Genomic DNA, 57671 nt, shown 5'->3' with positions numbered 1-57671 from the left:
TGGAGTCGATCAGTGCCTGAGATATTTTGGTTTCTTCGGTTAGTTGTTTTACTTCTGTATTGCGAATGCTTCTTACAGACTGTCCTCCGATGCCCACGTATACTTTTTTGATGGATGCATGTAGCATCTCTTCCAGTTGACTGATGACTGAGGTAAGGCATTGAGTTGTTTTATCCAGGTTGTAGATTGTTCCCTTTTTGATACAATCGGAAGATCGTTCGCTGGCGTAGGCGAGAACTTGAATACTTCCGTCTGCATTCTTCTTTCCCGCAATGCCTGTTATTTTAGCCGATCCCAGTTCTATTGCTGCTATAAAGTCTGTTGCTGCCATATCTTACTTCTCCTTTTTGGTACAAATAATCTGATTGTTAAATTCTATGCTGATCCGTTCGTACTTGTTCCATCCTACCCGGTTCAGCGCGCTTTTGTAGAATGTTTGCAATTTACTGAATTTTTCTTTATAATTGCCTGGTTTTCCTAAAAAGAGTATATGATCGCCTACTCGAGGAACCAATTCCAGCTCTTGTTTGGGGGTTACGTCTATTTGTTCTATTTGCGATTCCCAAAACTTATCTCCCTGCAAGAACTTTCCCAGTGGATATAATTCGTTCTGGGCGAACTTGCGATCGATGAATCCAGTTGCTACGACTACATGTACTGATTTTCCGGGAGCATTCATTATTTTCCCGGCATTGTCCAGATAGTAATCGTCACCGTTGCTGCTCATCACTCGCATGACAGGAACTCGTTGGTATATGTTAATCGCTACTTTCCCGCCGGAAGTAAGATAACATTCTGCATTTTCAATGAAGGGGTGATTCGAAAGGGCCTTTTCTAATTGGCGGACATTAATGCTTGCCAGTTCTTTGCCCTCAGGATATATCTTTTTCCTTTTCAGAATGTTTTTTACTTCTTTCTGCGTGACAAAACCGTAATCGACACTATCTTTGACAGTCAATTCCATACCCTTGCAAACCCGGTTGCCAGGCTTGCTGTTGAATGTGGTAACAGCCAGGATAAGATAGGCTGCTGCCAATATTAAAGCACAGAGTATGAAAATTCGTTTTATCATTTGTCTTTCAGTAATTCGTATATTTGTGGAACATAGTTTTCTATATCGCCGGCTCCCAGTGTAATGAGAACTTCTATCTTTTTATGTTTCAGAACTTCCAGCAATTCTCCTTTGGAGCACATGCATTTTTCGATACCCGGACGTAAATTGTCATAAATGAGTTTACTGGTTACACCTTCTATCGGCAATTCACGAGCTGGATAAATGTCGAGCAGAATAACCTCATCGAGCAGTGACAAGCTGTTTGCAAAGTCTTTGTAGAAGTCGCGAGTGCGTGTATACAGATGGGGTTGGAAAATTGCCGTTATTTTTTTATCCGGATACAGCATACGGATAGAAGAAATACTTTGCTTGATTTCGGCAGGATGATGTGCATAGTCGCTCATAAATGCGATATGATCATTCTTTAGCTTGAAGTCGAAGCGGCGGTCTACACCTTTAAACCCAGGCATAGCTTGTTTGATTTCTTCAGAAGTTGCTCCACCTATTTGTGCCAGAGCCATTGCTGCTATTCCATTTTCAATGTTGACGTAGACAGGCACTCCTAATTGGATATCTTTTATATTTCCTAAAGGAGAAATGAAATCAAAGAAAATCTCTCCGTTACCTATTCGTATGTTTTCAGCATGAAAATCTCCTTCTTTTGTGGAGTAAGTATATACTGTTACTCCCGACTGTACATCCGGTACCAGATCTATACCTTTCTTTACAATAAGAAAACCTCCCGGTTGTATTAGCGATGTATATTTTCGGAAACTTTCCACATAGGCTTCATGAGTACCGTAAATATCCAAATGATCAGAGTCGGTCGCAGTGATAACAGATGCATACGGTGTCAGCCAGTGGAACGAACGGTCAAACTCGTCAGCCTCGATAACTACATATTCACTTTTATCGGACAATAATAAGTTCGTATTATAGTTTTTGGAAATACCTCCTAAAAAAGCATTACACTCTACATGAGAATGATCCAGTAGGTAGGCTGTCATTGTAGAGGTCGTAGTCTTTCCGTGGGTACCTGCGACACAGAGTCCTTTTTCAGTGCGCGTAAGCATACCTAATACTTGAGCACGTTTTTGAATTTCAAATTCGTGTTCACGGAAATAAACCAGTTCTTTATGTTCGGCCGGAATAGCTGGTGTATAAACTATCAGCGTTGTTTCTGGATCGAGAAAGTCACTTGGAATGAGTGAAACGTTTTCTTCGTAATGAATAGCTGCTCCTTCTGCAATCAGTTTTTCTGTCAGTTCACTCGGAGTGCGGTCGTAGCCGCCAACTTTTTTCCCTTTCGACAAAAAGTAACGGACCAGTGCGCTCATTCCGATGCCTCCTGCTCCGATAAAATAAACAGCTTTCAGTGTATTAACGTTCATGTTCTTTCTTATAATTGATAGCCAGCTTATAGACCTCGTTTGCTATGACGTTTGCCGAGTCTTTAAAAGCCAGCTTAGCTATGTTTTTACTTAATTTAGTTAATGTATCAGCTTGTCCTACAGTTGCGATGGCAAGATCGAGCAATTTTTGGGTAGCTTCTGAGTCTTTAACATATAAAGCTGCATCCTTGTTGACTAAAGCTAATGCATTTTTTGTCTGATGATCTTCTGCTACATTAGGAGAAGGTACCAGTATGACTGGCTTTTGCAACAGGCAGAACTCAGAAATAGATCCTGCTCCTGCACGGCTAATGACCAGATCGGCAGCACTATATGCAGCGGCCATGTCGGAAATGAAATCGGTTGTGTGCAGCATGGGCAGCTCTCCGGCTTGTGCTACACAAGCTTTGGCTTCATTAATATAGAATTTTCCGGTCTGCCAGATAAACTGTACACCTGAATTCTTTATCTTTTCCAATCCCTGCATGACACAATTGTTTATAGTACGAGCTCCCAAGCTTCCTCCGATAATCAATATGGTTTTCTTTTGCGGGTCAAGTCCGAATGACCGGATTGCCTCTTCACGACTGATAGTGTGATTCAACAGACCTTGACGGACCGGATTACCTGTGAGAATAATTTTTTCTTTATCGAAGAAACGTTCCATACCTTCGTAAGCAACGCATATCTTACAAGCTTTCTTTGCTAATAGTTTGTTGGTTACTCCTGCATATGAATTCTGCTCTTGTATCAGGGTAGGAATTCCCATCATTCCAGCCATTTTTAAGGTTGGGCCGCTGGCATATCCGCCAACTCCCACCGCTGCGTGTGGCTTAAAGTCTTTGATAATTTGACGAGCCTTTAGCTGGCTGCGCAGTAACTTTACAAGTACACTAATGTTTTTCAGCAAATGCTTCCTGTCGAATCCGGCAACAGGCAGGCCTATTATTTTATATCCAGCGGCTGGTACGCGCTGCATTTCCATACGTCCTTCAGCACCGACAAACAATATTTCGGTATCAGGATGCTGCTCCTTGATTGCATTAGCAATGGAAACCGCTGGGAAGATATGACCTCCTGTTCCTCCTCCGCTGATTATAATCCTCAAATTATCCTTCATAATTTTATATTTTCCTGCAAAGTTAGGAATAAACTTGTAAAAATAATTATTCTGATTCTATTTTATTTAGCTGCAAAAGAGCTGGAATATAAAGCCAATCTTATTCGTGTATTGATGCTTTTTTATTGGCTTCAGATTCATCGGCTGACTGCTCTTTGGCAATGGCTGCTGCATTTTGTAGCAATGTAACTGCTGCGTCTTGTATTTGCTGCTGTTTTTCGGCTTCTTCCTGTTCCTGTTGTTTCTTCAGTTCATTTACATGACGGCTGATACTTAGTATGATTCCAATGTATGCACAGTTGACAAGAGTAGAAGTTCCTCCTTTACTTATGAGCGGAAGTGGCTGTCCGGTTACCGGCATAATACCAACAGCTACCAACATGTTGAACATGGCTTGTGTAACCAACAGCATACCTATGCCCATAACCAGAAATGAATAATACGATTTATCGCAGTTACGGGCTATCTTGCCGATTCTCATCAAAAGCCAGATGTATAGAAAGGCTACGATACCGCCTCCTATCAATCCTAATTCTTCGATGATAATGGCATAGATGAAATCGGAAAAAGCCTGTGAAAGGAAGTCGCGTTGTACACTATTTCCCGGACCTTTACCCAATACGTTGCTTGTTGCTATTGCGATATTGGCATGAGCAATCTGACCGTCTGCGTCAATATCGAATTTTTCTGGTGGTACAGTAGACGTATCGAAGTGATTATCCAGACGACTTTGCCAGGTAACCATACGATGCAAGCCTACCTTGTCCCAGGTTTCAGACGGTACATATTTGATTGTTGCAACAGCAAAAATCAAAAGGCCAATACAAATTCCCAAAAGTGCACCTAATTGTTTAAACGGTACTCTGCCGACATACATCATAAGGAAGACACTTCCTGCTAACAGTACTGCTGTGGAAAGATTTTCCGTAACGATAAGGATGCAGGTTATCCCCGTAACCCATAGAATATATTTGAAAGCTTTCGGGTTAGCCTGCTTTTCCTCTTGCATTTTCGACAAGATAAATGCTACGGTTATGATGGTTGCCATTTTGGCTACTTCAGAAGGCTGAAACTGGATAAATCCTAAATCTATCCAACGTTTGGCTCCATTGGTCAATGCACCTACCACAAAAACAAAAATCAGCATAACCCACGATATTGGTAGTAACACGACGAACGTTTTGAACCATCGGCAGGGAATATTATGTATAATAAGTATGACGATAACTCCCACTGCCATCAATATCATATGCATGGTGATAGGCCTCCAGTGATCACCGCTTTTATATGTCAGCGTACTGGAAGCACTGAATACTTCAATGATAGAAACGAGGCAAAGTAACAAAAAGATTATCCAGATTACTTTGTCGCCTTTGAATAAGTTTTTTAGCAAATCCATCTTTTCAGGATAATTTTATTATAAGTTTCTTACACACTCTTTAAATTGGTCACCACGATCTTCGTAACTCTTGAACAGGTCGAAGCTGGCGCAACATGGGCTGAGAAGTACCGTCTCACCTTTTTTTGCCATATGGTAAGCAGCATCCACAGCATCTTTCATGCTCTGTACATCGGCGATAGGTAAGCCGAATCCGTCGAAGAAAGCATGAAGCTTTTCGTTGTGCAGACCCAGAAATATCAGGCCGGAACATTTTTCCTTTACCAGTCCGGCTATTTCATTGTAGTCGTTTCCTTTATCCTTTCCACCCAAAATAAGTATCGTTTTTGTTTTCATGCTGCTCAATGCATACCAACATGAGTTTACATTGGTCGCTTTTGAGTCGTTGATATAGTCTACGCCACGTACTCGAGTGACTTTTTCCAAGCGATGTTCTACTCCCTTGAAATCACTTAATGCCTCACGGATACATTCTTTCCGGATACCTGCGATGTTAGCAGAAATACCAGCTGCCATAGAATTGAACAGGTTATGAGTACCTGTCAATGCAAGCTCTTCCTGTTCCATGTTAAATTCAATGGGCTTTGTAAAATAAACCTTGTTCTGTTCTACAAAGGCTGCCAGTCCTTCCTCTCTCTTTTCGGCAAAAGGATAGTAGCGTCCGTGTATTCCATATTTATGCAATTCCTTTTGGATAACAGGATCATCGTTCCAGAAAATGAAAGCATCGTTATCCGTCTGGTTTTGTATGATGCGGAATTTTGCATCTACATAATTCTGCATTTTATAATCGTAACGGTCCAGGTGGTCGGGCGTGATGTTCATCAAGACAGCAATGTTGGCATGGAACTTATACATATTATCCAACTGGAAGCTACTTAGCTCGATAACATAATAATCGTAGTTGCATTCTGCCACCTGATATGCCAGGCTCTGTCCGATATTTCCCGCCAGTCCTACGTTTAATCCTGCTTTCTTAAAGATATGATAAATAAGAGAAGTAGTAGTAGTCTTTCCGTTACTTCCGGTGATACAAATCATCTTGGCGTTGGTATATCGTCCTGCAAATTCAATTTCAGAAATGATTGGAGTTCCTTTATCCTTCAATTTCAGAATTAATGGGGCATCGTTGGGGATACCCGGGCTTTTGATAACCTCGTCAGCATTAAGAATCAGCTCTTCAGTATGGTGTCCTTCTTCCCACTGAATGCCTCTTTCGTTCAACATGTTCTTGTATTTGTCTTTTATCAAAGACATATCAGAAACAAAGGTATCGAAACCTTTTTTCTGTGCCAGCACGGCTGCTCCCGCACCGCTTTCGCCGGCTCCTAAAATGACAATTCTTTTTGCCATGATACGTTTATCTTATCTTTAAAGTTATAATTGTTATTGCTGCTAATACGATAGTGACAATCCAGAATCGGACGGTTATCTTCGATTCATGGAATACACTGCTTGGAGAAGTAATCAGGTACGTACAACTTGGATCAAGCTGTGATAAAGTTGTACGGAAGTGATCGTGTATCGGTGTGCGCTTGAAGATACGACGCTTGAGTCCTTTCTTCTTGCCGCTTCTGAAATATCTTACCTGAAGGATGACTGACAGGTTTTCTACGAGGAATATTCCGCATAGTATAGGAATCAGCAACTCTTTATGTATGATGATTGCAAATACGGCAATGATACCTCCAATAGTCAAACTTCCTGTGTCGCCCATAAATACTTGTGCCGGGAAAGCATTGTACCAAAGGAAGCCGATTAAGGCTCCAATAAAGGCACAGATAAATATTACCAGCTCTTCACTTCCTGGAATATACATGATATTCAAATAGCTGGCATATTCTATGTGGCTGGATACATAAGCCAATATTCCTAAGGTCACTCCGATAATGGCAGAGTTTCCTGCTGCCATACCATCCATACCGTCATTCAGATTGGCTCCATTCGATACCGCAGTTACGACAAAGATAGTGACCAATACGAAAACAATCCAGCCGGCTATCTGTGCATGTTCTCCCATGAATCCTACAAAATCGGCATAGTCTAAGTTATTGTTCTTGAAAAAGGGGATAGTCGTTTTTGTAGATTTTTCGTCGTGGCTTTTGTGTATTACATCTACCACATGTCCATCTTTCTGAATCTCTACGTTCTCACGGATAACCACATTCGGGCTCAGGTAAAGAGTTAGCCCAACGATTAGTCCCAATCCCACCTGACCGATAATCTTGAATTTACCATGAAGCCCTTCCTTGTCTTTACGGAATACCTTGATATAGTCATCGGCAAAGCCTAAGCTTCCCAGCCAGACAGTCGTAATCAGCATCAGTATCATATAGATATTGTGCAGCTTTCCCAGTAGAAGGCAGGGAATAAGTATTGCAACAATAATGATGATTCCTCCCATCGTGGGGACTCCTACTTTATTTACATTAAACGGGTCTATTGAAGCATCACGCTGTGTCTCCGTAATTTGTTTTTTCTTGAGCAGCTTGATGAAATATTCTCCGAAAATGGCAGATATAAGTAGTGACAAAATGATAGCCATGAGTGCCCGGAACGATACGTAACCAAACATACGCGCCCCCGGAAAATCAAGCTGTTCTAAATAGTTGAATAAATAATATAACATGTTGTATTTGTATTATTCGTTATCAAAAATCTCTGTTAATACCTCCTTGTCATCAAAATGATGTTTTACACCTTTTATATCCTGATAATTTTCATGTCCTTTTCCTGCTACAAGGATTACGTCGCCCGCTTGTGCCAGCATACAAGCTGTACGGATAGCTTCCTTACGGTCAGCGATGGAGAGAACCTTTGTCATATCTTCTTTAGTCAAGCCAGCCAGCATATCGTTGATGATATCCTGAGGCTCTTCAAAACGAGGATTGTCGGATGTGATGATTACACGGTCACTTTGTTTGACCGATTCCTGTGCCATCAGAGGGCGTTTGCCTTTATCTCGGTTGCCGCCGGCTCCAACTACAGTGATAACTCGTCCTCTTCCTTTCAATACTTCGTGGATAGCATTTAAAACATTGACCAATGCATCTGGAGTATGAGCATAATCTACTATTGCTGTATAACCTTTTTTGGAGCGCAATGCGTCAAAGCGTCCGGCCACCGGACGAAGTGTGCTTAATATAAGCAATACATCTTCAGGCTGTTTACCCAACAAGCATGCTGCGCCATATACGGCCAGTAGATTGGAAGCATTGAAGCGTCCGATGAATTGTACATTGACTTCCCGGTTGTTTATATCCATCAGCATGCCTTCGAATCCATCTTCCAATACCTTTCCCTTGAAATCGCAGAGTGTACGCAGTGAATAAGTCGCAACTTTAGCTTTGGTATTTTGTACCATGACGCTGCCATTTTTGTCATCCAGATTAGTCAGGGCAAAAGCTGTTTTGGGAAGTCCATCGAAAAATGCCTTTTTTGCCTTCAGGTAATTTTCGAAAGTTTTGTGATAATCCAGATGGTCGCGAGTGATATTGGTAAAGATACCCCCTACGAATCTCAAACCTCCGATACGCTTTTGTGCGATGGAATGAGAACTGACTTCCATAAATGCATATTTACAGCCTTCGTCTGCCATACGTCCCAGCAGGCGGTTTAGTGTAATAGGATCGGGAGTTGTATGATCTGTTGGTATAGCTTCTCCGTCGATATAGTTGCAGACAGTGGACAGCAGCCCCACCTTATATCCGAATTTGCGGAACATATTATATAATAAGGTGGCGATAGTCGTTTTTCCGTTTGTTCCAGTAACTCCTACCAGATCAAGTTTCGATGTAGGATCCCCATAAAAAGTTGTTGCCAATTTACCTACTGCATCTTCCGTATCCGCTACTATTACATAAGTAACATTCTCATTCAGCTCTTCAGGCAATGTTTCACAAACGATGGCGGTTGCTCCTTTTTCAATAGCTTTTGCGATATAAGCATGTCCGTCGGTCTGAGTTCCCTTTACGGCAACAAACAAATGTCCGGCTTCTACCAGACGAGAGTCCATCTGAATACCCTTAATTTCTTTGTCCACATTACCTCTTGTTTCGCAGACATTGACGGATTTGATAATATTTTCCAGTTTCATGTTTTTATGTTATTTCTAATGCTTTAATGTTAATGTAATAGTCTGTCCTTTATGAATCGGAGAGCCGGCCGGAATGCTTTGGGCTTTTACTTCACCCACTCCTACAAGTCGTACTCTCAGACCATAGTCTTCCAGTAAGTATACCGCATCCTTTGCCCCCATGTTTAATACATTTGGAACCTGATGCTTGCTCAGTTTCGTCATTTTCAGATCGGCATAGGTGTGTGTGCATTGGGCTTTTCCCCATAAAGGCTGGGTAGAGTAGGGAACAGTTTTGCTGTTTCCCGGAATGTTCAGTGCACGAAGTACATATGACGATTCTTCGATATCTCCATTCTTCACCTCCGGTATCAGTACAGCCGTCGAGTCTTTTGCATGAGCAAGGTCACGATACAGATGTTTGGCATAGATGCGCTCGGCTATACGACTGAATACACTTCCTGCCTGTAAGCCTCCGGATGCAGGTCCGTGAGGTATCTGTATGGAAACGATGCAACTGTATTTGGGTGCTTCTGAAGGAAAATATCCGCAGAAACTAACCAGATAACTTACTCCTCCGGATTTATATCCAGCCTTACCCTGAGAAATCTGCGCTGTACCAGTTTTACCTGATACGCTGAACTGCTTGCTTCCTGCCGGTTTGGCAAGTCCTTCCGATACCACTTTGCGCAAAATGGTACGGATCATGGTCAATGTCGTATCCGAACAAATTTTGGGGTTGACAACTTCTGTTGGGATTTCCTCCAATATTTCACCGTCTTTCGAAATGGCCTTTACAAATTTAGGCTTTATCATCACCCCATCGTTGGCAATGGCATTGTAGAAATTCAGGATGTAAATAGGGGGAATCATGGTTTCGTAACCAATACTCATCCACGGCAAGGTTGTTTTTGCGAAATAACGTTCCTTCGGACCGAGAATACGCGGACTGGCTTCTCCCACAAATCCCAGATGAAGCGGAGTGTCAATGCTCATACGTTTCAGACCGTCGACGAATTTTTGAGGATTATTCTTGTAGAACTTATCGATGATAGTCGATACTCCCACGCTCGATGATACCTCCAAGATTTTGGTTACATCTATTTTCCCATATCCGCCTTTGTACCAGTTCCAGTCTTTCATCCAGCTACCGTACATGTTGACCATTCCGTTGCCGGTATCTACTTCATAGTCGGGAGTGATGTATTTATCCTCCATGGCAACCATGATAGATGCTGTTTTGAAAGTAGAACCCGGTTCCATCAGGTTGCTTACGGCTGCATTTCGCATTTCATAATAATTGCCGTCGCTGGCACGTGTCATATTGACATTGGCTTTCACCTCGCCGGTTTTTACTTCCATTACAACTGCTACTCCCGAAATCGCCTCCAGTGTTTTCAGTTGGTCTACCAGTGCTTTCTCGGCAATATCCTGCATATCGACATCGATTGTCGTGATGATATCACAACCGTCTACTGCCGGCTTGTCGATAATGTTCAGGTATTTGTTCATAACCTTTTGACGATGAGTAATACCATTCTGCCCCCGTAAGATAGAATCGTAGGTCAACTCCAGACCGTTCTTCGCTCCCTGCGTCATATCGGGATACATATCTCCCAGTGTTCGCATAGCCAGTGAACCGAACGGTTTCTTGCGCTGGTTGAATGTTTCCACATGCAAGCCACCTCTGTTGGGACTCAGTTCGAATACGGGCAGGCGTTTGACTTCCTTGTATTCGATATACGAAATACGCTGAGGGTAAATCAGAAAATGACGGCTTTTAGAACGGCGTCCTTTCAGCAAGTGCTTACGGAATTCTTGCGCACTTTTATCCGGGAATATTTCGTGAAGTCCCTGACTGATTTCTGCCAGATGGTTCATCAGCATGGTATCTTTCTCCGTTCCTCCGGCACGGAAATCCATGTAGATACGATATTCGGGCAGGCTGCTTGCCATCAGTTTCCCGTCGGAAGAAATGATGTTTCCTCGTGTGGGGAGCACGATTACGTTTTCTTTTACGAAACGGTCGGCTACATCTTTCCAGTATTGTCGTTCGGCAAACATGATGAATCCTGCCTTGACTATAATCAGTACAGCCAGCACAAACATGATTACCACGATAAACGTGTAGCGCAACATTATATTTTTAAGTCCGGGTATCATTTCTTTTCGTCTTCTTTTTTAATCAGATAAGGAGGAGTTGCCGCTGTTTGCAGCGGAGTACCTTCGGTTGCTATATATTCTTCGATACGCGACTGGCGGCTTCGTTCCGTCAGTTCGGAAGAAATGGTCAGCGCATCGTATTTGATGTCTGTCAGTTCCTTTTTCAGCCGGTCTATTTCAATCAGTTCCTGCTGGCTGGAATAGCGGTTGTCTATGTACAAGATAGTAAGAATGACAATCAGGATAAGCAGGTTTGCTTGTCTTTTCAGGAAGCTGTGTGCCAGAATATCTCCTCCCAAAATACTCTTCAGTGTAATATGTGAAGAGCCTTGTTGTTGTGATGTTGTATCTTGCTGTTCCATGAGTTTAACTATTTCTTTTCTGCTATACGTAATTTTGCGCTTCGTGACCGTGGGTTTCGGGCTATTTCTTCGTCCGAAGGAACGATTACCTTGTTGTTTACCGCACGGAAAGGACTCTGCACGTTGCCGTAGAAGTCTTGTTCTACCTTACCTTCCACGTTGCCTGTCTTGATAAGATTCTTTACGATGCGGTCTTCCAGCGAATGATAAGTAATGATTACCAGCCGTCCTCCGGGCTTTAGCGCTTCGGTTGCCGCATACAGCATCTCCTTCAGTGCTTCCATTTCTTGGTTGACCTCGATGCGCAGTGCCTGAAAGACCTTGGCGAGTTCTTTTTTCTCACGCTCTCTTCCAAACAAAGGCTTTACCACTTCCAAGAAGTCGCCGATAGTAACGAATTGTTTCTGTGTGCGAGCTTTAACCAGAACCGAAGCCAGCTTGCGGCTGTTTTTTAACTCTCCGTACAGATAAAAGACATTAGCCAGTCGTTCTTCTTCGTAAGTGTTTACAATGTCGGCAGCCGTCAATCCGGCACGTTTGTTCATGCGCATATCCAGATTGCCGTCGAAGCGGAATGAAAAGCCACGTTCCGAGTCGTCGAAATGATGCGATGAAACTCCCAGATCGGCAAGTATAGCATCTACTTCTTCCACACCGTAATAGCGGAGAAAGTTATGAAGGTAGCGGAAATTGCTTCGGACGAAAGTGAAGCGCGGGTCATCGACGATGTTCTTTTCGGCGTCTTCATCCTGGTCGAAGCTGTATAGGTGACTGTCTGCATCTATGCGGCGCAGAATCTCCTTTGAGTGTCCTCCGCCTCCGAATGTCATGTCGGCATAGATGCCTGCAGGGTGAAGATTCATGCCTTCGATGCTTTCGTTCAGCAATACTGGTATGTGATATATCTGTTCTGTTTCGTTCATTATTATGCTGTTACTTTAATAGGTTTACACCTTATATATATTGAGCTGGTAAAATTACATATTTCCCGACAATTAAAGGGTATAGTTTTATGAAAATATTTGAGGAAGTTATCAACAGGTAAAGGCATTATTGTGAAATACCGCCGCGGTGTGAAAAAACGTCGGGAAGTTTTCTGAAAAACCTCTTGACGTTTTTTGAAAATTTGTACAAAAAAATAAGAATTTGTACAAATTTTAGGTGAAACTCTAAGTCGTTGGTTTTGTGGTAAGTGCTTCTTTTTTATAAATCCGCTGGGGAATAAAGGAAAATTTGCACATTTAATTGCCTTATTGTGCAATTCTGTTACATTTTAATTCATTGTGTCCTTTTTTTCTGGCTTTGATGTTACATTTTTTCGATATAAGTGAGCAACATTACGAAAGATAGATTACATTTGCAAAGAAATGTGTGAATGAAATAATGGCTAGCGATTCGATTTTTTTAATAGACATTGATAAAATCTTGAAGGAGAAGGCTGGAAAAAAAGCCAAGCGAATTCCTCGCTTTTTTGTTTCTTATCTGAAGCATATCGTGCATCAGGAGGAGATTAATGCTTTCCTGAAAAGCGTAAAAGATAAAAGCGGGGTTGATTTTCTGGCTGCATGTATGGGCTTTTTGGATGCAAAGTTGGATGTACATGGGCTGGAGAATTTGCCAGAAGACGGACTGTGCACGTTTGTGTCGAACCATCCGTTGGGCGGTCAGGACGGCGTTGCACTGGGGTATTTGCTGGGAACGCACTACAACGGACGCATCAAGTATCTGGTCAACGATTTGCTGATGAACCTGCATGGATTGGCTCCACTCTGCATTCCTATCAACAAGACCGGATCGCAGTCGCGCGATTTTCCCAGAATGGTAGAAGAGGGATTCCGCTCCGACAGCCACATCATAATGTTTCCTGCCGGCATATGTTCCCGCCGTCAGCATGGTGTTATCAAAGATTTAGCGTGGAAGAAAACATTTATTACCAAGAGTATTGAAACCCAGCGCTATGTAGTGCCTATACATTTTGAAGGGCGGAACTCCAATTTTTTCTATAATCTTGCCAACGCTTGTAAGTTCTTTGGAATAAAATTTAATATAGCCATGTTGTATCTGGCAGACGAAATGTTCAAGAACCGTCATAAAACGTTTCGGGTAACCATCGGGAAGCCTATACCCTGGCATGCATTCGATAAATCCAAATCTCCGGCCGAGTGGGCAGAATATGTCAGAGATTTGGTCTATAAACTGTAATTTAGGAAGATTTTAATTACATATATGGAAGATATTATTGCACCTATTGACAGAGAGTTACTTAAGTCGGAACTGACCGCTGAAAGGCGTTTGAGGTCGACTAATAAAAGCCATAACGAAATCTATATCGTAAACTGGAAGAATGCTCCTAATGTGCTGAAGGAGATTGGCCGTTTGCGTGAGATAGCTTTCCGTGCTGCCGGAGGTGGAACCGGGAAAGCATTAGACCTGGATGAATATGACTTAATGGAAAATCCTTACCAGCAACTGGTGGTCTGGAATCCGGATGCGGAAGAAATTCTTGGAGGTTATCGTTATATATTGGGAGATGAGGTAGAGTTCGACAAGCAGGGAAAACCTGTGCTGGCTACTGCTCATATGTTCAATTTTTCAGAAAAATTCCTGAAAGAATATCTTCCTACGACTATTGAATTGGGACGTTCGTTTGTTACACTGGAATATCAGTCAACCCGTGCGGGTTCGAAGGGACTGTTTGCGCTCGATAATCTGTGGGATGGTCTGGGTGCCTTGACGGTGGTTAAGTCGAATGTTAAATATTTTTTTGGCAAGATGACGATGTATCCCAGTTACAATCGTTTTGGACGTGATATGATTCTCTTTTTCCTGAAGAAGCATTTCTCCGACAAGGACGGTTTGATTACTCCGATGGTTCCGCTGGAAATAGAAACAGACCCGGCTGTCTTGGAAAAATTATTCTGTTACGATACGTTCAAGGATGATTATAAGGTGTTGAATTCGGAAGTGCGTAAACTGGGTTATAATTTACCTCCTTTGGTAAATGCTTACATGAGTTTGTCGCCTACCATGCGTATGTTTGGTACAGCTATCAACGACGGCTTTGGTGATGTGGAGGAAACCGGTATCCTGATTGCCGTGGATGAGATTCTGGAAGAGAAACGTATTCGTCACATCGAATCGTATATCAAGGAACATCCGGAGGCGCTTCAAATCACTTCTGGTGCTAATCCGGTGGTTTCAAAAAGTTCAATCTGATTTTGATCAAATAAATTAAGAGCCGGTTCCATATATGACGTTCCATTTGGAACAGATATATGGAATCGGCTTTATTTTTGTTTTAAACGGCAGGCAGGCTGTTCCCGTTTATCTTGCGGTATAAATCGAGTGCATATACGTCGGTCATGCCTGAAATGTAATCGAGTACGGCTTGTATTTTCCCGTATAAGGTAGGTGCCTGTACTTCGTATTGTTTCGATACGCGGTTGATGAGTAACTTGGAATAAGCCTTGTCGGGGTATCTGACTGCTTCTATCATCAGGTCGATTAAGGTTGTAATGACTTGATAACCGGCAAGCTCGATGTCAAGAACGTCTTTTGAACAATAAATTTTTGCGAAGGCTGTCTTTGAGCAATTTGCATATGCTTTTCGTATCGGTTCATCCATGTGTTTGATAAGAGGCCCCTCGAAAGTGCCGGAAAGAATCTGTTCTTCGTTTTCGACAAAGACTTGTGTGCATGCTTGTATCAGTACGCCTATGGCAGATGTGCGCAGATAGGCTATCTGTTCGTTGGTGTCTGTAACCAACTGACAGATTTCATTGATACGTTTTTTTCGGGCTTCCGTAAAAAACTGTGAATATAGTTCTTTTGTTTCTTGAGTCGTCAGAATCTTCAGTTTGTGAGCATCTTCTATGTCCATCATCTGATAGCAGATGTCGTCGGCTGCTTCTACCAGATATACCAGCGGATGGCGTGCATAGCGTACCGGTTCGCCGTCTTTACTCAGCTTGATAATGCCGAGCTCGTCTGCGATTCGCTTGTAGTCTGTTTCTTCGCTCAGAAAGAAACCGAATTTCTGCTTTTTCCCTGCCAGTCGTGATGAATACGGGTATTTGACAATAGAGGCAAGAGTAGAATACGTCATGACAAATCCTCCCGGCCGTCTTCCTTGAAATTGATGCGTCAGCAGACGGAAGGCATTTGCGTTTCCTTCGAAGTGAGTCAAGTCCTCCCATTCAGCTTCCGATAAAAAAGGTTTCAGTGCGAGTCCTTTCCCTTCGGAGAAATAGGTGCCAATGGCTTTCTCTCCCGAATGCCCGAAAGGAGGGTTGCCAAGGTCGTGTGCCAGGCAGGCGGCGGAAACAATGGCGCCGATTTCCGACAAGTGTGAATCTGATAATTCCGGATGTTTTTGTAAGAGGCGCATGGCAACATCGTTTCCCAGTGAACGTCCTACACAGGAAACTTCCAGACTATGAGTCAGACGGTTGTGGACGAAAATACTTCCGGGCAACGGAAATACCTGAGTTTTGTTCTGCAGACGGCGGAAAGGGGCAGAGAAAATCAACCGGTCGTAATCACGTTGAAATTCAGTTCTGTCTTCCTTTCTGGTTTCATGCAAAGCTTCCAGTCCGAAACGCTTGTTCGATATGAGTTGGTTCCAGTTCATGGTTGGTTACAGTTTTTTGCAAACTTAGGTAAAATCGCTGGAAAAACGGATAGCCGGGTGAGAAAAAGGGACGATTTTGTCTGATAAAAGATTTGTTTTTATAAAAAATGGTAAACATAAATAGTAAGTCCCCCGAAATGTTTAACTTCGCACAATTAAAATGACCGTAAAATGAAAGTACAGATTATCAATAAGTCGAAACATGCATTACCCCAGTATGCTACAAGTAGCTCGGCAGGGATGGATTTGCGCGCGAACCTGAATGAGCCTATAGTATTGAAACCTTTGCAGCGTTGTCTTGTGCCTACTGGATTATATATAGCTTTGCCCGAAGGATTTGAAGCGCAGATACGTCCCCGAAGCGGACTGGCTCTGAAAAAAGGAATTACGCTTTTGAATACACCGGGTACGATTGATGCTGATTATCGTGGTGAAATTGGTGTTATTGTAGTTAACCTTTCTACTGAGGATTTTGTGATAGAAGATGGTGAACGCATTGCACAAATGGTAATTGCTCGTTATGAACAGGCCGAATGGCAGGAGGTGGAAGTGTTGGAAGATACTGAGCGTGGAGCTGGTGGCTTCGGACATACAGGAGTAAAATAACGAAGCGTGTCCGTATTCCTTTATCTAAAATTTTCATCGGTATGCGAAAATTAATTTATATCATATCGGCTTGCATGATGGTGATTGTGGCTGCTTGCGGAACTTCTGGCAAGCAGATGAAACAAAAGCAGCAGCAGGCTGTCGTACAAAAGGATCCGCTTACTCCTGAACAGCGGCGGAAGTACGACTATTATTTTCTTGAAGCTGTTCGTATGAAACAGAAAGGTGATTTCGATGCTGCGTACGAGTTGTATCAACATTGTCTGGATATTTATCCGGCTTCGGGAGCTGCTCTATACGAGCTTTCGCAGTTTTACATGTATCTGGGGCAGGAAACCAAAGGAGAACAGGCTTTGAAACAGGCTGTTTCTTCTGATGAATCTAATTTCTGGTATAAGCAGACACTGGCTTCTTATTACGAACGGAAACGGGATATTCCGAAGGCTATTGCGGTTTATGAAAACATGGCCGACCAGTTTCCGTCGCGTCTGGAGCCGCTGATGTCGTTGATTGATTTATATAATCAGGCCAAAAGCTATCAGCAGGTTATTAATACGTTGAATCGCTTGGAAGAACTGGATGGAAAGTCGGAACAGATTAGTATGGAAAAATTCCGTATGTTTTTATTACTGGGTGATCAGGAGAAGGCTTTTACAGAAATAGAAAGCTTGTCGAAAGAATATCCTTACGACATGCGTTACCAGACAATCTTGGGAGATGTCTATCTGAATAACGACAAGCCTCAGGAAGCGCTTGGCGTTTATCAGCGTATCTTGAAAGAAGAGCCCGGATATGCTCCGGCGTTGATCTCGATGGCTTCTTATTATCAGAAAACGGGGCAGGATAGTTTATATCAGGCACAACTTGATACGATTTTGCTGAATGATGATGTGCAGTCGGATACCAAGATGGAAATTATGCGTCAGCTTATCCTTCAGTCGGAACAAGGCTCCAAGGATAGCACGCAGATTGTTTCTTTGTTTCAGAATATCTTGAAGCGTCCGCAGCAGAATGCTGACCTGGCGATGCTGTGTGCACAGTATCTGCTGACGAAAAAAATGGAAAAAGAAGCTGTGCCTGTATTGCATCAGATATTGGCACTTGATCCGGAAAACAAGCCGGCACGTCTTCAACTGCTGAGTTATGCCATACGTGACAATGATTTGGATGATGTAATTCAAATAGCCAAACCTGCACTGGAATATAATCCGGAGTCGCTTGAGTTCTATTATTATTTGGGAATTGCCTATCATCAGAAAGGAGAAACCGATGAGGCTTTGGATGTATTCACTAAAGGTGTAAAGCAGATAAATGAAAAGAGTGATAAAAATATTGTTTCTGACTTTTATGCTATACTGGGTGATTTATATCATTCAAAGGAAATGCATGCTGAGGCATATGCTGCTTATGATTCTTCGTTAGTATACAATCCGGATAATATCGGTACGTTGAACAATTATGCTTATTTCCTTTCCGTTGAGCGGAAGGATTTGGATAAGGCCGAAGAAATGAGTTATCGTACCGTGAAGGCTGAGCCGGATAATGAAACTTATCTTGATACCTATGCATGGATTTTGTTCGAAAAAGGAAGATATACCGAGGCACGTATCTATATTGAACAGGCTTTGCGTAATAAAGGAGATGAAAGTCGTACGATTGTGGAGCATGCAGGCGATATCTATTATATGTTGGGTGAGAAGGATAAGGCTTTGGAATACTGGAAGAAAGCTGATGCGATGAATGAAACTCCCGAAGATGGCTCTACTCCGCCTACAGAAAAAGAAAAGAAACGTTTAAAACAAAAGATTGCTCAAAAGAAATATATAGCCGAATGATAAGATTGTTAATACGATATCTGTATGTGCTGATAGCTCTTGTTTTGGTGGCTTCGTGTTCGTCTACCCGGAAGATTGAAAAGGCTCCTATGGTTGGAGGACTGACAGGGGAGGCATATATGGAGAAAGTTATAGAACTCTCGCCTTCATGGAAGGCTGTGAGCGGAAAAGTTGCACTGAATCTGAACATGGAAGGACAGAAGGATGCAAAAATAAGTGCTACACTTCGTTTGAAAAGAGGTGAGTCTATACAGTTGTATGTGGCCCCGTTGCTGGGAATTGAAGTGGCTCGTCTGGAGATTACTCCCGACGGATTGCTGGCTGTCGACCGTTTAAATAAACGATATGTTAAGGTATCATTCGAGGAGCTTAGCCGTTTGGCAAATACAGAGTTGAGCTTTAATATCCTACAGTCTTTATTTTTGAATGAACTATTCCTTCCGGGAAAAGCGCAACTGGATGTTACTGATGCTAAGTCTTTCCATATTTCATTGGCAGGTGAATATGCTTTGCTGGAGGCAAAACCCGCTAAGGGATTGTCTTATCGTTTCCGTACATCTGCCGATCGTGGCCTGTTGGAGGAAAGTCATATTGGAGTTTTAAATACTCCTTACGCACTTAACTGGAAATATGATGATTTTACGACATTGGATAATCGTTTGTTTCCAAGTCATATGTTGCTTTCTGTAGAAGGAACGGGTAAGGCTCTTACGCTCGACATGAAATTTTCTCGCCTGTCGGTTGGTGGTGATTGGGAGGGACGGACACAATTGTCGTCTCGTTATCAGCAAATTGAATTACAAGAATTGCTAAAGACTTTGTTGAAACAATGAAACAATTACTTGGTGTATTATTGATCTGTCTGTTCTGTGTGCAAGGATTTGCACAGAGTACTCGTAAGATTCGGGAACTGGAGAAGCAGCATGCTGAGTTGCAAAAACAGATTTCTGCATCCGAAACGTTGCTGCAATCGACCAAAAAGGATGTAAAAAGTCAGTTGGATAACTTGGCTTTACTTTCGGGACAGATTAATGAACGCAAAAAGTATATTGAAACAATTGAAAACGATGTAAAGGTTATACAGACGGAAGTTGACCGTTTGCAGGTAGAGTTACGGTCTTTACAGCGGGAGCTGACTGATAAAAAGAAAAAGTATGAACAGTCGGTGAAGTATATGTATCGCAATAAGTCCATACAGGAAAAACTGATGTTTATTTTTTCGGCAGATAACCTGAGTCAGATGTACCGGCGGTTACGGTATGTTCGTGAGTATGCCGATTATCAGCGCTTGCAGGGAATCCAAGTAGAACGCAAGCAAAAACAGGTTACCGAGAAGCAGCAGACATTACTGGCCAGCAGAAAAGCAAAGGAAGAATTGTTGGAGCAGGGAGAAGCTGAAAGAATGAAGCTCGAAGAACAGGAAAAGGACCGTAAGACATTGCTTACATCTTTGCAAAAGAAACAACGAAGTATTCAGTCTGAAATTTCGAAGAAACGTCGTTCTGCCGATCGGTTGAATGCGCAGATTGACCGTCTGATTGAAATAGAAATAGAAAAAGCACGGAAGCGTGCAGAAGAGGAAGCTCGTCGTAAGGCAGAGGCTAAGAGAAAAGCTGAATTGGCTAAAGAAAAGACGGTCGCTGCCGGAGAAAGCAAAAAGAGTACTACGACAGAAACTGCACCTTCGAAGGTGGAAGAGTATAAGGTCGATTCAGAAGACCGTCGCTTGTCCAGTGTCTTTTCGCAAAATAAAGGACGACTTCCAATTCCGATTACCGGACCTTATGTGATAGTGGGACACTTTGGACAGTATCAGGTGAAAGGTTTACGGAATGTACGTCTGGATAATAAGGGTATCGATATAAAGGGTAAAGATGGTGCGCAGGCTCGTGCCATATTCGATGGAGAAGTTTCGGCTATATTCCAATATAATGGATTGTCGAATGTTCTTGTCCGTCATGGTAGCTATATTTCAGTGTATTGTAACTTGTCGTCGGTGTTGGTAAAAAAAGGCAGTGTGCTGAAAGCACGCGATATCATTGGTCAGGTCAATACAGATAAGGATGGTAATACAGTACTTCACTTTCAGCTTCGTAGGGAAACGGAAAAACTGAATCCGGAACTTTGGTTACATCGTTGATCCTTTGATTGTCGGAAATAGTTCTTTTCCAGATGAATGCCTTCTTGGTCGTTTATCGATCTGTATGAGGTAATATTGTAATAGACTATTGAGAGATTATATATCTTTTTGTAGAAGGTATGTGATCGGAGTATCTGTTTTGATTGCTTCGGCAGTTTGGCTATATATGCTAAGGTTAATAAAACAAATTCTGGTGATATTCTTTATGAATGATCACCAGAATTTGTTTTGTTCAGGATTATATTCAAATCCTACCGCTTTCAGTTTGTTTACGATTTCTTCTTTGTTGACCTGCATGTCTTGGCAAAGTGCATCCAGTGAAGGATAGAAATCACGCAATTTCATGTTGATGAAGCTAAACAGCATCATCGGGTCTTTAGGTAATTCCATATGTTTATTCCTTTTTTATTTGCGGGTGCAAAATTACATTATTTTGCGTTTCATTGTTCCGGTTATTAGCAAGATATAACATTGTTCGGTAACTTTTGCATTATTGCTGGCTTTCAATAGGAAATAATTGTAAAATAAATACTAAAGTTTTCTGTGTTACTCCCCTCAACTCGGGAAAAAACATTACCTTTGCACTCTCAATAATGATCATTATATAGACTCAAAAAGTATTTGTAAAACATGATGGAGCTTGATTTACTCACAGCTATATCACCTATTGACGGTCGATACAGAAGCAAAGCCGGTGCTCTGGCTGCTTATTTTTCAGAGTTTGCACTGATGAAATATCGTGTGCGGGTTGAAATTGAATATTTTATCACTTTGTGTGAATTGCCGTTGCCGCAGCTGAAAAGTTTCGATTCGGCGCGTTTTGAATCACTGCGTGATATTTACCGTAACTTCTCGGAAACAGACGCTCAGCGCATCAAGGAAATTGAAAGTGTTACAAACCATGATGTAAAGGCTGTTGAGTATTTCATCAAGGAACAGTTTGATAAACTGGGAGGACTGGAACATTATAAAGAATTTATTCATTTTGGTCTGACTTCACAGGATATCAATAATACTTCTGTGCCTTTGTCTATCAAGGATGCGTTGAATGATGTATATTATCCGCAGATTCAGAAACTGATAGATCAGTTGACAACGTATGCAGAAGAATGGAAAGATATTCCGATGCTGGCAAAAACACATGGTCAGCCAGCTTCTCCGACTCGTCTGGGAAAGGAAATAATGGTCTTTGCATATCGTCTGAATCGCCAGTTGGCTGCTCTGAAAGCATGTCCTATTACTGCAAAATTCGGTGGCGCTACAGGTAATTATAATGCTCATCATGTAGCATATCCGGAGTTTGACTGGAAGGCTTTTGGTAATAAGTTTGTTGCCGAGAAGCTTGGACTGGAACGTGAAGAATATACTACTCAGATTTCCAATTATGATAATCTTGGAGCAATATTCGACGCTATGAAGCGTATCAATACGATTATGATTGATATGAACCGTGATTTCTGGCAGTATATCTCTATGGAATACTTCAAGCAGAAAATCAAAGCTGGTGAAGTTGGTTCGAGTGCAATGCCTCATAAGGTGAATCCTATCGATTTTGAAAATGCGGAAGGTAATCTGGGTATGGCAAATGCTGTATTGGAACATTTATCATCGAAACTTCCTGTATCGCGTTTGCAGCGTGACCTGACCGACTCTACGGTTTTGCGTAATATCGGTGTTCCGTTCGGACATACAATCATTGCAATCCAGAGTTCATTGAAAGGACTTGGTAAATTGCTGTTGAATGAACATAAGATTTATGAGGATCTGGATAATTGTTGGAGTGTAGTGGCTGAGGCAATTCAGACTATTCTTCGCCGTGAGGCATATCCGCATCCATATGAAGCATTGAAAGCATTGACTCGTACTAATCAAGCTATCAATGAGGCATCTATTAAAGACTTTATTGAGACACTGAATGTCAGTGAAGATATTAAGAAGGAATTGCGCGCGATAACTCCGCACAATTATACTGGAATGTAAAATCTATAAAAAAAGTTTAGCCCGAGAAGGGTGTAATTATTAATCTATAAATAGAAAACAACAATTATGGCAGAAAGAGAAAACAGACAGGAGAGTGAAAACACTCAGTCTGGCCGCGATGGTTACAAGTCTTACAACAGAGAAGGTTATAACAGATACAACCGTAATGAGGGAGGTAACAGTTATGGACGTCGTCCGCGTTTTACTCCGAATAATGAAGGAGGCGAACGTTCTCAGCGTTCTTACAACTCTCGTTATAATAATAACAATGGAGAAGGCGGAGAACAGCGCCCGTATCGTCCGCGTTTTAATAACGGCGGTCAGCAGGGCGAAGGTGGTTATCGTCAGCAACGTTCTTATGGTAGTCGTCCGTCGTACGATAACAATAATGGTGAACGTTCTTCGTATAATTCAAACTTTAATAATAATGCTCGTCCTCATCGTCCGTATAATTCTCGTTATAACAATAATAATGGAGAAGGCGGAGAACAGCGTCCGTATCGTCCGCGTTTTAACGGTGGTCAGCAAGGTGAAGGTGGCTATCGTCCGCAACGTCCTCGTTTCAATAATGGCGGTCAGCAGGGTGGCTACAATCGTCAGCAAGGTGGTGGCTATCGTCCTCGTACGGCCGATTATAATCCGAATGCTAAGTATAGCATGAAGAAACAAATCGAATATAAGGATATATTGACAGATCCGGATGAGCCGATTCGTTTGAACAAGTTCTTGGCAAATGCAGGAATCTGTTCACGTCGTGAGGCTGATGAGTTTATTACTGCCGGAGTTGTTTCGGTAAATGGGGTAGTGGTTACTGAATTGGGTACTAAAGTTAAACGTTCTGACGAAATTAAGTTCCATGACCAGCCTGTTAATATTGAACGTAAGGTATATGTATTGCTGAATAAGCCCAAAGATTGTGTTACGACTTCTGATGATCCTCAGGAACGTAAGACTGTTATGGATTTTGTAAAAGGTGCTTGTAAAGAGCGTATTTATCCGGTAGGACGTTTGGACCGTAATACTACAGGTGTATTGCTTTTGACAAACGATGGTGATTTGGCTTCAAAACTTACTCATCCGAAGTATCTGAAGAAGAAAATCTATCATGTTTATTGTGATAAAAACGTAACTAAGGCAGATTTGGATCAGATAGTTGCAGGTATTACGTTGGATGATGGAGAAATCCACGCAGATGCTGTTAGCTATGCTTCGGATACAGATAAGTCGCAGGTAGGCATTGAAATCCATTCAGGAAAGAATCGTATTGTCCGTCGTATTTTTGAATCGTTGGGTTATCGTGTAATCAAGCTGGATCGTGTATATTTCGCTGGACTTACTAAGAAAGGTTTGCGTCGTGGTGACTGGCGTTATCTGACTGAACAGGAAGTAAACATGCTCCGTATGGGATCTTTTGAATAATTAGTTAATGAAATAATAACATGGAAACAATTCGTAGAACAAAAATTGTTGACCTCTTGAAGTGCCGTGATTTCGGAACAATGGTCAATGTGAAAGGGTGGGTACGTACTCGCCGTGGTAGCAAACAGGTAAACTTCATTGCCTTGAATGATGGTTCTACTATAAATAATGTGCAGGTAGTTGTTGATTTGGCAAACTTCGACGAAGAAATGCTGAAGTTGATTACTACCGGAGCATGTATCAGTGTGAATGGCGAACTGGTTGAATCAGTAGGATCAGGACAGGCAGCGGAAATCCAGGCTCGTGAAATTGAGGTTTTGGGTACTTGCGATAATACATATCCTTTGCAGAAAAAGGGACATTCTATGGAGTTCTTACGTGAAATTGCTCACTTGCGTCCGCGTACGAATACATTTGGAGCTGTGTTCCGTATTCGTCATAATATGGCTATCGCTATTCACAAGTTCTTCCATGAACGTGGGTTCTTCTATTTTCATACACCGCTTATTACAGCTTCCGATTGTGAAGGTGCCGGTCAAATGTTTCAGGTTACTACCATGAATCTGTATGATTTGAAGAAGGATGAGAATGGGTCGATTATCTATGATAACGATTTCTTCGGCAAACAGACCAGTTTGACCGTGTCGGGTCAGTTGGAAGGTGAGCTGGCAGCTACGGCTTTAGGTGCTATTTATACATTTGGTCCGACATTCCGTGCTGAAAATTCAAATACTCCACGCCACTTAGCTGAGTTCTGGATGATTGAACCAGAAGTAGCCTTCAATGATATCAACGATAATATGGACTTGGCAGAAGAGTTCATTAAATATTGTGTTCAGTGGGCTCTTGATAACTGCTACGATGATGTGAAATTCCTGAACGATATGTTCGATAAGGGATTGATCGAACGTCTGCAGGGAGTTCTGAAAGAAGAGTTTGTACGTTTGCCCTATACGGAAGGTATCAAGATTTTGGAAGATGCCGTTGCCAAAGGTCATAAGTTTGAATTCCCTGTTTATTGGGGTGTAGACTTGGCTTCTGAACACGAACGTTATCTGGTGGAAGATCACTTTAAACGTCCTGTTATCTTGACCGATTATCCGAAAGAAATTAAGGCATTCTATATGAAACAGAATGAAGATGGTAAGACTGTTCGTGCAATGGATGTACTCTTCCCGAAGATTGGTGAAATTATCGGTGGCTCTGAGCGTGAAGCAGATTATGATAAATTGCTTGCTCGTATCAAGGAATTGAATATTCCTATGAAGGATATGTGGTGGTATCTTGATACACGTAAGTACGGTTCATGTCCTCATTCTGGCTTCGGTCTGGGATTCGAACGTTTGTTGCTGTTCGTTACGGGTATGGCAAACATTCGTGATGTTATTCCTTTCCCGCGTACGCCGCGTAATGCTGAATTCTAAATCGATACCTATTGTCTATATTGAGGCGAATCTCCAACTGGGGATTCGCTTTTTTATTTTATAATATATAATAAGGAGGGTGCATAGGTTCTTTCTGTTTCGTCTTGAATATCTTTAAAAAAGGTAAAATAAAAAATGAGTATGGGAACTTTTTATAAGATATATTTTATATATTTGTATATCAACTCATTTCTCGTTTAACCTTTTAAATTTATTTGTTATGAAAACACGTTCTTTGTTTCTTTGGTTAGTGTGCCTCTTTTTAGGTGCGACGAATATGTTGGCTCAGGATATTCAGGAAAAAATTCCAACTACATTGAATGGGGTATGGCAAATGTGTTTCTATCGTTCCAGTTCTCCTAATGTTGTAGGTGAGTTGAAAACGAGTAATTCTCTCAAGATTCTTTCAGATGATGGCCGTTTTACTAATCTGGTAATGATGCAGAATGGGGCTATTATTATTGGATATGGAACTTATAAGCAGAATGCTGAGAATGTATATACCGAATATGTGGAAAAGAATTTGCATTTACCGCAGCTGAACGGGGATAAAAATGAAATGCATTTTGAATTGAAGGAAAATGGCAATCTGATGTTTGTAAAATATTATCTGACGGTTGACCGTGATGGTAATAAGATTGATTCTTGGTGTCACGAAATTTGGAAGCGTGTAGTAATGCCTTCTACTTATCCGGAAAATATTGTTCGCTAATTAGCCCTGAGTCAGAGGCTTGGCTGTAGAAAAAAATACTTAAAATCTTTGTCAGTTCGGATAAAAGCAGTAATTTTGCAAGCCGATTATTATCAAATAGTGATAAAAGTTTAATTCTGAATGCTTTAATCCTCTTTGTCCGGGAGGAATAAAGTGTGACGGATTTGTTTTTTAGTAGTTAACATTTTAAAAAAGATTTAAGAGTGGATACTTTAAGTTACAAGACCATTTCTGCAAACAAAGAAACTGCGGCTAAAGAATGGGTCGTAGTTGATGCTACCGATCAGGTGGTAGGTCGCCTCGGTGCTAAAGTTGCAAAGTTGTTGAGAGGTAAGTATAAACCAAACTTTACCCCTCATGTAGACTGCGGTGATAACGTTATTATCATCAATGCAGACAAAGTGAAATTTACAGGAAACAAGTGGAATGATAAAATCTACTTGAGCTACACCGGTTATCCGGGCGGTCAGCGCGAAATCACTCCGGCTCGCTTGATGGCAAAACCGAATGGCGCTGAAAAATTGATGAAGAGAGTAGTAAAAGGTATGCTTCCGAAAAATCGTCTGGGAGCTAAGTTGCTGGGCAACCTTTATGTATATGAAGGTGCTGAACACAAACATGAAGCTCAGACTCCGAAAGTAATTGATATTAACACACTTAAATAATAAAGAATGGAAGTAGTAAATGCATTAGGCAGACGTAAAAGCGCAGTTGCTCGCGTTTTCGTAAGCGAAGGTACAGGAAAGATTACTATTAACAAGAGAGACCTTGCACAGTACTTTCCATCAACTATTCTGCAGTATGTAGTAAAACAGCCTTTGAATAAGCTGGAAGTAGCTGAAAAATATGATATTAAAGTTAACTTGTGCGGTGGTGGATTTACTGGTCAGTCACAGGCTTTGCGTCTGGCTATCGCTCGTGCACTGGTTAAAATCAACCCTGAAGATAAGAAGACTCTTCGTGCAGAAGGCTTCATGACTCGTGATCCTCGTTCTGTTGAACGTAAAAAACCGGGTCGTCCGAAAGCACGTCGTAGATTCCAGTTCAGTAAACGTTAAGAGTTGGTGGAATGTTGGAACGGACAAGTTGCTTATTTTTTTTTCAACTTTCACTTTTCAACTCTCAACTAAGAAAGCGTTTAGTATCTAAACCGTCGGGATTTTCCCTACAAGCGTTTGCGGAGAAACTACCCGGCAGTTGGTTCAATTAAACAAAAAAGAAAGTAAACGATTAAAAGATTAAAAACAATGTCAAGAGTAAATTTTGATACTTTATTGGAGGCTGGTTGCCACTTCGGACACCTTAAGAGAAAGTGGAACCCTGCTATGGCTCCTTATATTTTCATGGAACGCAACGGAATCCATATCATCGACCTGAACAAAACCGTTGCTAAAGTTGATGAAGCTGCTGAAGCTTTGAAGCAGATTGCAAAATCAGGAAAGAAAGTCCTGTTCGTTGCTACTAAAAAACAAGCAAAACAGGTTGTAGCTGAGAAAGCTGCTTCTGTAAACATGCCTTATGTAATCGAGCGTTGGCCGGGTGGTATGTTGACTAACTTCCCGACTATCCGTAAGGCTGTGAAGAAAATGGCTACTATCGATAAGTTGACTAACGATGGTACTTATTCAAACTTGTCAAAGAGAGAAATTCTTCAGATTTCTCGTCAGCGTGCTAAATTGGAAAAGAACTTGGGTTCTATCGCTGATTTGACTCGTCTGCCGTCTGCTTTGTTCGTTGTAGACGTATTGAAAGAAAATATCGCAGTTCGCGAAGCTAATCGTTTGGGTATTCCTGTATTTGCGATCGTTGATACAAACTCAGATCCTACAAACGTAGATTTCGTAATTCCTGCTAATGATGACGCTACTAAGTCTGTAGAAGTTATCTTGGATGCTTGCTGCGCTGCAATGGCAGAAGGTTTGGAAGAAAGAAAAGCTGAAAAAGTAGACATGGAAGCTGCTGGAGAAAATGCTCCGAAAGCTGCAAAGAAGAAAACTACTAAAGCTCGTATGGATAAGGCAGAAGAAGAAGCTATTAATGCTGCAAAGGCTGCCGCTTTCATGGGTAAAGACGAAGAAGCTTAATATACTTTAGAGTGAGAGTTGAGAGTTGAAAGTTGAGAGTTACTATATAAAGGCAATTCTCAACTCTCTGTTCTCAGCTCTCATTTGCTTTAATATAGATTTATTTATTAACTCAATAAAAAGAAATTACTATGGCTGTAAGTATGGCTGATATTACCAAACTCCGTAAAATGACCGGAGCTGGTATGATGGATTGTAAAAACGCTTTGACAGAATCTGAAGGCGATTTCGACAAGGCAGTAGAAATTATCCGTAAGAAGGGACAAGCTGTTGCTGCAAAACGTTCTGATCGTGAAACTTCAGAAGGTTGTGTTTTGGCAAAATCAACTGGCGACTATGCTGCTATGATCGCTTTGAAGTGTGAAACAGACTTCGTTGCTAAAAATGCAGATTTCGTTGCTTTGACTCAGGCTATCCTGGATGCTGCTATCGCTAACAAATGTCAGACTTTGGATGAAGTAAAAGCTCTTCCGATGGGTAGCGGTACAATTGCTGATGCTATCGTTGAACGTAGCGGTATCACTGGTGAAAAGACTGAATTGGATGGCTACTTCTTTGTTTCTGGTGCTTGCACTGCTGTTTACAACCACATGAACAAGAATCAGCTTTGTACAATCGTTGCTTTCAATAAAGTTTGTGACGAAAAGATTGCTCACGAAATCTGTATGCAGATTGCAGCAATGAACCCGATTGCAATCGACGAAGCAGGTGTTCCTGAAGCTGTAAAACAGGAAGAAATCAATGTTGCTATTGAAAAGACTAAGGCAGAACAGGTACAGAAAGCTGTAGAAGCTGCTTTGAAGAAAGCTGGTATCAATCCTGCTCATGTAGATAGCGAAGAGCATATGGAAAGCAATATGGCTAAGGGATGGATTACAGCTGAAGACGTTGCTAAGGCTAAAGAAATTAAAGAAACTGTAGCTGCTGAAAAGGCTGCTAACTTGCCTCAGGCTATGATTGAAAATATTGCTAAGGGTCGTCTGGGCAAATTCTTGAAAGAAGTTTGTCTGTTGAACCAGGAAAGCATTATGGAACCGAAGAAGACTGTAGCTGAAGTATTGAAAGCTGCTGATGCTGAATTGGTTATTACAGATTTCAAACGTTTCACTTTGCGTGCTGAATAATTTTCTCCTTTGTAGAAATTTATTTAAAAATAAATTAAAAGGTCAGTCTAACTCCAATGGGGCGGCTGGCCTTTTTTATTTGCTGATTTTTCATATTATTACTTACGTTGTGTAGTGGAAGATTCTATTTTACTTATTTATTTAGGAAGGAGATTAGAAAAAAAATGGAATGAAATGAGTTTAGTAGAGAACTAATTTTATTGAATGATCTGTTAAAATAAAATTTCCCCTTTTATGGCTATCACATTCTTCACACGGGGTAGTCATAAAAGGGGCTTATTTTTTACTGGTGATTTTCAAGGAGAAAAATTCTGAAGGCCGCTGTCTTGAAGAAAAAACATCGGGATGTTTTTTGAAAATTTGTACAAAAAATTAGAAGATTTGTACAAAAACTTTAGAAGTCTTGCAGACGGTTAGAGAAAAACCTCCTACTTTCTTGCTTATAATCTCAGCTGATATTGTTTGTTGGGCGTGTACCTGAATATTATTTAGTCTGTGTATAACCTTCCGCTTTCAGCAAATCGATAATACGCTGACGGAATTCTCCTTGTATCAAGATATCTCCCTCTTTTACCGATCCGCCTACACCACATTTAGTCTTTAGCAGCTTACCCAGCTCTTTCAAGTCTTCTTCGCTGCCAGCAAAGCCGGTTATTACAGTAAGGGTCTTTCCGCCACGTCCTTTTTTTTCTATTGATACACGAAGTTTCTGCTGCTTTTTGTCCAGCGTTTCTATTTCTTCCTCTTCTCCGTTGTCGTACTTAAAGTCCGGATTGGTGGAATATACAATGTTCAGTCGGTCTTTCCAATCATTATTTTTCATGTGAATTAATTTTAATCCGACTCAAAGATAGGTACATTTTTCTATATTCTGTGTGCGTTTCCGAATAAATACCTTAATTTTGCACAAGGCATAACTTTACAGAAGCGCAAAAAATGGCAATACGTACTCGTAAAAATACGGATAAAATACCGGAGCCTACCTTACGTAGACTGCCGTGGTATCTTTCGAATGCAAAGCTGATGAAAGAGAAAGGGGAGAAATATGTTTCTTCCACGCAGATTTCCAAGCAAATCAATATAGACGCTTCGCAAATAGCCAAGGATCTTTCGTATGTAGATATTGCCGGACGCACTCGTGTAGGCTATGACATTGACCTGCTGATTGAGGTACTTGAGGATTTTTTAGGATTTACCAATATGCACAGAGCGTATCTTTTCGGGGTTGGTAGCCTGGGGGGGGCGTTACTGCGCGACTCAGGTCTTTCGCATTTCGGGCTTCAGATTGTAGGAGCCTTCGATATTAATCCGGAACTGGTAGGAACAAAAATCAACGGTATTCCCATTTATCATTCCGATGACTTTGAGCAGCGCATGAAACAAGATGGGGTAAATATCGGTGTGCTGACCGTTCCCATTACCATTGCCCAGGAGATTTCCGATAAGATGATTGCAGGAGGCATCAAGGCTATCTGGAACTTTACTCCTTTCCGTATTCGGGTTCCTGAAAATATTGTAGTACAGAATACATCACTTTATGCTCATCTGGCAGTGATGTTCAATCGTTTGAATGAAACAATAAAGAAATAATTCTCCATGAAAATTATAGCTATCGGCATGAACTATCCGTTGCATTGCAAGGAATTGCATGCAGACGAACCATTGCCACAAGAACCGGTCATCTTCATGAAGCCGGACTCTGCCTTGCTGAAGGACAGCAAGCCGTTTTTTATTCCTGACTTCTGCCAGCAGGTAGACTATGAAACCGAACTGGTAGTACGCATTAACCGTTTGGGAAAGAATATTTCCGAGCGTTTTGCACACCGTTATTATGATGCCGTTACGGTAGGTATCGACTTTACCGCACGCGATTTGCAGCGTAAGTTCCGTGCCGAAGGTAAACCTTGGGAACTGTGTAAGGGATTTGATAATTCGGCGGCCATAGGCGACTGGGTACCTGTGGAGAAATTTGCCGACATTCAGCATATTAATTTCCATCTGGATATTGACGGAAAGACTGCGCAGCAGGGAAATACACAGGATATGCTGTTCCGGGTAGATCAGATTATCGCATACGTCAGCCAGTTCTGTACATTGAAAATTGGCGATATGCTGTTTACGGGAACGCCGGTTGGCGTAGGTCCGGTGCATATAGACAATCACCTGGAAGGTTATTTGGAAAACGAAAAAGTTCTTGATTTTTACGTACGATGAAAATACGTGTAGGATTTGGTTTCGATGTCCATCGGCTGGTCGTTGGGCGTGAGCTTTGGCTGGGAGGTATCAAGCTGGAGCACGAATTGGGATTATTGGGTCATTCGGATGCCGATGTATTGATTCATGCTATTTGTGATGCATTGCTGGGAGCCGCCAACATGCGCGATATCGGCTATCATTTTCCCGATAATGCCGGTGAGTTTAAAGATATTGACAGCAAGATTCTGCTGGCACGTACAGTCGATTTGATCACTACGAAAGGTTATCGGGTAGGTAATATCGATGCGACGGTCTGTGCCGAACGTCCGAAGCTGAAAGCTCGTATACCTGAAATGCAGGAAGTGCTGGCTCATGTCATGAATATAGATCCGGAGGATGTGTCCATAAAGGCGACTACGACCGAAAAGTTAGGCTTTACCGGTCGTGAGGAAGGCATTTCGGCGTATGCTACTGTACTGATAGAACGCGATTAGTCGGCTGGAGGATAGGGAGGAAGCATCCGCTTCTTTCCTAAAAAATAAGGTGAGATGTGCAGGCGGTCGAGTACATAAGTTACGCCAAAGCACCCCGATATAACAAAAATCACAGAAACAATCGTAAAGCAAATACCTGTTGCATCGAAAGCAAAAAGCGGCAGGTAGGCTTTCGATAAAATGGTAAATACGGGCGAAAATAGAAGAATCACCAGTGTATTACTACCGATATAACGAAGAAGTGTTTTTACTTTTTCCGGCAAATAGGTGTAAGTTGCAAGCAACAGGCTGATTACCAAATAGGTTATGGCTACACCTGCCAGTGTGCCACGGTTCAGGTTCTCCGGAAAACAGCATAAGATGACGAGGGGGACTACCGACAGAAAGCTGGGCTGAAATACACGGATAATGGGAAGGCCACTTTGCCGGATAGCCACTCCTGCCAGGAAGTAAATGGCATTGGCAAATGTCAGCAATCGTACTTCGGAAAGAATATACAGGAATATTCCCAAGATGATGAAACGGATTATGCCTTTCCACTTATCCGTCACCTTATAGATCAGGAAATAACTGGCATTGCAGAGTATCAGCGTATGCAGATACCAGTAGGGGCCCATGGGAGCAATGATAGCTTTATGCAGCAGAAGTCCGGCAGAGAGTTCGGTCACTTTCTCCCGTACGGGGAGAACTGCCGACATGACCACGTAGCCTGCTTCCATGATGACATACGGAATGAATATCCAGAGCAGACTCCTACCGACAGCCTTTGTTTCCTTGTTTATATTGTTCAGATATCCCGATATGATGAGAAATGCCGACATGTGGAAGGTATAAACCACTTGTTTGGCATATGGGTACGAATCGCCGATGTATACCAGATGAAAGATAATCATCAGAATGATGAATATGCTTTTTAAAAAATCGAGTTCCTTGATTCTGCCGTTCATAGAAGTGAGAATTGATAATGATCAGGCGTTGAGCAACAGGCCGGCAGTAAGTAGTATGCCGAACAGCAACATGTTTCTTGAAGTTTCTCCCAAAATGACGTTGAGTTCCTTTCCTCGGTTGATGCGTGCCATTTTCACGGTGGTAAAAATATGGAGCAACAAATAAATCTGTGGCAGGATAGCTGCCCATAGTCTGCCCTCGCTTACAAAATAAAAACAACTCCAGCATGCAGCCAGTCCCAGCAGAAAATATAGAATCAGTCCGGCACGGGCTCCCAGTCGTACAACGATTGTTTTCTTTCCGCTGATAGCATCCTGCTCCCTGTCGCGGAAATTGTTGACCATCAGCAACGTATCTATCACAAATCCACAGGCAAGCGAAGCCATGGTAACAGAAGTATTCCAGCTGTGTGCCATGATATAGAAAGTACATCCTACGGGAACAAATCCGAAAAATACTAAAACCAGTACGTCCCCCCAGCCATGGTAGGCAAGCGGATAAGGACCGGCGGTATATAAGAAGGCAAAAATAATGCAGGCAATGCCTACCGGAATCATTTCCCAGCCACCGTACCAGAGCAGGCAGAGCCCGTCCAATGCAGCCAGTAAAGTCGTTATGGCTATTCCTTTCTTCATACCCGACGAAGAAATCCAACCTTGTGCGCAGGCACGTTCCGGTCCGAGTCTGTCTTCTCGGTCAGTACCTTTCAGATAATCATACAAGTCATTGATAAAGTTTGCATCTATCTGCATCAGAAAAGCGAATAAGAAGCATAATATAGCCGGAATAAGCTGAAAATGTCCGTACATTGAAGCCAGTGCACACCCCAGCATGACTGGGATGGAAGCTGCTGTCAGGGTCTTGGGACGGCTGGCCAGCAACCAGGCTTTTGCAGAATTTTGTTTTACCATAAATCCAATTTATTTTATGGTGCAAAGTTAGAAAATTCTGCCGACACTTTGCTTGGCTGGTAGAAAAGTGTTATTTTCGTTTAAGGATTTAGTTATATACCATGAAAAAGATTATTTATCTTGTTTTTTTTGCAGCCATGATTTTACTCTCTTCGTGTGCCACGGCTTCTCTGTCGAAATATCATGGAATAGGACGTGTAAAGAAATATGACATATATAGCACACAGCTTCCTGATTCTTTTGACGGATTTCGGATAGCTTTTGCTTCCGACTTTCATTATGAAAGCCGCTTTGGAAAGAAAAGACTTTCTGGTTTGTTGAAAGCCTTGCAGGCTACCGATGCCGATCTTTTGCTGTTAGGAGGAGATTACCGGGGAAGGAATGGAGGAAATTTGTCTGAACTTTTTGATGTGCTTCAGCAGTTTCACGCACCTTATGGTGCCTATGGGGTAATGGGTAACCATGAGAATAATGCCAATTATGAAATTGTCAGGCAAGAAATGCAACGGACAGGAATTCACTTGCTCGAGCATCAAGTAGATACGATATGGAAGGGAAACCAGTATATTTTACTTTGTGGAATTCGCAATCCGTTTGATTTGACAAAAAACGGAGTTTCGCCTACCTTGTTTCTCCGTCCGGAAGATTATGTCATTATGCTGACACACACGCCTGATTATGTTGAAGATGTGGATGTAAGTAATACCGATCTGGCGCTGGCAGGGCATACTCATGGAGGTCAGGTCAGTTTGTTTCATAAATATGCTTTTGCACATTTCTCAAAATACGGTAATCGTTTCCTTACTGGCCTGAAATATAATAGCAAGGGAATTCCCGTGATAATCAGCAATGGGATAGGTACGTCGCGCAAAGATATTCGCTTGTTTACCCCCAGCGAAATAGTCCAGATTGTTCTTCACAAGGGCCGCTGAACTGTTAAAAACCAATTTTTACCACTAAAAAACCATTTTTTATCAATTATATCAGTCGTATCTTTCCTAATTTTGAAATGTTGTAATTCTTATGAGAACTATTAACCTTATTTATTATCTAAACTAAAAACACGTATGAACAGACTACTGCTTTTGAAAAGGGTATATTCTACATTTTTATTGAGTATGCTCTGTGTACTTGCATTTGCACAAGGAAAACAGATAACTGGTATTATTAAGGATAGTGCCGGTGAGCCTATGATTGGTGTAAATGTATTGGTGAAAGGTACTACTAATGGTACTATTACAGATTTCGATGGTAAGTTTAGCATTCAGGATGTAAAAGATTCGGATGTACTTACTATTACCTATGTAGGTTATGTACCACAGTCTATTTCGGTTGGAAGTAAATCTTCTTTCAACATTATCTTAAAAGAAGATACAGAAGCACTGGATGAAGTTGTTGTTATTGGTTATGGAACTGTAAAGAAACGTGACTTGACAGGTTCTGTTGCATCAGTGAATAATGAAACATTGACAGCAAACCCTGTTTCGGATGTATCTCAGGCTTTGCAAGGTAAATTGGCCGGTGTGTCAGTTGTTTCTCAGGATGGTCGTCCGGGTGCAGAGGTTTCCATTCGAGTTCGCGGTGGAGGTTCTATTACACAGAGCAACGATCCGTTGTTTATCGTTGATGGGTTTCCGGTAAGTTCTATTTCTGATATTCCTGCAGACCAGATTGAAACAATTGATGTATTGAAAGATGCATCGTCTACTGCTATTTATGGTGCACGTGGTGCAAATGGTGTTATTTTGGTTACTACAAAGGGAGCAAAGACAGATAAGCTGTCTGTTACTTATAATGGATATATACAGACCAAAGCTGCTGCCAAGACCTTGGATCCGCTCAGTGCTCAGGATTATGTAAAATATCAGTGGGGTTATGCAGATGCCTTGGAAAAGACAGGTGGTGCTGTTAGCGCTGATGGCGTAGCCAAATATTTTGGATTAGGTGCTGCTTATGGAAATCATTTTGCTGATTATGCGAACGTGGGCGTACACGACTGGACTGACGATATGCTGCGTAATGCCATTGCTCATACACACAACCTTTCAATTTCAGGTGGTAGCGAAAAAACAAAATTTGTATTGAATGTCAACTATCTGAATGATGAAGGTATCAAGATTAATTCTGGTTATAATCGTTTCAACACATCATTGAAGTTGAATCAGGAACTGTTGAAAAACTTGAAGTTGGATGTTGATGTTCGTTATTCTGAAGATCAGACTACTGGAAAAGAATCTTCAACAAACGGTAAAGGTTCTTTATTGTCAGGTGCATACAGCTGGCGTCCTATCGATAATCCTTTGGGAGATCCTGAAGCATTTGGTGGATTTGGTTTAGGTGCTGATAATGTAGATGCTTCTTACGGAAGTCCGGTTGACTGGACAAACGATGTTCAGAATATTGCGAGAAAACAAAGAATCAGAGGTATTGCTGCTTTGTCTTGGGATATTATTGAAGGTTTGACTTTACGTGCTGAAGTTGGTGCCGGTCGTAACTGGGGTGAAACTAAGTATTATGAAAACGGTCTGACTCAAGGTCATAAAGTGGCTAAGCTGACTCGCAGCGAAGGCTATAATTTACGTAACGTAAATACGTTGAATTATCAGGTTCAGGGCTTGGGTGACAAACATAGCTTGTCATTCCTGTTAGGTCAGGAAACCATTGTTTCTAAATCGAACTCAACAGAGATTGAAGGTCACGGATATCCCGAAGGATTCGATTTTGATCAGGCTTTCGGTATGATTGACCAAACAGACAAGACTTTGGCAAAGGATAAATTCAGTAACTCAATTGGTACTCCCGACAAGACAGTTTCATTCTTTGCACGTGCTAATTATTCATTGTTGGATCGTTATCTGTTTACTGTTACATTCCGTGCCGATGGTTCTTCTAAATTTGCTCCTAACCACCGTTGGGGATATTTCCCGGCAGGTGCATTTGCTTGGCGTCTTTCTGATGAATCATTCATGGAAGGTACTCGTAGCTGGCTGGATAATTTGAAGCTTCGTTTGTCTTATGGTATGGCAGGTGCTGATAATATTGATGCCAGTCTTTGGAGAGAAACATGGGAATCTACTACTGTGACATTCAACGGGCAGACTTATTCAGGCTACAAACCCAGTGGTATGCTTTCTAACCCTGATCTGAAATGGGAAACAACTATTTCAAGAAATATCGGTTTGGATTTCGGTTTCTTCGGCAACCGTCTTTCTGGTACCATTGATGCTTACTGGAATACAACGAAAGACTTGTTGATGTGTATTCCTATTGATGAAACAACCGGTTATTCATATCAATATCAGAATATCGGACAGACTTCGAATAAAGGTTTTGAAATTGCTTTGAACTATGATATCGTCCGTACCAAAGACTTTACATTAGGTATTTCTGCAACTTATAACTATAACCATAACAACATCGATGAACTGGCTGATAATATCATTGCACAATATGGTTCTCAGTGGGCTTCCAGTGCTACAACTCCGACTTACGACTATGAGTTCCGTGAAGGAAAACCTGTTGGCTTGATTCGTGGTTACATCTGCGACGGTTTCTATACAACAGCCGATTTTAATTACGATCCGGCAACCCAGATGTATACGTTGAAACCAGGTGTAGCCGACTTGGGTAATCAGGTTGGTAACTATCCTAACCACTATAATTTGCCGGAAGGTCAGAAAGCATTCCCGGGAGCAGTTAAACTGCGTGACTTGGATGGTAATGGTGTAGCAGATACAGAAGATGTTGCTGATTTAGGTGAAATAACTCATCCTCATACCGGTGGTTTCAATTTGAACATGACATGGAAGGATATCGACTTCAGTGCAGGATTTGCATGGGCTGCAGGTGGTCATGTATACAATGTTAACTCTTTGATTAATATGTATGGTAACAAGGATACAGGTGCAGGCGCCAATAAACTGGAATTCATCAATGACTGCTACCAGATTTATGATATCCAGAATGGAGAACTGGTTCCTGTTGTAGAACCGGCTGCATTGGATGCATTGAATGCTGGTGCTAAATACGGTGTCCCTTATATGGAAAATGGTACTGTTTTGTCAACCTTCGTAGAAAATGCTTCATTCTTGCGATTGAATACATTAACTCTTGGTTATACCTTCCCGAAAGAATGGACAAAGAAGATTGGTATGCAACGTGCACGTATTTATGCAACTGCTGGTAATTTGTTTACTATTACAGGTTATTCTGGTATTGATCCTGAAGTTAATGCTGATCCGGATAAGAGTACAACTGCTGCCAACACAGGAAACTATCCGTTGTTGGGTATGGACTATGGTACTTATCCTCGTGCAAGAACATTAACATTTGGTGTAAACATTACATTCTAATTAAATAATCTGTTAACTAATCAATGAAAAGACAATGAAAAAGTTATTATATACATATTTAGGTGTTGGACTTTTAATGCTCAATATAACTTCGTGTGAAGATTTTCTGGATACGTCTTCACCATCTGAAGCTACTCCGGAATTTGTGTTTGGAGACGTTTCAACGGCTCGCGGTGCCTTAATGGAAGCTTATGAAAAGTGGCGTGCAAAAGCCTATGTTCATGCCAATGGCTTGTTTTACGATTTGGTAGTTTGCGGATCGGATTCAGAACGGCATCCCGAAGGTTACGATGCACAGGCACGTCATATCCCGGAAAATTTGTATTATGGAGGTACATCCAACTTTGATATTAACTCGGCTGGAAATAATGGCGTAAATGCATGGCCGGCTTTATATAGCATCATTGCTACATGTAATACGCTTTGTAATGCTATTGAGGAAACTGATACCTATAAGGCTATTGAAGCAGGAACAGGCTCGGTAACAGAAATGACAGACTTGTACGGACAGGCCGTGGCTTTGCGTGCTACTGCTTATAATGAATTACTCCGTTTTTGGGGAGATGTTCCTCATAATCTGGTACCTGGTGTAGTTGCGGAAGGTCTGACTCCACGTGATCAGATTTATGAATACCATATCAACAAATTGATACAAGTTGAACCTTACATGTATTATCTGGGCGAAAATGTTGGCGCAGATGCAAGTATGATGACGCGTAATTATGTGGATGCATTAATCGGTCGTATGTGTCTGTATGCAGGAGGTTATTCTACTCGTCGTACTGATTTGGGAACAGATTTCTATAAAGATCTGGATGGAAATGTGCTGAGCTTTGAAAAGTTGAATACAGTAGATGCAAACAATGCATTTTACGGTAGACGTACAGATTATAAGAAGTTCTATGAAATAGCCGAAACGTATTTGCAGAACTGTGTTGATAATCCAGGTACAGCAGCATTATGTACAGTCGATCCTCGTGCAAAAGGTTCTGATGGTCAGTCGTTTGGAAATCCTTATCAGTACGTGTTCCAGCAGAATGAGAATTTAGTACTCTCTTCTGAAAGTATTTATGAAATTCCTGAAACCAGAGGAGTTCAGACAGAGCGTCCTTATGCTTTCGGCCGTCCAAGTTCGGCTGGTAGCTCGAACAACTATCCGTGTAAGAATTATGGTCAGAGCCGTTTCCATCCTACTTACTACTATGGTGATTTCGATCCGAATGACATGCGGCGTGATGTTACTTGTACGGTTACAGGTAGCGATGGAAAGAATGGAGTAGAAAAGCTTTTACCATTTATTCCGGGATCACAGGCTAATGGTGGTGGTATTGCCAATAACAAATGGGATGAAAACCGTCAGCCGGAGCCACGTTGGGAAAAACAGCGTCAATCAGGTATCAATAATCCATTTGTACGTATGTCGGATGTTATCTTGATGTTGGCAGAGGTAAAAGCCGAACTGGGTGATGAAATGACTGCTAAGCAGTACTTGTCGGAAGTTCATAACCGTGCGTTTGCGACTCCGGAACTTGCTAATCTTGATGGTTTCATTTCTAAATGGGGTGGTATCAAAGAAGCTATTCAGCAGGAGCGTAAACTGGAGTTTGGTGGTGAAGGTCTTCGCCGTTACGATTTGATCCGTACTGGTAAGTTGCCGGAAGCTATCAAGAAACTGAAAGCTGATTTGGCTGCGATGATTAACGGATTAAAGACTAAAGGCTATTATACATTCGAAAATGGCAATACGATTTCACTGTATGTATGGACTAAGAGCGTAGATGCTAAAGCACAGTATGGTTACCGCTTGACTACTCAATGTACCGATGAAACAGATCCGGTAATGTATCCGGGATGGCGTGGTGTATTTGATGACTGGGAAGGATATACCGGCAAATCAATTTATTCGGCAAATCCGGGTACAAATTTGGCAATTCAAGGTCTGTTTAAACACATTGAACCGGGCAGTGCCGAAGCTAAGGCTTTGGAAGCTGATGGCTATACAATGGTAAACTGGGGTAAGGATATTCTTGATTACGAGTCTGATTATTCTGATTATGTATTCCGTGGATTTGTAGACGGAGAGGCTCCTATTTATTTCGTACCGTTCCATAGCTCTATTTTGGAAACATCATTGGGTAAAATAACCAATGGTTATGGATTCAAGAATAATTGATCGAGGTGATGTAGATTGATAAATCTTTAGATCAGCATAAAGGATGTGTCTGGCGAAAGCTAAGACACATCCTTTTTTGCATGTAAACAAAGTAAATGGGATTTCTTAGTGTGTTTGCAAAGAAGTCTAATGTATGAAAATGTAACGATGTAACAAATGACCCACTAAATGGTAACGTGTCTTCTTCTGTTCTGACGTATTTTCATTTATTTTTGTCCTCAGATAGACAAAGTATAACTTAAATAAGAAAAATAAGTATGAAAAACACATTTTTAGGGTTGGCTTTTTGTGCAGTATTACCGGTTTTTGCACAACAAAAAGCAACGGTTACGGTTCATCCGCAACAAGGAACACAAATTATCAACAAGGAAATTTGCGGACAGTTTGCCGAACATTTGGGAACTTGTATTTACGGGGGCTTATGGGTAGGGGAGGATTCCTCTATTCCGAACGTAAAGGGGTATCGTACGGATGTACTCGAAGCTCTGAAGAAGTTAAAAGTCCCTGTACTTCGCTGGCCCGGAGGATGCTTTGCCGATGAATATCATTGGATGGACGGTATCGGCCCACGTGAAAAACGTCCAAAGATGGTAAACACTAACTGGGGCGGAACGGTAGAAGATAATAGTTTTGGTACACATGAGTTCCTGAATCTTTGTGAAATGCTGGGATGTGAACCTTATATCAGCGGAAATGTGGGTAGTGGTACTGTAGAGGAACTGGCCAAATGGGTAGAATATATGACAGCCGAGCAAGGTAGTCCGATGGCAAAGTTGCGTAAAGAAAACGGGCGTGAAAAACCTTGGAAGGTAAAGTATATTGGAGTTGGCAATGAAAGCTGGGGATGCGGAGGTAATATGTATCCGGAGTATTATGCAGATGTGTATCGCCGTTATCAGACTTATTGTCGTAATTATGGAGAAAATCGTTTATATAAGATAGCCAGTGGAGCAAGCGATTATGATTATCATTGGACTGAGGTGCTGATGCAGAAGGCAATGTCACAAATGAATGGGCTTTCATTGCACTATTATACGGTTTCGGGATGGTCGGGAAGTAAAGGTTCGGCTACAAACTTTTCGAAGGATGACTATTATTGGACGTTAGGTAAATGTCGTGAAATAGAAGATGTCGTAAAGCGTCATATTGCAATTATGGATAAATATGATCCGCAGAATCGTGTAGGATTGATTGTTGATGAATGGGGAACCTGGTGGGATGAGGAGCCGGGTACAGTACCGGGACATCTGTTTCAGCAAAATACTTTACGGGATGCCTTTGTAGCTTCGCTGACTTTGGATATTTTCCATAAATATACCAATCGTATCAAGATGACAAATATTGCTCAGATTGCTAATGTACTTCAGTCGATGATTCTGACCAAAGATGATAAAATGGTATTAACGCCGACTTATCATGTGTTTGAGATGTATAATGTACACCAAGATGCTACTTATCTGCCGATAGATATGCAGTGTGAACGTAAGATTGTACGTGATGACCGAATTGTGCCGATGGTTAGTGCAACGGCTTCGCGCGACAAGGCAGGAGTAATTCATATCTCTTTGTCGAATGTTGACTTGGAGGAATCGCAGTATATTACTTTATCCTTGGATGGTGTACAGGTTAAATCTGTTTCGGGACGTATTCTGACTTCGAAAAATATTGATGATTGTAACTCGTTTGAACATCCTGATATTGTGACTCCTAAGGATTTTAAAGGAGCTAAGATTACTAAGAATGGTTTGGATGTTGAACTTCCTGCCAAATCGATTGTTGTACTGGAAATAAAATAAGAAGACAGTCGCAATGGTTTGTCTTCTTCGTAGATTAAAAAAAACTCCGTTGTTACATTTATCTGTGAAAAGATAGAGTAACAACGGAGTTTTTTATTTGTCATTCAACGCATTATCTATCAGGGTAATCAAGTTCAGATAGTGGCCTCTGGCTGTACCACTTGTCATACCGGCTGCTCCAGTTGCCAGACGTTTTAGTTCCAGCAGTTGTCCGTGAGCGATAGCCGGGGCTTCGGAATATGCAGGTCGCTTTCCTGATGCATTTTTGCTGGCTGCTTCAGGCTTGTCGAGTAAGCTGATGAGGCTTTCTACGTATGTTTTCTGCATGTTGCGTTTGTAGATATCCGATTGTCCAAGGTTGCTCCAGATTACTTTTTTCAAATCATTGAACATTTGTGCCGAGGTATATGCTTTCTTTCCGTTCAATGTTTCGTTTTCACTCATTTTGTCGAGTGTACTTTTACTGATGAGGCGTGTGAGAATCCCCGACTGCAGTGAACAGATCACATTTACGGGAAGTATCTTTGCCTTTTCTATCAACTGGCGGTTGATGAGCCACTGAGGAGTAGTAAACAACTGTTCGTTGAGGAATGTAACAGCTCGTTTCTGTATATCGGCAGGAACAAATTCGCGCGCTACTTCGTCTGATTGTTCTACCGTAATGGGATTGCTGTAAATTCCTGCGACGTTTTTGGTCACATGTCCTAAATAGCGATTGAACTGAGATACTACCTGACTGTATATTTCTCCGGCACTGGCATATGATTTGTTGGGCTCGTACGACCATTCCAGTATCTGAGGAACAATTCGTTTCAGGTTTTTGATGCCATACATACTGGCCAGCATGGAGTCATCGCCCAGGTCCTCACTTTGGTTGCGGGGATCGTTGGCATCCGATTCTGTACCAAATGTATAACGGATATCTTCTTTCAGTTTCCCAATGATGGATTGATTGGAGAATGCAATTTCATCTTCCGGTTTTTGGAACTGTGGTAACCATCGGTATCCCCATTCTATAGACCATTTGTCATACATTCCTATGCGAGGAAAGATTCCTGCACGTGTAATGCTGTCTTCTGGCTGCGCAACATAGTTGAACCGGGCGTAGTCCATGATAGACGGTGTATGTCCGTTGGCTTCCACCCATGCCTTGTCGCGTAATTTTTCGACCGGTACAGTATGTGAAGAGCCAAAGTTATGTCGGAGTCCCAGTGTATGGCCTACTTCATGAGAAGAAACGAAACGGATGAGCTGTCCCATCAATTCATCGTCGAGCTGCATCTTGCGTGCTGCTTCGTCGATGGTTCCAGCTTGAATCATATACCAGTCGCGTAACAGACTCATGACATTGTGATACCAGTTGATATGTGTTTCCAATATCTCCCCGGAACGCGGGTCGTTGATGTGAGGGCCACTTGCATTCGGTATGTCTGAGGGCTTGTAAACGATGGCCGAATGGCGTGCATCCTCCAGACTCCACGAGGGGTCGTTGGTAGGTGCCTCCTTTGCGTAAATCGCATTTTTGAATCCAGCCTTTTCGAAAGCTGTCTGCCAGTCGTTTACTCCTTGTATCAGATATGGTACCCATTTCTTGGGAGTAGCCGGATCGATATAAATTACGATAGGTTTCTTGGGCTCAACGAGTTCACCACGTAGATAAGCAGCTTCGTCTTTGGGCTCCAAACGCCAGCGTGTAATGAGTTTTTTGTATTCAATGCCTTGCGGGTTGCTGTCGAAATCAGTGTATCCTACTGTAAAATATCCTACTCGCGGGTCGAATAGTCTGCCTTTCATCGGGGTTTCAGGAAGTAAAACCATAGAACTGTTCAGCTCATAAGTCAGAGGAACACGCGGACTTCCAGTCTCTAAGAAACCTACATTGCTTACGCTTTTTTTGCTTTGGTAAGTAACTGTGGTAGAGATTTCAATGTTTTGTGGAAAAGCTTTTAGCGTATCGACGTATGTTCCTTCTCCGGCCATATTAAGTAATCCGATGTATTCTTTACTGTCGGCATCAAAAGAAAATAATGGATTTTCTTTGATTAGAAAAGTACTGATATTGATTACATAGCTACGACTGAGTGAGTCCTTTCTGATAGCTTCAAGATTGAAATTGGCTACAATAGGCTGTATGTTTGAATTAAGTACAGATTGATACATGCCTTCCTTATCTTCGGCTCGTTCACGGTAAGAGTATTCACGTACCAGAAGTCGTTTATTATCCTTGTTCTCAAAACGGATAACCTTGCTACCTAAAATATCTCCCGGGTAACCGACGCGTGATTTCTGTCGAGAGGTTGGAGCTTTGCTGATTCGGTTCACAATCAGAATGTCACGGTTTAATATAGAATCGGGTATTTCGAGGAAGTAAATGTCGTTTACCTTATGCACAGTGAGAAATCCGTGTGAACTTTTTGCCTTTGAAGTGATGACGCTGGCATAAGGTTTCAATCCGTTTGTCGCTCTGTTGACAGGTACGGCTGCTTGTTCTGTTTTTGCTTTTTTCTTTTTCCTCTCAAAGATTTTAGCTTCGGCACTGTTTGTAGCTCCCAACAACAGGCATGCACTCAAAGAGAGAATATACAATTTAGATTTTTTCATTTCTTTTGGTATAATTCTTTTTCAACAATAATACGGAATACTTCTGGATGCAAGAAGTAGCGTATGTCTTTTCCTTCGCTGACAGCTTGCCGGATAAATGTTGAGCTGATTTCCAGACGGGGCGTATCTACGACTTTTACATGAGGCGGAAGTAAGTCTGTCTGTATGTTGTAGCCTGGTCGTGGATATACAATGATAAAATGTTTGCGGATGATTTCTTCGGGTGATTTCCAACGGTCGAATACAGCCCAGTTGTCCGCTCCGATGATAAGTGTAAACTCTCTGTCCGGGTAGGTGTCAGCCAATTTGTTCAGGGTATCGACTGTATAAGAAGGACGTGGCAAGTTGAATTCAAAGTCTGAGGCTTGGAAACGTGGATAGCCGGAAACAGCAGCTTGTACCATTTCCAGCCGTATTTTATCGTCGAGTAACTCCACGTTTTGTTTGAACGGATTTTGGGGAGAAACCAGAAACCAGATTTCATCCAGCCCCCCATATTCACACAAATAGTTTGCCAATGCAAGATGACCGACATGAATCGGATTGAATGTGCCTCCGAATATTCCTGTCTTTACAGGCATTTCTTCCATTTTAGATAGTTTATAACTTGCCAGCCGGCAACGATGAGCATTGCTGCGGCAATAATGTATTCTTTCATGGCAGCGGCAACTACGGCCACAGCCAGAGCGACCAGTCCGATGATAATACTGACAATCATCATGGTACGCAGAAGTTTTTTAGGATCTTTAGCCATAAATTGAAGTATGGATTATTTTTTCAGAAAATCGCTGATGACTTTCAGGGCTTCAGCTTTAGCTGTTTCCAGATCATCGTTTACTATTACAACGTCGAATTTGTTTGCATAACTTAGTTCGAATTCTGCTTTGGCGATTCGACTTTCTATTACTTCGGGAGTATCGGTACCGCGTCCGTTCAATCGTTTGCGCAGTTCTTCGACAGAAGGTGGCTGGATAAATACCGATAATGCACGTTCACCATAGAATTTTTTTATATTGCATCCGCCTACTACGTCTACATCGAATATTACGTTCTGACCGGCTTCCAACTGCTTCTCTACCTGTGCTTTTAGTGTGCCGTAAAAACGGTCGGTATAGACTTCTTCATATTCCAGAAATTCATTGTTGGCAATACGTTGCTTAAACTCTTCTGGAGTAAGAAAAAAATACTCAACTCCGTTCTGTTCTGTTCCTCGAGGCGGGCGGCTGGTTGCCGAAATAGAAAAGGCCAGATTCAGGTTTTGCGTAAGCAGGTAATTGATGATAGTAGATTTGCCTGATCCTGACGGTGCAGAAAAGATTATCAGTTTTCCCATAACTTAGAATGAAAAACACGAAGAGCGAAACAAGAAGGTAAGGGCAATCGGAATCAGATGGCATCCCTTCTTTTTCGCTCTTCAATGCGTTAATATTACATTACATTTAAAACTTGTTCCTTGATTTGTTCCAGTTCGTCTTTCATCTGAACCACGATGTTTTGCATTTCAGCATGATTTGATTTGCTGCCTGTAGTGTTGATTTCACGTCCCATTTCCTGAGCGATGAATCCCAGCTTCTTACCTTGTCCGTGACCTCCTGCCATTGTTTCGCGGAAGTATTTCAAGTGGTTGGCAAGGCGTTGCTTTTCTTCGTTTATATCCAGTTTCTCAATATAGTAAATCAATTCCTGCTCCAGGCGGTTCTTGTCATAGTCTACACTGATTGTTTTTTCTAACGCATCAGTAATTCGTTCACGTATCTTTGTTACACGCTCTTTTTCGTAAGGCTCGATTGATTTCAGCAGGCGTTCTATATTGTCTACTTTTTCGGTAAATTTCTTTTCCAATGCAGCTCCTTCCTGCTTGCGGAAATCTACTAAATGTTGCAAGGCTTCCTCAATTGCCTTGCTGGCAACTGTCCATTCTTCGTCTGACAACTCTTGAATATCTACCCGGGTCAGTACGTCCGGCATGCGAAGCAGAGTCGCAAACCAGTCTTCCGGTACGGGAATGTGACAGTTGTCGGAAATGGCCTTTATTTGATTGTAATAGTTTTCTACCAGTGCAGCATTAATGGGAGTAGCCGTTTCGGCGGCGTCTTTTTCAATCCAGATACAGAAATCTACCTTACCACGTTCCAGTGTCTTGGTAATAAGGTTACGGATTTCCATTTCTTTTTCGCGATACAATGGAGCAATACGTGTCGACAAGTCCATTGCCTTACTATTCAACGATTTTATTTCTACGTTGATCTTCTTATCTCCGAATGTGGCTGTTGCTTTGCCGTATCCGGTCATTGATTGTATCATAATATTCTGTTTTTTATCGTGCAAAGTTAGGAAAAAGCTGTGAATCGGAAAAGTAGAGAGAGGCTTTTTCGTTGATGAGGTAAATTCTTCGGGCAGAGTGATAGGAAAACGTGCCGATGTTTTTGAAAAACGTGCCGACGTTTTCCTGAGAATGTGCCGACGTTTTTTAGTAAAGCTTTTCATCTTTTATTAACGGTTCTAAAAAACACTGGCTTAATGGGAAGTGAGTGCAAATAAAAGTGTATATTTGCAGTCTATATAATAAGAAATTAATTTATGTCGTGCATTTTACATATTGAAACTTCAACGGAAGTATGTTCTGTTTCTGTAAGTCAGGATGGAACTTCTATCTTCTCGAAAGAGGACTTTAAGGGTCCCTCACATGCTGTGGTATTGGGCGTTTTTGTGGATGAGGCTTTGTCGTTTATCGATAATCATGCCATTCCTTTGGATGCTGTAGCTGTTAGTTGCGGACCGGGTTCGTATACAGGATTGAGAATCGGTGTGTCGATGGCAAAAGGTATTTGTTATGGGCGCAATATTCCGTTGATTGGCATCCCTACTCCGGCAGTAATGACTGTTCCGGTATTGCTTTACGAAGATTTGCCGGAAGATGCTTTGTTGTGTCCGATGATTGATGCTCGCCGTATGGAAGTATATGCTGCTATATACGATCGTGCATTGAAGGTTAAACGTGAAATCGGAGCTGATATTATTGATGAAAATTCGTATGCAGAATTCCTGGCAGAGCATCCGGTTTATTTCTTTGGAAACGGAGCGGCTAAGTGCCGTGAGAAAATCACGCATCCTAATGCTCATTTTCTTGAAAATATTCATCCGCTGGCAAAATGGATGTTCCCGCTTGCCGAACGTGCCATGGCCGAAAAGGATTTCAAGGATGTAGCTTACTTTGAACCTTTCTATCTGAAAGAGTTCGTTGCTTCTACTCCCAAGAAACTTTTGTAAAACAGGAAAAACTGCGATAAAATAGATATGGAATATAATACCCAACAACGAAAATTACCTCTTCCCGAATATGGAAGAAGCGTGCAGAACATGGTGGATTACGCACTGACGATTGAAGATCGTGAAGAACGCCAGCGTTGTGCCAATACTATTGTAAATATCATGGGAGGCATGTTTCCTCATTTGCGAGATGTGACCGACTTCAATCATAAGCTGTGGGATCATTTGGCTATTATGGCCGACTTTAAGCTTGATATCGATTATCCGGTGGATATCGTGAAAAAAGAAAGCCTGGAAGTAAAGCCTGATCGTATTCCTTATTCTCAGAACAATATCCGTTATCGTCACTATGGCCGTTTTGTTCAGGATATGATCAAGATTGCTGTCGATTATCCGGAAGGAGAAGAAAGAAATCAGCTGCTGAAACTGATAGCCAATCATATGAAAAAAGATTATCAGAACTGGAATAAGGATGGGGTGGAAGATCAGAAGATTCTGGATGATTTGTGTGAACTGTCGGGAGGAAAGATTAAGCTGTCGGCCGAAGATTTCCGTCTGGTAGAACAGCGCACATTTGCTCCGCGCCGTCGACAGGCAAATAACAATAATCAGCAAAAAAGAAAATATTAATCTTAAATAACCGGTACTATGGCATCATTTGTAATCGAAGGCGGGTATAAACTGCATGGTGAGATTATTCCGCAAGGTGCAAAGAATGAAGTCTTGCAAGTGGTTTGTGCTACATTATTGACTGACGAAGAAGTGACAATCAGTAATATCCCGAATATATTGGATGTGAACAACCTGATTCAGTTACTTCGCGATATGGGTGTAAAAGTGTCTAAAAAAAGTGTAGATACTTATTCTTTTCAGGCAGATGATGTGAATCTTTCCTATCTTGAAAGCGAAGAGTTCCTTACTCGTTGCTCACGTTTGCGTGGCTCGGTCATGCTTGTCGGACCTTTGGTGGCACGTTTTGGACGGGCGATGATTGCTAAACCGGGTGGGGATAAGATTGGTCGTCGCCGACTGGATACGCATTTCCTGGGTATTCAGAAATTGGGAGCATCATTCAATTATGATGCGGCAAAGGGAGTCTTTACGATTACTTCCAGTCAGTTGAAAGGTACATATATGCTGCTTGATGAAGCTTCGGTAACAGGTACTGCAAATATCGTAATGGCAGCTGTGTTGGCTGAAGGAAAAACGACTATTTATAATGCAGCATGCGAACCTTACTTGCAACAATTGTGTAAGATGTTGAATCGCATGGGAGCCAAGATATCGGGTATTGCATCCAATCTGCTGACTATCGAAGGAGTGAAAAGCCTTAAAGGTTGTACACACCATGTATTGCCAGATATGATTGAAGTAGGAAGCTTTATCGGTATGGCGGCCATGACATCCAGCGAGGTTACGATTAAGAACGTATCGTACGAGAACCTGGGTATTATTCCGGATAGTTTCCGCCGTTTAGGAATTCGTCTGGAACAACGAGGTGATGATATTTTTATTCCTCAGCAGGATCATTATGAGATTGAATCATTTATTGATGGTTCGATCATGACAATAGCTGATGCTCCGTGGCCGGGACTGACTCCTGACTTGCTGAGTGTAATGCTTGTGGTCGCTACTCAGGCAAAGGGTAGTGTTTTGATACATCAGAAAATGTTTGAAAGTCGTTTGTTCTTTGTCGATAAACTGATTGATATGGGAGCACAGATTATTCTTTGTGATCCTCATCGTGCTGTTGTTATCGGTCATGATCATAATTTCCGTTTGCGTGGAGGTAATATGACTTCTCCTGATATACGTGCCGGAATAGCTTTGCTGATAGCAGCTTTGAGCGCAGAAGGCATCAGCCGTATTCATAACATTGAACAGATAGACCGGGGATATCAGAATATCGAGCAGCGTCTGACTGCTTTGGGTGCTCGTATTACCCGTATAGAGTAAGTGTATGATTAGAAAAGAAGAAGTATATAAGATAGGAATAATTAATAAGCCTCACGGGATAAAGGGAGAGGTTTCTTTTACCTTTACCGATGATATTTTCGACCGTGTGGATTGTGATTATCTGGTTTTGTTGCTGGATGGAATATTGGTACCGTTCTTTATTGAAGAGTATCGTTTCCGTTCCGACGATGTAGCCTTAATAAAGTTCGAGGGAATTGATACTGCCGAACGCGCACGTATGCTGACGAATGTGGAGGTATATTTCCCGAAGAAATATATGGACGATCAGGAAGAGATTACTTCGTGGAATTTCTTTACAGGATTCCGTGTTGAGGATGTACATCATGGTAATTTGGGAGAAATTGTTGCTGTTGACGATTCTACGATGAATGTTTTGTTTGTGATAGAGAAGGATGGTGAGGAATTGTTACTTCCTGCTCACGAAGAATTTATCGTCGATTTGGATAAAGAACAAAGAATCCTGAAAGTTGACATACCGGAAGGGTTATTAGAATAAGAAAAGGACAATGAGAAAGACAAGAAGAGGACGTAAGGCTTTTTGGCATAATATCAAGTTTAAATATAAACTGACGATTATCAATGAAAATACCTTGGAGGAGGTAGTAGGCATTCATGTGTCTAAGCTGAATGGTCTGTCTGTCTTGTTGTCGGCTTGTACGGTTATTTTCTTGATAGCCGCTGCTATTATCGCATTTACCCCGTTACGAAATTACCTTCCGGGATATATGAACAGTGAGGTTCGTTCTCAGATTGTGACTAATGCATTGCGGGCAGATTCATTACAGGCTGCACTTGAACGTCAGAGCCGGTATGTCATGAATATACAGGATATATTGAGCGGGCAGGTAAAGGCCGATACGGTTCAGTCCATTGATTCGCTGACTAATCTTCGTGCAGAGAAACTGATGGAACGTTCGAAAGAAGAAGATGAATTTCGCAAGCAATATGAAGAGAAGGAAAGATATAATCTGACTGCCGTTACAGATGTGCGTGATGCTGCCGGACTGATATTTTATCGTCCTTTACGTGGAGTTATGTCAGTTGGTTTCAATCCGGAAAAGCGCCACTTTGGTATCGATCTTACTGCGAGCCCCAATGAAAGTATTCTTGCTGCTTTAGACGGTACTGTTATTATGGCTGCTTATACAGCAGAATGGGGTTATGTCATTCAGATACAGCATCCGCAAAACTTCGTTTCTGTGTATAAACACTGCGGTTCTCTGATGAAGCATGAAGGTGAGAAAGTAAAAGGCGGGGAAGTAATTGCGCTGGTCGGAAAGTCGGCTGAAGATGGTGACCAGCCTCATTTACATTTTGAATTATGGCATAAAGGAAATCCGACTAATCCTGAAAAATACGTTGTATTTTGATATATGAAAAAACAAATCGCAATATTAGGTTCTACGGGCTCTATCGGGACACAGGCATTACAAGTCATAGAAGAGCATCCCGATTTATATGAAGCTTATGCATTGACTGCTAATAATAAAGTGGATTTACTGATTGAGCAGGCACGGAAGTTTCATCCTGAAGCTGTCGTGATAGCCAATGAAGATAAATATTTGCAACTTAAGGAGGCTTTATCTGATCTGCCTATAAAGGTTTATGCTGGTTCGGAAGCCATTTGTCAGGTTGTTGAGTCGCAGCCCATCGACATTGTACTGACTGCAATGATGGGATATGCCGGATTACGCCCGACTATGAGTGCTATTCGTGCAGGTAAGATTATAGCGCTTGCCAATAAAGAAACGATGGTTGTTGCCGGTGAGCTGATAAATGCTTTGGCCAATGAATATCATACGCCTATCTTGCCTGTCGATTCAGAACATTCAGCTATCTTCCAGTGTTTGGAAATGAATAATCCTTTGGAAAAGGTGATTCTTACAGCATCGGGTGGCCCTTTCCGTACGTTTACAATGGATCAGTTGCAATATGTTACGAAGGAGCAAGCGTTGAAGCATCCCAATTGGAGTATGGGAGCTAAGATAACAATTGATTCGGCTTCAATGATGAATAAAGGTTTCGAAGTAATCGAAGCTAAATGGTTGTTTGGTGTGCGTCCAGATCAAATAGAAGTGGTAGTTCACCCCCAATCGGTCATTCATTCGATGGTGGAATTTGAAGACGGTGCCGTGAAAGCACAGTTGGGAGTACCCGATATGCGTTTGCCTATCCAGTACGCCTTTTCATATCCTCAACGTGTCCGTTCTTCTTTCGACCGTCTGGATTTCTTGAAATGTAACAGCCTGACTTTCGAGGCTCCTGATACAAAACGCTTCCGGAATCTGGCTTTGGCTTATGAAGCTTTACATCAGGGGGGTAACATGCCGTGTATAGTCAATGCAGCTAATGAAGTCGTTGTAGCGTCTTTCCTGAAAGATCAGATTTCTTTTCTTGGAATGAGTGATGTAATAGAAAAGGCAATGCAACGTGTACCTTTCATTGCAACCCCTACTTATGAAGATTATGTTTCGACCGACGCGGAGACACGTCGTATTGCGGCTGAAATGGTTATAAATGGAATGAAGTAACAGAGTGTATTAATATAAATAAAATAGAAAACAAACTTTAGATGGAAACATTTTTAATTCGTGCTCTTCAACTTATTCTCAGTTTGTCACTGCTGGTGATTATTCATGAAGGAGGACACTTTTTCTTTGCACGCCTTTTCAAGATACGAGTAGAGAAGTTTTATATTTTTTTCGATCCCTGGTTCTCACTGTTTAAGTTTAAACCGAAAAACAGTGATACGGAATATGGAGTGGGCTGGTTACCATTGGGTGGATATTGCAAAATATCGGGTATGATTGATGAGTCAATGGATACCGAACAAATGAAACAGCCAGCACAACCGTGGGAGTTTCGTTCCAAGCCGGCATGGCAACGATTGTTGGTTATGGTAGGAGGAGTATTAATGAACTTTTTGTTGGCGCTGTTTATCTATTCGATGATTCTTTATACATGGGGAGATTCTTACGTAGCTCTGAAGGATATGACCTATGGTATGAAATTCAATGAAACAGCTCAGCAAATAGGATTTCGGGATGGAGATATTCTGAAGAGTGCAGACGGAAAAGAGTTGGTGCGTTTCGATATGGACATGCTTCGTAACATAGTAGAAGCACGTGAGGTAACAGTACTTCGAAATGGAGAGGAAAAGAAAATTCTGATGCCGGAATTGAGCTTACTTGATGTAGCGAAAGAGAATCCGATGTTTGTTGCTACTTTCCGACCGAATGTAATTGATTCTGTATTGCCAGGTGGAGGATTTGCTAAGGTAGGTATTCAGAAAGGTGACTCACTGATTGCTTTCAACGGTACGCCGTTGAATTCCTGGAATGAATTTCTGGATGAAATGAGTAAGCTTCGCGCCAAGGCTGAATTGGAGAAGAAAACATCGGCCCAGTTCTCATTGGTATATTCTCGTCAGGGAGTAAGAGATACAGTTACGGTTCAGACGAATGAACAGTTTATGGTCGATGCTATTGGAGGCTTGGTAAATTACAAGGAAACCAATTTAAGCTATGGATTCTTTGAATCGTTCCCTGCTGGAGTAACTTTGGGAATAAATACGTTGAAAGGGTATGTAAATGACATGAAATACGTATTTACCAAGGAAGGTGCCAAGAGTGTTGGTGGTTTTGGAACGATTGGAAGTATTTTCCCGAAGGTCTGGGACTGGCAGCGTTTCTGGGAAATGACGGCATTCCTTTCCATTATCTTGGCCTTTATGAACATATTGCCGATTCCGGCTCTCGATGGTGGTCATGTATTATTCTTGTTATACGAGATTATAGCCCGTCGTAAGCCGAGTGACAAGTTCCTGGAGTATGCTCAGATGGTGGGAATGTTCCTTCTTTTTGCTTTGTTGATTTGGGCGAACTTCAATGATGTTCTAAGATTTTTATTCTAATTTATCAATAAGTAAAGGCACTGATTATTCTGTCCTTCGTTGAAGAGCGGGTATAGTCAGTGCCTTTCTATATTAAAGAGCTATGAAAAAATCAATTCTTACTGTTTTGTTTTTAGGGGGAATGTGCTTGTTTGCAATGGCACAGCCTGCGCAGGATAGATTACCTGAGTATCTTCAGGCTGAGAAATTTACTCAGAGTAAGTTGAATACGATGCTTTTTCCTACAACGGTTGATCCGCATTGGTTTCAGAAAGGTAATAATTTCTGGTTCGAATATAAAACCAGTGAAGGAACATTTTGGTATGTAGTTGATCCGGCGGCTAAAACAAAAAAACTGTTGTTCGATCGTGACGAACTGGCTTCTCAGTTGACTGAGATTGTACACGATCCGTTCGAAGCCCGTCATTTACCTATTCGTAATCTGAAGGCGAAGGAAGACGGACGGACATTTACGTTTGAGGTGGAGTCTTCTCAAGAGGCTAAACCGAAGAAAGGAGAGAAGAAAAAAGCAGAAAAGGTTGTCTTTTATTTTTCATATGACTATCCGACACGTAAACTTACTCAGCTGACTGAAGATGCTAAAGAACCGAAAAAACTGGAGTGGGCTTCTGTTTCTCCCGACAGGAAAACAGTCGTTTATGCGAAAGACTGTAATTTGTATCGGATGAGTATGGAAGATTATCGGAAAGCTCAGAAGAATGAAAAAGATAGTACGATAGTCGAAATGCAATTGACGAAGGAGGGTACCGAACATTTTGGCTACGGCATTCCGTATACTACTCTGAATACAGATACGCTGTGCAATGGAAAGCGTCGCAGGGTATGGGGATACTGGTCACCCGACTCGAAATATTTTGTGACTATTGTGTCTGATGATCGTAAGGTAAAAGATCTTTGGGTTATCAATTCGGTTGCTCAGCCTCGTCCTACACTTGAAACTTACCGTTACCAGATGCCGGGAGAAATGGAGGCTCCCGAGGAACATTTGTATTTGTTCGATATGGTAAACAATACACGTAAGGAAATTAAAGTGGCCGCCTGGAAGAACCAAAGTTTAGGATTGGAGTCATGTCCTTACGAGCAGAAACAACGTGATGCGGAGTTCATTTCTCCTGTATGGCAAGGTGATAATACTCGTTTCTTCCTGACTCGAAGCAGTCGTGACTTACATCGTATTGATGTCTGTACCTATACTATTGGACAAGATTCTATCGTTCCTGTTGTAAAAGAACGCATGAATACGTATCAGGAAACTCGTCCGATCTACGTGTTTGGTGGAGGTAAAGAATTTATCCAATGGAGTGAACGTGACGGCTGGGCACACCTTTATTTATATGACGACCGCGGTAATCTGAAGAACCGTATAACCAAAGGTTCATGGCATGTTGAACGTGTCGTAAAGGTAGATGAGTCTACTCGCACGATTTATTTTATCGCCAATGGCCGTGAGGAAGGAGAGAATCCTTATTATGAACATTTGTATAAGGTGAACGCCGATGGCAGTGGATTGAAGTTGCTGACCAAGGGTAATTTCTTCCATGAGGTAGAAGTTGATGATGAGGCCCGTTTCATTGTCGATAATTATTCACGGGTAAATACCATCCCGTGTGCAGACTTGATTGACCGCAATGGGAATAAGGTTATGACCATTCAGGAAAGTGATTTCTCACAGTTGAAAGCTGCTGGTTATCAGTTCCCGGAACTCTTTACCGTAAAGGCTGCCGATGGAGTGACAGACCTGTATGGAGTGATGTATAAACCTTATAATTTCGATTCAACGAAAGTTTATCCTATCATCGATTATGTATATCCCGGTCCTCAGGTAGAAGCTGTTTATTATCCGTTTACCCGTATGAGTGTACGTACCGACCGTTTGGCGCAGGCTGGTTTCATTGTTATTTCCGTAGGACAGCGAGGCGGTCATCCCAGTCGTTCGAAATGGTATCACAACTACGGATATGGAAATATGCGCGATTATCCACTTGCCGATCATAAAGCTGCCGTGGAGCAATTGGCAGCGCGCTATAAGTTTATCGATATAGACAAGGTTGGTATTCATGGACATTCGGGTGGAGGATTTATGTCGACAGCAGCTATCTGCCAGTATCCCGATTTCTATAAGGCTGCCGTATCGTGTGCCGGAAATCATGATAACCGGATTTATAACCGCTGGTGGAGTGAAACGCATCATGGTGTGAAAGAAGAAGTTTCGGAGAAAGGCGATACAACTTTTGCTTATAAGATTGCAACGAATCCTGAAATCGTGAAACAATTGAAAGGGCATTTGATGCTGGTACATGGAGATATAGACAATAATGTGCATCCGGCCAATACCATCCGTGTAGTTGATGCCTTGATCCGTGCCAACAAGCGCTTTGAAATGTTGATATTACCGGGACAGCGTCACGGGTTTGGAGATATGAATGAGTATTTCTACTGGCGTCTGGTTGATTTCTTTTCAGAACATTTAAAAGGGAAATGTGAAACATCAGTCGATATTCCACAGCGATAGGTTGTAATTCAAGTAAGCAGTACAAATATGAATGTCAAGATAGAAGAAAGTTGGCGCTGGCGTTTGCAGGAAGAGTTCGATAAGCCTTACTTCAAGCAGCTGACAGATTTTGTACGTTATGAGTATGCGCATGAACATGTCTTACCTCAAGGTTCACAAATCTTTCATATTTTCAACGCATGTCCGTTTGAGAAGGTCAAGGTGGTTATCTTGGGGCAGGACCCTTATCCCACTCCGGGACAGTATTATGGCGTTTGTTTTTCTGTACCCGAAGGTACGGCCATTCCGGCATCTTTGATGAATATCTTCAAGGAGATTCATCAAGATTTAGGTAAGCCTATTCCTTCATCCGGTAATTTAGACAGGTGGGTGGAGCAGGGAGTCTTTTCGATGAATTCCGTACTTACGGTCAGAGCTTATCAGACCGGTTCTCACCGAAACAGAGGATGGGAAACATTTACCGACGCTGTTATCAAGAAACTGAGCGACGAGCGCGAGAACCTGGTCTTTATGCTGTGGGGAAGTTATGCAAAGGCAAAAGCTTCCCTTATCGATGCAACCAAGCATTGTATTCTGACAACGGTCCATCCTTCTCCGAGGTCTGCCGATTATGGTTTCTTTGGTTGCAAGCACTTTAGTAAAGCAAATGAATACTTGCGGAGTAAAGGTTTAAAAGAAATAGACTGGTGAGGAAAGCCGGTTACTTATAAACGAAGAGTATGGCAGCATTAAAATGACGATTTCCCCCAATAAACGATTGTAACTACAAGATTAAAAAGAGTCGTATCAAGCTCATTTGAGTAATGAAGTGCCCCCAAAAAGATGGACGGGTTAAATATTATCCGTTTAGAGAAAGAGTTCGGTATTGCACCGGGCTCTTTCCTTTTGTGTCTAAGAATGTTTTTGATTAAAGACCTGAGTTCGGGATAAGTTTAGAATAAGGCCAGTTGTTTTGAGTCCTCAATATAGTATCCTTGCAATGCATCCGGTTTGTTTTCAAAGAAACAATA

General features: G+C 41.8%; 51 protein-coding genes (1 of these 51 running past the window's edge). 30 read left to right on the top strand and 21 right to left on the bottom strand.

The features are described from left to right. The 11 genes from ftsA to rsmH all read right to left on the bottom strand — a co-directional run. A protein-coding gene (gene ftsA / locus ACZM60_RS02500; RefSeq protein WP_489520719.1) for a cell division protein FtsA crosses the window boundary here: on the bottom strand, window positions 1-331 show its start. Its footprint begins 1241 nt before the window's first position; the window shows 331 of its 1572 coding nt (coding positions 1-331); its start codon is at window positions 329-331; its stop codon lies off the left edge, out of view. Window positions 332-334: 3 nt separating this feature from the next. After that, complete coding sequence (locus ACZM60_RS02495; RefSeq protein WP_489520718.1) at window positions 335-1072, bottom strand: cell division protein FtsQ/DivIB; 738 nt, start codon at window positions 1070-1072, stop codon at window positions 335-337. Beyond that, complete coding sequence (murC, locus tag ACZM60_RS02490; RefSeq protein WP_489520717.1) at window positions 1069-2445, bottom strand: UDP-N-acetylmuramate--L-alanine ligase; 1377 nt, start codon at window positions 2443-2445, stop codon at window positions 1069-1071. The genes ACZM60_RS02495 and murC overlap by 4 nt, the downstream gene beginning before the upstream one ends. Then, window positions 2435-3565, bottom strand: a complete 1131-nt coding sequence (murG, locus tag ACZM60_RS02485; RefSeq protein ID WP_021970860.1) for an undecaprenyldiphospho-muramoylpentapeptide beta-N-acetylglucosaminyltransferase — start codon at window positions 3563-3565, stop codon at window positions 2435-2437. The genes murC and murG overlap by 11 nt, the downstream gene beginning before the upstream one ends. A gap of 100 nt (window positions 3566-3665) precedes the next feature. Continuing rightward, on the bottom strand, window positions 3666-4964 hold the full coding sequence (locus tag ACZM60_RS02480) for an FtsW/RodA/SpoVE family cell cycle protein (protein WP_021970859.1): 1299 nt from the start codon (window positions 4962-4964) through the stop codon (window positions 3666-3668). Between the two features lie 18 nt (window positions 4965-4982). Further along, on the bottom strand, window positions 4983-6317 hold the full coding sequence (gene murD, locus ACZM60_RS02475; RefSeq protein ID WP_418586834.1) for a UDP-N-acetylmuramoyl-L-alanine--D-glutamate ligase: 1335 nt from the start codon (window positions 6315-6317) through the stop codon (window positions 4983-4985). Between the two features lie 7 nt (window positions 6318-6324). Beyond that, a complete protein-coding gene (locus ACZM60_RS02470; RefSeq protein ID WP_489520716.1) occupies window positions 6325-7593 on the bottom strand; it encodes a phospho-N-acetylmuramoyl-pentapeptide-transferase in 1269 nt (422 codons plus the stop codon). A gap of 12 nt (window positions 7594-7605) precedes the next feature. Continuing rightward, the gene (locus ACZM60_RS02465) at window positions 7606-9060 is read right to left on the bottom strand and encodes a UDP-N-acetylmuramoyl-L-alanyl-D-glutamate--2,6-diaminopimelate ligase (RefSeq protein WP_489520715.1); all 1455 of its coding nucleotides are present in this window, start codon (window positions 9058-9060) and stop codon (window positions 7606-7608) included. 15 nt (window positions 9061-9075) lie between these two features. Continuing rightward, the gene (locus ACZM60_RS02460; RefSeq protein ID WP_489520714.1) at window positions 9076-11202 is read right to left on the bottom strand and encodes a penicillin-binding protein; all 2127 of its coding nucleotides are present in this window, start codon (window positions 11200-11202) and stop codon (window positions 9076-9078) included. Further along, the gene (locus ACZM60_RS02455) at window positions 11199-11564 is read right to left on the bottom strand and encodes an FtsL-like putative cell division protein (protein WP_021970854.1); all 366 of its coding nucleotides are present in this window, start codon (window positions 11562-11564) and stop codon (window positions 11199-11201) included. The genes ACZM60_RS02460 and ACZM60_RS02455 overlap by 4 nt, the downstream gene beginning before the upstream one ends. Before the next feature lie 8 nt (window positions 11565-11572). Continuing rightward, window positions 11573-12487: a 16S rRNA (cytosine(1402)-N(4))-methyltransferase RsmH gene (gene rsmH, locus ACZM60_RS02450; RefSeq protein WP_489520713.1), complete on the bottom strand. Its 915-nt coding sequence runs from the start codon at window positions 12485-12487 to the stop codon at window positions 11573-11575. A 460-nt stretch (window positions 12488-12947) separates the two neighbouring features. On the opposite strand from rsmH, the gene glsA reads away from it, so the two are divergent. Further along, window positions 12948-13766, top strand: coding sequence for a lyso-glycine lipid O-acyltransferase GlsA (glsA, locus tag ACZM60_RS02445; RefSeq protein ID WP_489520712.1), 819 nt, complete (start codon window positions 12948-12950; stop codon window positions 13764-13766). A 24-nt stretch (window positions 13767-13790) separates the two neighbouring features. Next, window positions 13791-14780 carry a glycine N(alpha)-acyltransferase GlsB gene (glsB, locus tag ACZM60_RS02440; RefSeq protein WP_489520711.1) on the top strand — a complete coding sequence of 330 codons (990 nt, stop codon included), beginning with the start codon at window positions 13791-13793 and terminating at the stop codon, window positions 14778-14780. A gap of 82 nt (window positions 14781-14862) precedes the next feature. On the opposite strand, the gene ACZM60_RS02435 is transcribed toward glsB, so the two are convergent. Beyond that, a complete protein-coding gene (locus tag ACZM60_RS02435; protein WP_021970850.1) occupies window positions 14863-16194 on the bottom strand; it encodes a deoxyguanosinetriphosphate triphosphohydrolase in 1332 nt (443 codons plus the stop codon). 171 nt (window positions 16195-16365) lie between these two features. Between ACZM60_RS02435 and dut the strand changes: the two genes are divergently transcribed. From dut to ACZM60_RS02415, 4 genes are read left to right on the top strand one after another with little or no spacing between them, the layout of a single operon-like run. After that, window positions 16366-16800: a dUTP diphosphatase gene (gene dut / locus ACZM60_RS02430; RefSeq protein WP_021970849.1), complete on the top strand. Its 435-nt coding sequence runs from the start codon at window positions 16366-16368 to the stop codon at window positions 16798-16800. 41 nt (window positions 16801-16841) lie between these two features. Next, a complete protein-coding gene (locus ACZM60_RS02425; RefSeq protein ID WP_418586837.1) occupies window positions 16842-18635 on the top strand; it encodes a tetratricopeptide repeat protein in 1794 nt (597 codons plus the stop codon). Beyond that, a complete protein-coding gene (gene lolB1, locus ACZM60_RS02420) occupies window positions 18632-19468 on the top strand; it encodes a lipoprotein insertase outer membrane protein LolB1 (RefSeq protein ID WP_489520710.1) in 837 nt (278 codons plus the stop codon). The genes ACZM60_RS02425 and lolB1 overlap by 4 nt, the downstream gene beginning before the upstream one ends. Further along, window positions 19465-20775, top strand: a complete 1311-nt coding sequence (locus tag ACZM60_RS02415) for a murein hydrolase activator EnvC family protein (RefSeq protein WP_489520709.1) — start codon at window positions 19465-19467, stop codon at window positions 20773-20775. The genes lolB1 and ACZM60_RS02415 overlap by 4 nt, the downstream gene beginning before the upstream one ends. Before the next feature lie 213 nt (window positions 20776-20988). Here ACZM60_RS02415 and ACZM60_RS02410 read toward each other — a convergent pair whose 3' ends face one another. Beyond that, a complete protein-coding gene (locus ACZM60_RS02410; protein ID WP_021970845.1) occupies window positions 20989-21165 on the bottom strand; it encodes a DUF4250 domain-containing protein in 177 nt (58 codons plus the stop codon). 243 nt (window positions 21166-21408) lie between these two features. On the opposite strand from ACZM60_RS02410, the gene purB reads away from it, so the two are divergent. From purB to tsf, 8 genes are all read left to right on the top strand, one after another. Beyond that, on the top strand, window positions 21409-22755 hold the full coding sequence (gene purB / locus ACZM60_RS02405) for an adenylosuccinate lyase (RefSeq protein ID WP_489520726.1): 1347 nt from the start codon (window positions 21409-21411) through the stop codon (window positions 22753-22755). A gap of 63 nt (window positions 22756-22818) precedes the next feature. Then, a complete protein-coding gene (locus tag ACZM60_RS02400) occupies window positions 22819-24174 on the top strand; it encodes a pseudouridine synthase (RefSeq protein WP_489520725.1) in 1356 nt (451 codons plus the stop codon). Between the two features lie 20 nt (window positions 24175-24194). Next, window positions 24195-25598, top strand: a complete 1404-nt coding sequence (gene asnS, locus ACZM60_RS02395; protein WP_489520708.1) for an asparagine--tRNA ligase — start codon at window positions 24195-24197, stop codon at window positions 25596-25598. Window positions 25599-25818: 220 nt separating this feature from the next. Then, a complete protein-coding gene (locus ACZM60_RS02390; protein WP_021971067.1) occupies window positions 25819-26310 on the top strand; it encodes a DUF4488 domain-containing protein in 492 nt (163 codons plus the stop codon). Window positions 26311-26513: 203 nt separating this feature from the next. Then, a complete protein-coding gene (rplM, locus tag ACZM60_RS02385) occupies window positions 26514-26975 on the top strand; it encodes a 50S ribosomal protein L13 (protein WP_021971068.1) in 462 nt (153 codons plus the stop codon). A 6-nt stretch (window positions 26976-26981) separates the two neighbouring features. Further along, window positions 26982-27368 carry a 30S ribosomal protein S9 gene (rpsI, locus tag ACZM60_RS02380; RefSeq protein WP_007569886.1) on the top strand — a complete coding sequence of 129 codons (387 nt, stop codon included), beginning with the start codon at window positions 26982-26984 and terminating at the stop codon, window positions 27366-27368. Between the two features lie 189 nt (window positions 27369-27557). Next, the gene (gene rpsB, locus ACZM60_RS02375; protein ID WP_489520707.1) at window positions 27558-28394 is read left to right on the top strand and encodes a 30S ribosomal protein S2; all 837 of its coding nucleotides are present in this window, start codon (window positions 27558-27560) and stop codon (window positions 28392-28394) included. Window positions 28395-28525: 131 nt separating this feature from the next. After that, complete coding sequence (tsf, locus tag ACZM60_RS02370) at window positions 28526-29518, top strand: translation elongation factor Ts (protein WP_021969988.1); 993 nt, start codon at window positions 28526-28528, stop codon at window positions 29516-29518. Window positions 29519-30002: 484 nt separating this feature from the next. Here tsf and ACZM60_RS02365 read toward each other — a convergent pair whose 3' ends face one another. After that, entirely contained in the window at window positions 30003-30341 is a 339-nt protein-coding gene (locus ACZM60_RS02365; RefSeq protein WP_489520706.1) for a translation initiation factor, read from the bottom strand. Between the two features lie 113 nt (window positions 30342-30454). Between ACZM60_RS02365 and ACZM60_RS02360 the strand changes: the two genes are divergently transcribed. Genes ACZM60_RS02360 through ispF form a run of 3 tightly spaced genes read left to right on the top strand, consistent with a single transcriptional unit; the run spans window position 30455 to window position 32208 of the window. Continuing rightward, window positions 30455-31108, top strand: a complete 654-nt coding sequence (locus ACZM60_RS02360; RefSeq protein ID WP_021969990.1) for a redox-sensing transcriptional repressor Rex — start codon at window positions 30455-30457, stop codon at window positions 31106-31108. Window positions 31109-31114: 6 nt separating this feature from the next. Continuing rightward, a complete protein-coding gene (locus tag ACZM60_RS02355) occupies window positions 31115-31732 on the top strand; it encodes a fumarylacetoacetate hydrolase family protein (protein WP_489520705.1) in 618 nt (205 codons plus the stop codon). Beyond that, complete coding sequence (ispF, locus tag ACZM60_RS02350; RefSeq protein ID WP_489520704.1) at window positions 31729-32208, top strand: 2-C-methyl-D-erythritol 2,4-cyclodiphosphate synthase; 480 nt, start codon at window positions 31729-31731, stop codon at window positions 32206-32208. Before ACZM60_RS02355 ends, ispF begins: the two co-directional genes overlap by 4 nt. Here ispF and ACZM60_RS02345 read toward each other — a convergent pair. Together ACZM60_RS02345 and ACZM60_RS02340 are read right to left on the bottom strand one after the other, a co-directional pair. Then, window positions 32205-33155, bottom strand: coding sequence for an acyltransferase family protein (locus ACZM60_RS02345; protein WP_489520703.1), 951 nt, complete (start codon window positions 33153-33155; stop codon window positions 32205-32207). The two genes, ispF and ACZM60_RS02345, sit on opposite strands and share 4 nt — an antisense overlap. A 21-nt stretch (window positions 33156-33176) precedes the next feature. Then, window positions 33177-34067 carry a 1,4-dihydroxy-2-naphthoate polyprenyltransferase gene (locus ACZM60_RS02340; protein WP_489520702.1) on the bottom strand — a complete coding sequence of 297 codons (891 nt, stop codon included), beginning with the start codon at window positions 34065-34067 and terminating at the stop codon, window positions 33177-33179. Window positions 34068-34168: 101 nt separating this feature from the next. On the opposite strand from ACZM60_RS02340, the gene ACZM60_RS02335 reads away from it, so the two are divergent. The 4 genes from ACZM60_RS02335 to ACZM60_RS02320 all read left to right on the top strand — a co-directional run bounded on the left by ACZM60_RS02335 (window position 34169) and on the right by ACZM60_RS02320 (window position 42388). Beyond that, window positions 34169-34999, top strand: coding sequence for a metallophosphoesterase (locus tag ACZM60_RS02335; protein WP_489520701.1), 831 nt, complete (start codon window positions 34169-34171; stop codon window positions 34997-34999). Window positions 35000-35134: 135 nt separating this feature from the next. After that, window positions 35135-38419, top strand: coding sequence for a SusC/RagA family TonB-linked outer membrane protein (locus tag ACZM60_RS02330; protein WP_489520700.1), 3285 nt, complete (start codon window positions 35135-35137; stop codon window positions 38417-38419). A gap of 34 nt (window positions 38420-38453) precedes the next feature. Further along, window positions 38454-40592 carry a RagB/SusD family nutrient uptake outer membrane protein gene (locus ACZM60_RS02325; protein ID WP_489520699.1) on the top strand — a complete coding sequence of 713 codons (2139 nt, stop codon included), beginning with the start codon at window positions 38454-38456 and terminating at the stop codon, window positions 40590-40592. Window positions 40593-40849: 257 nt separating this feature from the next. Continuing rightward, entirely contained in the window at window positions 40850-42388 is a 1539-nt protein-coding gene (locus ACZM60_RS02320) for an alpha-N-arabinofuranosidase (RefSeq protein ID WP_489520698.1), read from the top strand. A gap of 93 nt (window positions 42389-42481) precedes the next feature. Here ACZM60_RS02320 and ACZM60_RS02315 read toward each other — a convergent pair whose 3' ends face one another. The 5 genes from ACZM60_RS02315 to ACZM60_RS02295 all read right to left on the bottom strand — a co-directional run bounded on the left by ACZM60_RS02315 (window position 42482) and on the right by ACZM60_RS02295 (window position 47293). Continuing rightward, window positions 42482-44989 carry a zinc-dependent metalloprotease gene (locus ACZM60_RS02315; RefSeq protein WP_489520697.1) on the bottom strand — a complete coding sequence of 836 codons (2508 nt, stop codon included), beginning with the start codon at window positions 44987-44989 and terminating at the stop codon, window positions 42482-42484. Beyond that, entirely contained in the window at window positions 44986-45579 is a 594-nt protein-coding gene (gene nadD / locus ACZM60_RS02310; RefSeq protein WP_489520696.1) for a nicotinate (nicotinamide) nucleotide adenylyltransferase, read from the bottom strand. Before nadD ends, ACZM60_RS02315 begins: the two co-directional genes overlap by 4 nt. Then, window positions 45561-45743: a hypothetical protein gene (locus ACZM60_RS02305; protein ID WP_021970001.1), complete on the bottom strand. Its 183-nt coding sequence runs from the start codon at window positions 45741-45743 to the stop codon at window positions 45561-45563. The genes nadD and ACZM60_RS02305 overlap by 19 nt, the downstream gene beginning before the upstream one ends. A gap of 15 nt (window positions 45744-45758) precedes the next feature. Next, window positions 45759-46322: a guanylate kinase gene (gene gmk, locus ACZM60_RS02300; RefSeq protein ID WP_340319373.1), complete on the bottom strand. Its 564-nt coding sequence runs from the start codon at window positions 46320-46322 to the stop codon at window positions 45759-45761. Window positions 46323-46417: 95 nt separating this feature from the next. Continuing rightward, the gene (locus tag ACZM60_RS02295; RefSeq protein ID WP_021970003.1) at window positions 46418-47293 is read right to left on the bottom strand and encodes a YicC/YloC family endoribonuclease; all 876 of its coding nucleotides are present in this window, start codon (window positions 47291-47293) and stop codon (window positions 46418-46420) included. Between the two features lie 276 nt (window positions 47294-47569). On the opposite strand from ACZM60_RS02295, the gene tsaB reads away from it, so the two are divergent. From tsaB to ung, 9 genes are all read left to right on the top strand, one after another. Then, the gene (tsaB, locus tag ACZM60_RS02290; protein ID WP_021970004.1) at window positions 47570-48259 is read left to right on the top strand and encodes a tRNA (adenosine(37)-N6)-threonylcarbamoyltransferase complex dimerization subunit type 1 TsaB; all 690 of its coding nucleotides are present in this window, start codon (window positions 47570-47572) and stop codon (window positions 48257-48259) included. 27 nt (window positions 48260-48286) lie between these two features. Further along, window positions 48287-48889: a DUF4290 domain-containing protein gene (locus tag ACZM60_RS02285; RefSeq protein ID WP_489520695.1), complete on the top strand. Its 603-nt coding sequence runs from the start codon at window positions 48287-48289 to the stop codon at window positions 48887-48889. An 18-nt stretch (window positions 48890-48907) separates the two neighbouring features. Beyond that, complete coding sequence (murA, locus tag ACZM60_RS02280; protein ID WP_489520694.1) at window positions 48908-50215, top strand: UDP-N-acetylglucosamine 1-carboxyvinyltransferase; 1308 nt, start codon at window positions 48908-48910, stop codon at window positions 50213-50215. 4 nt (window positions 50216-50219) lie between these two features. Next, window positions 50220-50732 (top strand): ribosome maturation factor RimM, encoded by a 513-nt coding sequence (gene rimM / locus ACZM60_RS02275; protein WP_021970007.1) that lies wholly within the window; start codon window positions 50220-50222, stop codon window positions 50730-50732. A gap of 10 nt (window positions 50733-50742) precedes the next feature. Continuing rightward, entirely contained in the window at window positions 50743-51606 is an 864-nt protein-coding gene (locus ACZM60_RS02270; protein ID WP_489520693.1) for a M23 family metallopeptidase, read from the top strand. 3 nt (window positions 51607-51609) lie between these two features. Beyond that, window positions 51610-52767: a 1-deoxy-D-xylulose-5-phosphate reductoisomerase gene (gene dxr / locus ACZM60_RS02265; protein ID WP_021970009.1), complete on the top strand. Its 1158-nt coding sequence runs from the start codon at window positions 51610-51612 to the stop codon at window positions 52765-52767. 41 nt (window positions 52768-52808) lie between these two features. After that, the gene (gene rseP / locus ACZM60_RS02260) at window positions 52809-54149 is read left to right on the top strand and encodes an RIP metalloprotease RseP (protein ID WP_489520692.1); all 1341 of its coding nucleotides are present in this window, start codon (window positions 52809-52811) and stop codon (window positions 54147-54149) included. A gap of 121 nt (window positions 54150-54270) precedes the next feature. Beyond that, on the top strand, window positions 54271-56661 hold the full coding sequence (locus ACZM60_RS02255) for a S9 family peptidase (protein ID WP_489520724.1): 2391 nt from the start codon (window positions 54271-54273) through the stop codon (window positions 56659-56661). Window positions 56662-56688: 27 nt separating this feature from the next. Continuing rightward, window positions 56689-57351, top strand: coding sequence for a uracil-DNA glycosylase (ung, locus tag ACZM60_RS02250; protein ID WP_340319377.1), 663 nt, complete (start codon window positions 56689-56691; stop codon window positions 57349-57351). Window positions 57352-57671 lie beyond the last annotated feature (320 nt).

The sequence above is a fragment of the Phocaeicola sp. genome (assembly GCF_057861905.1).
The sequence above is the reverse complement of the archived record's forward strand: the minus strand, read 5'-3'. Positions and strand labels throughout refer to the sequence as shown.

Bases quoted from the DNA above. Each gene is read 5' to 3' on its own strand.
- ACZM60_RS02495 (WP_489520718.1), bottom strand. From the start codon at position 1,072: ATGATAAAACGAATTTTCATACTCTGTGCTTTAATATTGGCAGCAGCC.
- ACZM60_RS02415 (WP_489520709.1), top strand. From the start codon at position 19,465: ATGAAACAATTACTTGGTGTATTATTGATCTGTCTGTTCTGTGTGCAA.
- ACZM60_RS02435 (WP_021970850.1), bottom strand. From the start codon at position 16,194: ATGAACTGGAACCAACTCATATCGAACAAGCGTTTCGGACTGGAAGCT.
- dut (WP_021970849.1), top strand. From the start codon at position 16,366: ATGAAAGTACAGATTATCAATAAGTCGAAACATGCATTACCCCAGTAT.
- ACZM60_RS02465 (WP_489520715.1), bottom strand. From the start codon at position 9,060: ATGAAACTGGAAAATATTATCAAATCCGTCAATGTCTGCGAAACAAGA.
- ACZM60_RS02345 (WP_489520703.1), bottom strand. From the start codon at position 33,155: ATGAACGGCAGAATCAAGGAACTCGATTTTTTAAAAAGCATATTCATC.
- ACZM60_RS02360 (WP_021969990.1), top strand. From the start codon at position 30,455: ATGGCAATACGTACTCGTAAAAATACGGATAAAATACCGGAGCCTACC.
- dxr (WP_021970009.1), top strand. From the start codon at position 51,610: ATGAAAAAACAAATCGCAATATTAGGTTCTACGGGCTCTATCGGGACA.
- tsaB (WP_021970004.1), top strand. From the start codon at position 47,570: ATGTCGTGCATTTTACATATTGAAACTTCAACGGAAGTATGTTCTGTT.
- ispF (WP_489520704.1), top strand. From the start codon at position 31,729: ATGAAAATACGTGTAGGATTTGGTTTCGATGTCCATCGGCTGGTCGTT.
- murC (WP_489520717.1), bottom strand. From the start codon at position 2,445: ATGAACGTTAATACACTGAAAGCTGTTTATTTTATCGGAGCAGGAGGC.
- rpsI (WP_007569886.1), top strand. From the start codon at position 26,982: ATGGAAGTAGTAAATGCATTAGGCAGACGTAAAAGCGCAGTTGCTCGC.
- ACZM60_RS02390 (WP_021971067.1), top strand. From the start codon at position 25,819: ATGAAAACACGTTCTTTGTTTCTTTGGTTAGTGTGCCTCTTTTTAGGT.
- purB (WP_489520726.1), top strand. From the start codon at position 21,409: ATGGAGCTTGATTTACTCACAGCTATATCACCTATTGACGGTCGATAC.
- nadD (WP_489520696.1), bottom strand. From the start codon at position 45,579: ATGGAAGAAATGCCTGTAAAGACAGGAATATTCGGAGGCACATTCAAT.
- rpsB (WP_489520707.1), top strand. From the start codon at position 27,558: ATGTCAAGAGTAAATTTTGATACTTTATTGGAGGCTGGTTGCCACTTC.
- ACZM60_RS02320 (WP_489520698.1), top strand. From the start codon at position 40,850: ATGAAAAACACATTTTTAGGGTTGGCTTTTTGTGCAGTATTACCGGTT.
- murG (WP_021970860.1), bottom strand. From the start codon at position 3,565: ATGAAGGATAATTTGAGGATTATAATCAGCGGAGGAGGAACAGGAGGT.
- ACZM60_RS02330 (WP_489520700.1), top strand. From the start codon at position 35,135: ATGAACAGACTACTGCTTTTGAAAAGGGTATATTCTACATTTTTATTG.
- rimM (WP_021970007.1), top strand. From the start codon at position 50,220: ATGATTAGAAAAGAAGAAGTATATAAGATAGGAATAATTAATAAGCCT.
- ACZM60_RS02340 (WP_489520702.1), bottom strand. From the start codon at position 34,067: ATGGTAAAACAAAATTCTGCAAAAGCCTGGTTGCTGGCCAGCCGTCCC.
- asnS (WP_489520708.1), top strand. From the start codon at position 24,195: ATGGAAACAATTCGTAGAACAAAAATTGTTGACCTCTTGAAGTGCCGT.
- ACZM60_RS02470 (WP_489520716.1), bottom strand. From the start codon at position 7,593: ATGTTATATTATTTATTCAACTATTTAGAACAGCTTGATTTTCCGGGG.
- ACZM60_RS02325 (WP_489520699.1), top strand. From the start codon at position 38,454: ATGAAAAAGTTATTATATACATATTTAGGTGTTGGACTTTTAATGCTC.
- ACZM60_RS02410 (WP_021970845.1), bottom strand. From the start codon at position 21,165: ATGGAATTACCTAAAGACCCGATGATGCTGTTTAGCTTCATCAACATG.
- ACZM60_RS02335 (WP_489520701.1), top strand. From the start codon at position 34,169: ATGAAAAAGATTATTTATCTTGTTTTTTTTGCAGCCATGATTTTACTC.
- glsA (WP_489520712.1), top strand. From the start codon at position 12,948: ATGGCTAGCGATTCGATTTTTTTAATAGACATTGATAAAATCTTGAAG.
- ACZM60_RS02255 (WP_489520724.1), top strand. From the start codon at position 54,271: ATGTGCTTGTTTGCAATGGCACAGCCTGCGCAGGATAGATTACCTGAG.
- ACZM60_RS02460 (WP_489520714.1), bottom strand. From the start codon at position 11,202: ATGATACCCGGACTTAAAAATATAATGTTGCGCTACACGTTTATCGTG.
- ung (WP_340319377.1), top strand. From the start codon at position 56,689: ATGAATGTCAAGATAGAAGAAAGTTGGCGCTGGCGTTTGCAGGAAGAG.
- murD (WP_418586834.1), bottom strand. From the start codon at position 6,317: ATGGCAAAAAGAATTGTCATTTTAGGAGCCGGCGAAAGCGGTGCGGGA.
- ACZM60_RS02270 (WP_489520693.1), top strand. From the start codon at position 50,743: ATGAGAAAGACAAGAAGAGGACGTAAGGCTTTTTGGCATAATATCAAG.
- tsf (WP_021969988.1), top strand. From the start codon at position 28,526: ATGGCTGTAAGTATGGCTGATATTACCAAACTCCGTAAAATGACCGGA.
- rseP (WP_489520692.1), top strand. From the start codon at position 52,809: ATGGAAACATTTTTAATTCGTGCTCTTCAACTTATTCTCAGTTTGTCA.
- ACZM60_RS02355 (WP_489520705.1), top strand. From the start codon at position 31,115: ATGAAAATTATAGCTATCGGCATGAACTATCCGTTGCATTGCAAGGAA.
- ACZM60_RS02365 (WP_489520706.1), bottom strand. From the start codon at position 30,341: ATGAAAAATAATGATTGGAAAGACCGACTGAACATTGTATATTCCACC.
- ACZM60_RS02480 (WP_021970859.1), bottom strand. From the start codon at position 4,964: ATGGATTTGCTAAAAAACTTATTCAAAGGCGACAAAGTAATCTGGATA.
- ACZM60_RS02295 (WP_021970003.1), bottom strand. From the start codon at position 47,293: ATGATACAATCAATGACCGGATACGGCAAAGCAACAGCCACATTCGGA.
- murA (WP_489520694.1), top strand. From the start codon at position 48,908: ATGGCATCATTTGTAATCGAAGGCGGGTATAAACTGCATGGTGAGATT.
- ACZM60_RS02285 (WP_489520695.1), top strand. From the start codon at position 48,287: ATGGAATATAATACCCAACAACGAAAATTACCTCTTCCCGAATATGGA.
- glsB (WP_489520711.1), top strand. From the start codon at position 13,791: ATGGAAGATATTATTGCACCTATTGACAGAGAGTTACTTAAGTCGGAA.
- ACZM60_RS02455 (WP_021970854.1), bottom strand. From the start codon at position 11,564: ATGGAACAGCAAGATACAACATCACAACAACAAGGCTCTTCACATATT.
- ACZM60_RS02305 (WP_021970001.1), bottom strand. From the start codon at position 45,743: ATGGCTAAAGATCCTAAAAAACTTCTGCGTACCATGATGATTGTCAGT.
- rsmH (WP_489520713.1), bottom strand. From the start codon at position 12,487: ATGAACGAAACAGAACAGATATATCACATACCAGTATTGCTGAACGAA.
- ACZM60_RS02425 (WP_418586837.1), top strand. From the start codon at position 16,842: ATGCGAAAATTAATTTATATCATATCGGCTTGCATGATGGTGATTGTG.
- ACZM60_RS02315 (WP_489520697.1), bottom strand. From the start codon at position 44,989: ATGAAAAAATCTAAATTGTATATTCTCTCTTTGAGTGCATGCCTGTTG.
- lolB1 (WP_489520710.1), top strand. From the start codon at position 18,632: ATGATAAGATTGTTAATACGATATCTGTATGTGCTGATAGCTCTTGTT.
- gmk (WP_340319373.1), bottom strand. From the start codon at position 46,322: ATGGGAAAACTGATAATCTTTTCTGCACCGTCAGGATCAGGCAAATCT.